Genomic DNA, 57,671 nt, shown 5'->3' on the forward strand with positions numbered 1-57,671 from the left:
TTTGTTAAAGTAGATGAGTGCTTTCTCGTAGTTCATTTCAAGCAGATACTTTTCACCCAAATCGAGCAATTCTGTGGCTGACATTTTTTCTAGTGACTTCGAGCAAGCAGCACAAACAGTAACCAATACTGCCATTGTTATTAATAAAGCTAATGTTCGTTTCATTTTCGCCCTCCCGCGGATTACTCCACATCAATGTATTGTGCTGCCATTCATAGCGTCATCCGAATCGACATGTTGCCTCATCCCGCCATGATCGGACGGTACATATGTATCACCATACTCATGTATCAGGTAATTTGTGCATTTGCCGCCTTCAAACTGGTAAACCCACTTTTCGCCAATGAACAAATTGGTTTTTACCGTCGGTCACAGACATATTTCTAATGGCAATTGAAGAGGACCTATCGGCGTGAGTCCATAGCTGACACTCCACTGTTGTTCCTTCGTCGCTACTTCGCAGTCCAACGTAAAAGTTTATAAGTGTCTTTGCCGCCGTAAGCGTAAGGCGCAATAACAGCGGTATGGCTGCCCCCGGCAACCGCTCCTTCCAATACATCATCCGGATGGATCAACTGCTCCCAAAACTTTCTACGTTCATATTGCGCCGGAATATTGTGTGAAGCCCATTCGTGGGTTACTGCGTTAAATGTACCATCACCGTTATCATAAAACTCTACGATTTCCGACCACTTCAAAGGCTCCCCATCAGCACCCGTAAAATAGTAGTAGCCGTCTTTGAACAGATATTGATATTGTCCATAATTCCAATAATCCGGATTGTCGATATAACCAACGCTCTTATGCATAACACTAATTCCAAAATACTTGTCAACAACATCGAATATGGTACCAGCTGAAATTTTTAAATAGTAATGCTCACTGTCAGTTACGTTAATTATTGCGTTATAGTTATTCAGATAAGTATGCCAAATTGCAAACTCAATGAGCTGCTCATCTGCATAATCAGCAGCATCAAAATTGTCAAACTCTAATTCGCTGAAATTGCTTAAAAAGATACTTAGCTTTTTGTATTCATCATCAGTAAATGACTCAATTATATTCTGAGCTGCCGGCATAGAAGCTGCCGGCTCTGAGTACGATTCCTGCCGGTTGTTTTGTGATTCGGCGAACGGAGCTCGCAGCAAATCAAAACGCGTATAGGGAATAATCAGCTCACTTGCTCCTGCAGCATAGTAAAATGTATATTGATTAAAATAAATATGTACACCATCTTCGGCAAGCCAGAACACAGCGTTTGCAGGGTTACACTGTTCTTTGACAGATTCCACATAGTAATTTATATAACTTCCGGAATCGTAGCCTTGTGCTGCTTCAGCCAAGAATTTACCATCATCGCCCCGGCTTGACTGATAGGCAATGTACTCATTATAAAGAGTTTCCTGCACCTGGTTTTCGTCAATAAGCAAGAGATCCGATATTTTCATTGCCTTACCTGTACCGCAATCGAAAGTATGACCCAGATAATCAAAACCTCCGTGAGGTCCGAGTCCGTCCCACTCCGAACTGCCAACAAAAGAAAGATACTGGTTCTTGCGATAACTTTCTTTCCACGTAATTTCCGATCCCCCGACTCTGCCGTTATTTGCCTCCTCATATGTATATCCTTCGCGGCTGTAATATGACTCAAACAGCCATTCTGAATCGCTCATGGTGCTCTCTGCCGGCAACTCATCTTTAAAGACAGCGTTCATACTTGTTATCCGTTCGCCGGTTCCCAGAAATACCGGCTGGTTGCTTTCATCCCGCCAAATCAATACTCCATCATCAGCACGCAGTTCCGTATAATATGTCTGTTTAATTTCATATTCAGGGATAAGGAGTTTGTAATAGCGTTCTGCAATTTTTTCATTTTCAGGCAGCTCATCAAGTCCTTGCCGCAAAATATCTATTGCTTTATCCTTATCATCAAGTGCACTGTAAACATCGGCAAGTCCAAGATATACATCTGCATTTCGGGGATCGATATCAATCATATCCCCGTAGATATCCGCTGCAGCTTTCAGATATTCATGGTCATCCGGCAGCTGCCCCAAACCATCCTGCAATACAGCAATCGCCTTATCGGTATCGCCTTTCGCTATGTACGTCTCCGCTAAACCCGTATAGCCGCGTGGATTACGGGGTTCGACCTTTATCAGTTGATCAAAGCAGACTACTGCTTTCTCATAATTCATTTCAAGCAGGTACTTTTCACCCAAATCGAGCAATTCTGACGCTGACATTTTTTCAAGTGATTTCGAGCAAGCAGCACAAACAGTAACCAATACTGCGATCGTTATTAACAAAGCTAATGTTCGTTTCATTTTCGCCCTCCCCCGAATTTCTCCGCATTCATGTATTGTGCCGATTTTCATAGCGTCATCAGGATCGACATGTTGCCTTTTCCGGCCGTTATCGGACGGTACATATTCGTCTGCCCCTGCTTTTATTTGATATAGCCTTTTAATCTCTCATAATCCTTAATAAAATATGCGTTTGCCTGCTCATAATCATTAAATATGCTGTCCTGGAAATTTTCCAGATCAATCGTTCCCTTATACCAGGATTTGCTATCAAAATAAGTCTGTAACGCCGTATCTTTAAATCGTCTGCCTCTCCTTGCATAGATTTCATTTCTGGCAAGCCTTAGCTGTTCTGCCGTCAGCCGCTGCAGATCTGAGGGCATTAAATACCTGCTGTTACTGTCATAGATAACAAAGTCATTGACAAACATCTGTGCTGCGGAAGTTGTAGCCTCCATATAGATAGCCGGGATATAATCATAAGCTTCACGTGCCACGATCCCTTCCCCCATATAATTAACTGTAACAGCACGTTCTGCAGTTGCCGGACTTTCATTCCGTGTCTGATACTCAACCAAATAAAGCTCTTTCTGCTGGCGGTAAATAGCATTGTAAATCTCTGCCATTGAACTGATATCATTAATATTTCGGTAAAAACCATTCGTCTGATTTGCAATAGATGTTAAGCTTGAAGTATCAATGCTGCTTCCCACTCCAATAATAAAAACTGGTATCTTGTACCTGCCTGCCAGCTCTGTGATAATATCCGGGGTGCATTTGCTTGCATTATCCATTCCATCGGTAAAGGCTATCACGCATTTTGCACCGTTTTGCATGGCAGTCTGATTGATTGCCACATAAAGTGCATCATATAATGCAGTACTGCTTCCTGGTGACATCCGGTTGACTGCTGATGCCAATGCCGTCCCATCAGAAGTAAAGGCTACATCTGTATATACCTCATCTGCAAAAGACACCAGGGATGCTTTATCCCCAATACTAAACTGAATATTCTGCAGAAAATTAATCATGATATTTTTTGCCGCTGTCATTGGAGAACCATTCATGCTTCCGCTTACATCAGCCACCATATTAATGTTCAGGTTTTCAGCCTGATCCAGCTGAACTGCTTTTATAATAGTTTTTTCTTCAAAGGTACCTGTCCCTGCAACCTGTTCGGACAGATAAAAATACTGTGGCTGCAGATCAGGGACTGCTACCTTTGTTGTCTCATCTTCTACCTTTACGTATAATTTGACTGCCGGGAAATTGGTCACATCTACCTGCTGGACATCCATAACATATTTGCTCTGTCCTTTAATAGAATTCGTAACAGCCTGCCACTGCATGATCTTATCTTCGGCTTCTTTGTACTTTCCTTCAGAAAGGAGTTGTTCCGCTTCAGTCTGGAGGTTTTGTATAATAGTCTTTTCACTGTCAAAAGCAGAATCCAGATTTGTAGTTTTCAAACTTGCAACCGTACTTTCTGTCAGCTTCTGGTTAAAATCCCGAACGGATTCAATATAAGCATTAATCTGATCCAACAGGTCAACTACTTTTGAAGAGTCCTGCTTATCTACAGCCTTTGCCAGCTTTTTTAGAAGCGCTTCATATTCAGCTGTTTGTTCATTGCTGACAATAAAATTATCCAGTTCTCCAGAAAATTCCGCCTGCTTTTCTCCGGCTTCAATCATTACACTATGAATTTCTTCAATCTCAGTGCGCGCCTCACTTAAACGTGATGCCATATCTTCATAGCTGTCCTTATCCTTCTCCTCGACCACCCGGTCACAATCTGACAGCAATGATTTGAATTTTGCAAGACCATCCAAAGAATATCCTTTTAAAAGACTTTCAATCTCATCCCGCTCTGTCTTCAAACCAATGGCACCTTTGATCATATGGCTATAATAATAATATCCTATGGCACCTTCAACAGCCAGTACCAGCACAGTTAATGCAATAATAATCCCAACTGCGAGCCTAAATTTATTACTGCTTCTCCCCATACTCTTCCCCTTATAAAGCTGTATGATATTCGAGTTACTTCAACTTAGTTCCACATTTTCTGCAGAAATTCACTGCAAGTTCATATCTCTGTCCACAATTTGGACAAATGACTGCATCTTCATCCCCCGACATCAGCCGGCCGCCGGCAGGGGACACCGCCCCTGCATTCTGGCCACTATTCTGGCCTCCAAGGATCTGTTTTTCCTTCAATTCCAGTTCATCTAGTTCTGCCTGCTGCTGTTTGATGATCACTTCTTTCTCTGCAATCTCCATCAGCTTATCCTGGATACGTTCTATGGCTACCTCTCCCTGAGTCCAGTCCTGGTAAACGATCTCACCAATCTCTGACATTAATGTGGCAATCTCACTTTTTAAAGTTGCTATGTATGTCTTGATTTTATTTAACTCTAAAAAATTAGATGTCTTTACATTAAGAACCGTTAACCCTTTTGAAAAAGTACTTTTTAAATCAGCCATTATCTGCTCCTCCATAAACTTTAGTAAATATTGCCGTAACCACCTTTAATATAAGAAACATCTTCATCAATCTTATTCTGTTTCTGCTCACTTATCCAGATGCATAAGTCACCTCTGTACCTATCCAGGTTATAATCCTGTAAATATGCGATCTTACCATCCTCTAAGGGTTTAAAGTAGATAATATCATCACCGATCTTAACTGATTTACCTTTCTGGTAACGATACAGTGTGAAGGAACAGTCTCTGTCACTTAAATCTTTTGCATAGTAGATGCTGTTATCTTCTTCCGGTGAAACAGGTGTGAAAGCATTTGTTGATACATCATCATCAATCCCATCTCCGCTGACATTCAAAGTTGCTTCTATATCATCAAAATCTGACCAGTAACCGATCTTGCCATTGAATAACATCATGCCGGAAACATCATCTGCAATCTTCTCCGGGCTGTTAATGGATTTTTCGTTATAAGAAATTGCATACAGCGTTGCTGTCCCGTCATCCTGTCTGTCATCAGAATAGTAGAAAGTATGGTTATCTAGATCAAAACGTGTTGAATCGATCTCTTCTTCAACATCAAACTGGTTCATCCCAGTGCCAGTTACCAAATAATATTTCTTGCTTTCTGAAAGCCCCTTTGTAAGCTTATCAACTGCATCAGATGCAGAATCAATAGATGAGATATTATATTCTCCAAGTCCTTCCAGGTCAGCCTGGGAAACACATATAACTTTATCTGTGCTATTTTTGTCAGAGTAGGCTATTGCTTCTATCTCTAAGACAGTATCTGAAATCTTAGTGGAATCTTTTCCATCATACAGATATAATTCATTCAATGTAACGCTTCCTAAGCTGTCCAGCGTGTTACGGATCTCATCTCTCTGGAGCTTTTTATTATAAGCTTCAACAGCCGAATTATATTTATCTATATCAACGGTATAGGTTGTGCCGCCAAACCAGTCCGTACCACTGGCAACCCTGTAATCATTCTGATTTGGACGCTGCATATTAGAATCTGCTGTCGCCTGATCATCCGTAATGAAGTCCGTAAACTGATATTTTTCTCCTGGAAGCGTGTAATAAATTGATTTTCCGCCCTCTGCATATGCCCAGTTTCCGTCAAAATCAGAAGCAATCTTTTCTTTATCCTTTAGGTTTTTTACACACATCAATTTTTCATCTTTTGTATAATAGATATATTTCAGATCATTAGAAGCGCAGATATAAGATGCTTCAGAATCAAGTTTCTCCTTGGATGTATTCTTTTTCTTTAAATCATAAGTATAAATATCATCGTCCCCAGTCATAAATATCAGGCATGACTCATCTTCGCTGACAACATAGTTCCTGATATCGGAACCAATTTTAGTTTTGTCCTTTAAGTCAGATAAATACAGGTTAATATCTCCGGAACTGCCTTTTAAATAAAGGACTTTCCCTGATGAAAGCAGTCTGTAACCACGTACATTAGAATCCAGTTTTTCAGAGGTATCCTTCTTATTGCTCTGCTTTTTCAAGTTCTTATACATTAAAGTGCCAACTCCATCACCGCCCACTTTTTCAGCATAGAAAACATATCTGCCATCTTCCGAATAACGGACCATATCCATAGAACTCAGCATCTCATAATAGGTTTTATCTTCTGTTGCACGGTCAGTGATCTCAAGGCTTTTTTTATTCTTTATTGTATACTGGATATTGCTGTTGTCTTTATAATAAACCAGTTTTTCCGATGTGCCTCCTGTTTTCCCACCAAGGAGCATTACTCCTACTACTGCTGCAGCTGCAACCACTGCGATCACTGCTGCTCCAGCGATGATCCTTTTATTGATCTTTCCTTTGACCGGCTGGTTGGGGGTGATGACTTCTTCCTCATCTTCGTTTAAATTAGCTCCACAATTCATACAGAACTGATCGTCAGCACTGTTCTTTGCCCCACATCTTGAGCAAAAAATAACATCATCTGGTTCCTGGTCCGGCTCTTCCTTATGTAAATAATCTGTATTTTCATTGGGGGGTTCAGCGGTATCCATATTATCCGCCGTCTCTGTGACCGGATTTGCAGATGCATCTGTTCCTGTATTTACTACTGTGTCTGCACCCTCATTGGAAGCTATGTCTCTGCCTGTCCATATAACAGTCTCAGCAACTTCTTCCGTCTCCTGATCCAGCTCTATTTCCTGTTTTGTCCCGCATTCTCCGCAAAACAGCTCATCATCTTCCATGGGAGTCCCACAATTTGTACATGTTTTCATACCTTTTCCTCCTAATGTACCACTATTTAAATATTCTCATTTGTATTTATACTATAAGCTAGTTCATCTTATTTTCCTGTTCCTGGATGAACTTGGCATTATATTTCTCATAAACGTTAAGTATCTCGTCTGTAAAATCCTCCGGTGCCACAGTGGCTGTGTACCAGGCCTTTGACTGGAAATACGCATTTAAATCATCAGCTTTAAAGATTCTTCCATGCCTTGCATAAATTTCATTTCTGGCAATTCTCAGCTGCTCTTTGGTCAAAAGTGCAAAATCTGCTGCCATCAGGTAACGAATGCCACTGTCTGGTAATATATAATCTGCAGACACTGCCTGTCCCTGGGCGGCATTATATTGTGCCCCCTGCATTCCATACTGGGATTCATAAGCAGGCTGTGTTTCCGCAAACAGGTAAGCTTCTGTAGCTGCTCCGGTCATTGCTGTTTCTGTACCCTGCCCAGAAGTATTCCCCTGAAGCATGCTGCCCCAACTTGAAGCAGTCTCTGTTGCAGAACCCTCAGTCAGATTTGACTCTGTCTCTTTGTTTTCTTCAGAAGCGTCTGATTCTTTTTCCTCATCTTTTTTTTCATCTTCGTCGTCAGTTTCTTCTTTATCCTTTGAATCAGCGATGCGGCTGTAAATCGATGTTCCCCCTGAAGGTACAAGGATAAACCGATAGATACTGAAGCCACCTCCACCTGCTAAAACAATGGCCAGGACAGCCAGCAAAATAAACAGGCCCCCATGTTTCTTTTGCTTTTCATGATGAACTGCAATCGGCTCTTGCTTGATTTTCTCCGGTGTCTCCTGTGCTGCAGGTCCATCACTTACTTTGGTACCACATCTGCCGCAGAACTTTTTTCCTGGTGTGATCTCTTTTCCGCAATTTGGACAGAATTGCTTCGGCTGGAAAGCTGTAACCGGTGCTCCACATTTACTGCAAAATTTTTTCCCTTCCGTATTCTCACTTCCGCATGACTGACATTTCATACTCCTAACCTCCTAAAAGATAAACATATTAATAACTGTTTATAAACTGAATACTCACAAATATCGTTTTACTGGATCTGCGACTGGATATCTCCTGATGCAAATCCATAAACTCCATAAATCAGGTCACCCTGGTCAATACACTGCATTGTTGAATCTTCAATTGAGACTGCAACAATGTAACTGCCATCGGTATCAACATATCTTGCCGAGTTTTCCATTGGCTGAAGGATTCCTGTAATTGCACGATAATAATATGTATAGGTACGTCCCTGGTCATAAACAAGCATTGTCATATTCCCATTTTCAAGCCCTGCACGGAAGGTGCCGGATGTTGTTGAAACTGTGCTTAACGTTCCACCTGCTGTATATGTGCAATGACTTACCATTCCTTGTCCTTCTGGCTTGTCCTTCTGCCACAGGCCTTCATAAATATTAGCTTTGCCGGAAGATGCCTTTATCCATATGGCCCTGCCTTCGCGGCTTCCCTCACTCAATCCTCCATAATACAGGCATCCATTATCATAAATGGCAATCGCTTCTCCATTCTTCTGGGGATAATAAAACACCCTGTCAATACCGGCAATAAACTCCGAATATTCTGTTGTTCTTAACAAAGTTACCAGCTTTAATGTATCTGAAGCCTCTGCTGCTTTTAACAACTGTTCCAGCAGTTCCTGCTGTGCCTGAGACTGTTCCTGCCGGGTTTCCAGCTCATCCAGCAATTTTCTGATTTCTGAGTCCCTGGTCATCTCATATGCATCCGTTAAAATATCATGTGCCTTTTCATATTCCCCTTCATCCATGTACTGCTTATACAGATCAGTATAAACACGGATGATTCTGGTTTTCAGCCTTTCATCTGGTACCGCTTCCCAGCCCAGCTTCAGCAGTTCTGCTGCCATCTCCGGATTCTTCATACCCTTATAAGCATCTGCCATACCAATATATGCCTCCACCTGTCTGGGATCAATCTCAATTGCTGACTGATATGCCAGAATAGCTTTTTCATATTCCTGCTCATTTAAATACCTATCCCCCAGTGACAGCTTCCTGCCGCTTAAATAGCTGTCCACTTTATCTGCCGACACAATTGCCAGACAGATACCGCCAGCAAAACCCAGGATTAAAAAAAGTGCGATCAGAAGTACTTTAAATCGCGTCCTCATATATCTCCTTTCACTATTTCCTGCTTATTCAACAGGATACCATTCTTTTCATCCTTATAGGCCAATTTCTGACAAAGTGCTTTCATATTCTGATAAATGACCTGTCTAAAGAATAATAATTACATTATGTAAACCATACATTCCAATTCCTTCCATTTTTACAATTATTAATTAATAGTATAATGTGAAAGAAAACAAATGTAAATATTAAAAAAACATTACTTTTTTTTGAACATTTTGGAGGATGTCACTGTTTTTTAAAAAAAGAAGTGGAAACCAAAGCCCCCAGCAGTATGCAGTTACACCTCAAAAAGTTCAATATTACCTAAAGTTTGCCTAATACAATGGATATTCCTGCTCGACAAGTTCTTCCTTAAATATCCGTTCTTCGCCCCCTTATAATTATGCTAAGAGATTCAAGAAAAGCGGCAGCACGTGTATTATAGACCATAACACAAAAAGGACATTTCCTCTGTAGAAATGTCCTTAAAATACAAAATGATATATAATTGTTGGAACAAAAATACGCATTATAAGGTATTACTGCGTATTATGCAATGCAAATTTATTGTAAGAATGTTGTAATTTTCAACTGAAAGTATCACAAACCCTTGATTCTGCGTGCTTTATTTATCCAATGACTTCATCGTCGGGAACAACAACACATCCCTGATCGCATAAGAATCCGTAAGCAGCATAACAAACCTGTCAATACCAATACCAATACCGCCAGTCGGAGGCATACCGATCATCAGTGCATTTACAAAATCATCATCCATAGAATTAGCTTCATCATCTCCCGCCGCAAGAAGTGCTTCCTGAGCCTTAAAACGCTCAATCTGATCCAGAGGATCATTTAACTCAGAATAAGCATTTGCCATCTCACGCTTTGTAATGAACAGCTCAAAGCGCTCCGTATACTCCGGATCATCAGGCTTTTTCTTGGTAAGAGGAGAGATCTCAACCGGATGGTCCATAATAAAGGTAGGCTGAACCAAATGCTCTTCTACAAATTCCTCAAAAAGCATGCTTAAAATATCGCCCTTCTTATGACGAGCCTCATACTCCACATGGTACTGGTCTGCCAGAGCCTTAGCCTCTTCATCCGTATGAATGGTAGTAAAATCAATGTCCTTATATTTCTTTAAAGCGTCTACCATGGTAATGCGTTCAAATGGCTTTGATAAGTCAATTTCCACACCATCATAGTTTACAACAGCCGTACCAAGAACCTTAAGGGCAACAGACCGGAATAAATTCTCCACCAAGTCCATCATGCCGTGGTAATCGGTATAAGCCTGATATAATTCCATCAAAGTAAATTCCGGGTTATGACGGGTATCCACGCCCTCATTTCTGAAAACGCGTCCGATTTCATAAACTCTTTCCAAACCGCCTACGATAAGCCTCTTTAAGTAAAGCTCAAGAGAAATACGCAGCTTTACATCCTCATCAAGAGCGTTGTAATGGGTTTCAAATGGTCTTGCCGCTGCGCCGCCTGCATTGGCGACCAGCATTGGTGTTTCCACCTCCATGAAGCCCTGGGCATCCAGATGGTCACGGATGGCCTTGATGATCTGGGAACGCTTTACAAAGGTATCCCTCACCTCAGGGTTCATGATCAGGTCTACATATCTCTGCCTGTATCGAATGTCCGTATTGGTCAGGCCGTGGAATTTCTCCGGAAGGATCTGAAGGCTCTTGGTAAGTAAGTGAACGCTCTCAGCATGGATGGAAATTTCTCCCGTTTTTGTTGTAAACGCAATTCCCTTAATGCCTACGATATCACCGATATCCAGCTTCTTGAATTCCTTGTATTCCTCTTCTCCGATACTGTCTCTGGCCACATAGGACTGAATATTGCCCTTTAAGTCCTGTACATTACAGAAGGAAGCTTTCCCCATCACGCGCTTTGACATAAGGCGTCCTGCGATGGATACTTCCTTTCCTTCCCATTCCTCATAATGTTCCTTGATTTCACCACTGTGTACGTTTACATCGTACTTTGTAACTTTAAACGGATCTTTTCCTGCTTCCTGAAGCTCTGCCAGCTTTTCCCGGCGGACCTTCAGCAAATGATTTAAGTCCTCTTCTTTCACCTGATTCTGGTTTTGATTCTGCTGTTCTGCCAACTGTTTGCACTCCTTTGTGAACTATGTTAAGGAAGTTCGATTCGCCGGACGGCTCATCGAACGGCTATTTTTCTAAGATACTCTCTGGATCTCCAGAACTTTATACTGGATTACTCCTGACTGTGTCTCTACGTCTACCACATCTCCCACTTTTCTGCCGATCAGTGCATGACCTACCGGAGATTCGTTGGAAATTTTATTCTGAAGGCTGTTTGCCTCCGTGGAACCCACAATTTTGAATTCCATCTCTTCATCCTCATCAACATCGTAGACTTTTACCTTGCAGCCAATGTTAATCTTATCTAAATCAATCTCATCCTCAACCACTACCTCTGCATTTTTAAGGAGCTTCTCCAGCTCTTCAATACGCAGCTCAATGTCTCTTTGTTCATCCTTTGCGGCATCATATTCAGCGTTCTCGGACAAGTCGCCTTGTTCTCTGGCTTCCTTGATTTTCTGGGCGACCTCTTTTCTTTTTACTACCTTTAAATTCTGAAGCTCATCCTCGTATTTTTTAAGGCCTTCGTAGGTTAAAATATTTTTCTTGTCTACCATGGTTTTTGATTCCTCCTGGTTTCATACTCGCTCATTCGCATTCCAAATATTATAGCGTAAACATCTAAAAATGTCAAGAATGTAACTATTCCTGATTCTATTTCTCTGACCGGGAATTTCCGATCCTTTCTTCCGCAAAACGCCTTAATTCATCCATGGTTCCCACCTGGTTGATATCATTTCTAAGCTTAGCGGAATGAGGAAGTCCGGCTGTATACCATGCCATATGCCCACGCATCTCACGCATGGCCACTGCTTCCCCTTTGTGCTCCGTCTCCAGGGCTCCGTGACGGATGATCATCCTGGAAATCTCTTCCCTGGTGGGTCCTGGAAGCAGTTCTCCTGTTTCCAGATAGTGAAGGGTTCTTTTAAAGATCCAGGGATTTCCCTTGGCTCCCCGGGCAATCATCACCCCGTCACAGCCGGTTTCCTCCATAAGGGCCTTTGCATCCTCCGGCTTAAATACGTCACCGTTTCCAATGACCGGAATTAAGACAGCTTCCTTTACCTTCCTTATAACATCCCAGTCAGCTGTTCCTGAATAATACTGCTCCCTGGTTCTGCCGTGAACAGCCACTGCTGCCACTCCGCAGCTTTCCGCCATTTTGGCAAACTCCGGGGCATCGCAGTCTTCTTCTGCAAATCCTTTTCTGAACTTTACGGTCACAGGCTTTTTCACTGCCTTTACCATGGCGGTCAGGATCCGCTCTGCAAGCTTCCTATCCTTCATAAGCGCCGACCCTTCCCCGTTATTTACGATCTTCGGCATGGGGCAGCCCATATTCACGTCAATGAATGCATAGGGTCCCTCTTCCACCTGGGCCGCAATATCCGCCATGATCTCCGGATCAGAGCCAAAAAGCTGGAGGCTTACAGGACCTTCTCCCTCGGCCACCTTAAGCAGCTCATTCGTATTTCTGTTCTTATATAAAATCGCCTTGGCGCTGACCATCTCCGTTACTGCCATACCGCAGCCCTGTTCCCTGCAAAGAAAACGAAATGGCAGGTCCGTAACTCCTGCCATCGGTGCCAGTATCAGGTTGTTGTCAAGCGTCAAGTTTCCAATTCTAAGCTTCACGTATCTTTGTCTCCGCCTTCCAATTCTTCTCCCAGATAAAACACCCGGTAATACATTTCCAAAGCTTCCAGAAGCTCCCTTTTCTCTTTCCGGTACTGTTTGATCTTCAGCACGCTTCCGATCTCATCAAACAGATAATCTCCCTCCTCTGCCGTCACCTTAAATTCCAGGGTGCCATCCTCATCGTATTCCATGACAAGGATCCCTCCTACATCTTCGGTATAAAGCACGCACATGATCTGAAGTTCCTGTTTGATGCTTTCCGGGAGACTTGAAAACTGCTGGTTAAAATAGTATTTCTGATCATAGGAATTGGCACCGCAAAGCACCACATTGTCTCCATCATGCTCCATCGTTCCTGCCACCGCACTTTCCTTATTATCGCCATGTTCTTTGGGCATAAAGGGATACCCACAGGGTGTTTCCTCATTATCGCCCATGCTCTTTGGGTATTTCCATTATTTACTGACAATATATTTTATCATACCGGAAAAGAAATGACAATAGGTCAAAAATCAGTGGTACACCGCTTGATCAGCCGGCAGGTCACCCGGTTATTCCTGTTTACTTCCGTTTCTTCTCCCAGAAGAATTTTCATCATATTGTCAATGGAAATGTTGCATAATTCCTCGACTCTGTTATCAATGGAAGAAAGCTCAGGATCGCTGCAGATCGACAGGGCAGAATTATTAAATCCGGTAATGCACAAATCTTCCGGAATCTTTAAAAGCTTTGCATTGGCATACTTGATCGCTCCTACGGCAAGGCCGTCATCTGTGGCAACCACGCTGTCAAATCTTAAATCGCGGCGCTCTAAAAGGATATCCCTTACCGTATGGATCCGGTTCTTTACATAAAGCTTTAAATCTCCCAGCACCGGAAGCCCGTAGGCTTTTAAAGCCGATTCATAACCCGCCAGCTTCTGATTCGCGCTGTAAGAGTGGGAGTCACAGAGAAACAGGATTCTTCGCCGCCCTGTTTCAATCATCTGGCTGGTCACATCATAGGTTGCCTGATAATCATCTCCATAAGCGCAGTAAATATTCTCACCTTCCAGATATCCGTTAATCAAAAACACCGGAACCTGTTTTGCGGCATTGCGGACATACTGTGTATTTTTATCCGCTTCCCCTATTCCTGCATAAGTGGAGCCGACCATAATAAGGGCATCGATCCGCTTCGCAAGAAGAAGGCTGACATACTTTTCCTTTACGGACTGTTCAAACCCGCTGCAGCACAATATGCAGTCGTAACCATGCTCGTGCATACGGCTTTCCAAATGGGCTACCGCTGTAGCCATATAGGCATCTGATACATCCGGACATAAAATCCCAATGGTCTTCATGGAATCAAGCCCCAGCCCCCTGGCAAATACATTAGGGGTATAGCCGTTCTCTTCCATAACCGTCCTGACCTTTTGTTTTGTTTTCTCACTCACACGGGGGCTGTCGTTCACCACCCGGGATACGGTAGCGATGGAAACTCCTGCAAGTTCTGCAATGTCATAAATGTTCATCCTGGTAGTCCCTTTTACTCATCAAAATTTCCACACAAAGTAAGCGTAAGCACTTACACTTTTCTTGCTCCATTATACAGGATAATTTTCTATAACGCAACTGTTATTACTGATTTTATCCATATAAAAATCTGTTTTATTTCTTAAGTTATTCCCTAAAATAAATAGAAAAATCTCTTTTTTTCTTTCCCTATTGACGTCTGCACTAAAATAGTGTATGTTTTATGTAAGCACTTACATTATATGTACCAACGGAAACTGGTACCAAGAAAGGAAAGGAAGCTTATGCAGGATTTTATCAAAATTCATTCCGGAGATAATGCTGCAGTTGCATTAAAGCCGCTTTCTTCCGGCACTGCCGCAGAGATTGACGGTAAACTCATCACACTTCTGGAAGATATCCCACAGGGCCATAAATTTGCCCTCACCGATATACCTGCCGGCTAATCCGTCATCAAATACGGCTGTGCCATTGGCATGGCAAAGGAAAATATTAAGACAGGGGCCTGGATTCACACGCATAATATAAAAACAGGTTTGGGGGACTTACTGACTTATACATATGACGACCAGGAAACGGCCATTGCCCCAACGGATGAACGTTTCTTTTACGGTTACCGCAGGCCCGACGGAAAAGTGGGGGTGCGTAATGAAATCTGGATCATTCCCACAGTTGGCTGTGTCAATAACATAGCCACTGCACTGGAGCGCATGGCAAAGAAATACATAGGCAGTACCATTGACGAAGTTGCCGCTTTTCCCCATCCCTACGGCTGTTCCCAGATGGGTGATGACCAGGAATATACAAGAACCATTCTGGCTGATTTGATCAACCATCCCAATGCCGGCGGCGTTCTGGTTCTGGGGCTTGGCTGTGAAAACAGCAACATTTCCGAGCTAAAATCCTATATCGGCGATTACGATGAAAACAGGGTAAAGTTCCTGGTAACTCAGGAATCTGAGGATGAGATGGCTGATGCCATGGAGCTCATCGGAGAGCTGGCTGAATACGCAGGTACGTTCCAAAGAGAGCCTGTAAGCTGCAGCGAACTCATCATCGGTATGAAATGCGGCGGTTCCGACGGTTTATCCGGAATCACAGCCAATCCAACGGTAGGAGCATTTTCCGATATGCTGGTCTCCAAGGGCGGAACCACCATTCTGACAGAAGTTCCGGAGATGTTCGGCGCGGAAACGCTTCTTATGAACCGCTGCCGGAACAAAGAAACCTTCGAAAAAACCGTGGATCTGATCAATGATTTCAAGAACTACTTTACAAGCCATAACCAGACCATTTACGAAAATCCATCCCCAGGCAACAAAAAAGGGGGGATCTCCACCCTGGAAGACAAATCCCTGGGCTGCGTCCAGAAATCCGGCAGTGCTCCGGTGGTAGATGTATTAAAATACGGGGAACCGGTGCGTATAAAGGGCTTAAATCTCTTAAGCGCTCCCGGCAACGACTTAGTGGCATCCACAGCACTGGCTGCTTCCGGTGCCCACATCGTACTGTTTACCACAGGCCGCGGCACTCCATTTGCCTGTCCGGTACCGACCATGAAGATTTCCACCAACACCGCCCTAAGCACAAAGAAAAGTAACTGGATTGATTTTAACTGCGGTGTTCTTGTGGAAGGTACGGATATGGACACCCTGAAAAATGAATTCTTTGATTTTGTGATCGAAACAGCTTCCGGAAAAAAGGTGAAATCCGAAGAGGCAGGCTTCCACGACATGGCTATCTTTAAGCAGGGCGTGACCTTATAATTCAACTACTATGTCATTCTATGTTCCTGTATGAATGCAGAATACGGATGGAAATATGCAATAAAGAAAAAAGGAGATAAATTCAATGGAAAAATTATGTTATAAAACACTGGAAGACCTTGGGTTTGACGGATATCTTTTAAAGGAGGCTCCTGAACGGGTGCTGCAGTTCGGCGAAGGTAACTTTTTAAGGGCATTTGTAGATTATTTTATCGACGTTCTGAATGAAAAAACCGGATTTAATTCCAAGGTTGTTTTATGCCAGCCCATTGCACCGGGTCTTGCAGATATGATCAACGAACAGGAAGGGCTTTATACTCTTTTCCTCCGTGGCTTTGAAAACGGGCGGAAGGTGAATGCAAAACGGGTGATCTCCTGTGTAAGCAGATGCTTAAATCCTTATACGGATTATGAATCTGTATTGGCCTGTGCAGATAATCCTGACCTGCGTTACATTGCCTGCAATACCACTGAGGCAGGTATTGCCTACGATCCCTCCTGCCAGTTTACGGATGTTCCGGCTGACAGCTACCCTGGAAAGCTGACCCAGTTCCTTTACAGAAGATTTGAAAAGTTCGGAAAGGAAGCCGGAAAGGGCTTTGTCATCCTCTCCTGCGAGCTGATCGACGACAACGGAAAAGAGCTGGAGAAATGCGTTTTAAATTACGCCGGGCAATGGAACCTGGGCGAGGAATTCATAAACTGGATCAAAACGGAGAACATCTTCTGCTCCACTCTGGTAGACCGTATCGTAACCGGATATCCGAGAAATGAAGCTGCTGCCATCTGTGAAGAATCAGGTTACCAGGATAACATCATGGATACCGGTGAAGTCTTCGGCTTCTGGGTCATCGAAGGACCGGACAGCTTAAAGAAAGAACTTCCCTTTGAAGAAGCCGGCCTTCCGGTTATTATCTGCAGCGACCACAAGCCATATAAACAGAGAAAGGTCCGCATTTTAAACGGTGCCCATACTTCCTTTGTTTTAGCCGCTTACCTTGCCGGGCAGGATATTGTCCGAAGCTGCATGGATGATGAAGTGATCTGCGGCTTTATGAATAAGACTATTTATGATGAGATCATTCCTACCCTGACTCTTCCAAAAGAAGAATTAATGAGTTTTGCAGCCTCTGTTACAGAGCGTTTCAAAAACCCGTTTATTGATCATGCATTGTTATCCATTTCCTTAAATTCCACTTCTAAATGGAAAGCCCGGGTTATGCCTTCCCTTAAGAGCTATGTGGAAAAAACAGGCATGCTTCCCAGATGTATAACAGCCTCCTTTGCTTTTTACATTGCATTCTACAACGGAAGGAACCTTACAGAAGACGGCCTTGTTGCAGCACGTCCCGCCGGTGACGAGTACACCATCAAGGATGATAGGCCGGTTCTTCAGTTCTTCTATGACCACAAGGATGATGATCCAGCTTCCCTTGTTCATGGGGTTTGCTCCAATGCTGACTTCTGGGATGAGGATTTAAGTAAAATCCCAGGATTTGAAGAAGCCGTGGCTGGTTATTTAACAGGTATCAAAGAAAAAGGCGCATATGAAGTTATGAAGGAATGTTTAAGCTGACCGGAATAACGGCTACCCATTCATAAAGCGTATAGACTTGAGGAAACAAACACCGGTGTCACCTTGATTGGTGATACCGGTGTTTTACAGTTACATTGCTTGCCGTTTTGCACAGGCAGCATTAAGAAGCATAGAACTTTACCACCTTATTATATTCCTTCATAATACTATGCAAAACATCTGCATGTTTAAAATCGCTGTGATACAGAATGTTGATTTCCCGAATCATACTAAGATTCTCTATAGGTAATGCAGTAATTTTTCCTTTCTTTAGTTCGTCCAGACATACGCTGCGTGAAAGTATGGAAACTCCTATATCCCGCCTAATAAGATCTTTAATCGTTGCAATATTGTCGACTTCTAAAATGACATTAAAATCATCAAGTGACATATTATTACTTTCTAAGTGGGCGGTAAACAGGTTTCTTGTCCCCGATGAGGGTCTGCGAAGAATCAATGGCTCCTTCATTAATTCATTTATGGTTACCATGCTCTTTTTTGCCAGGAGATTATTGTTTGATACAACCAGCATCAGTGAATCTGTGTCCAGCAGAAGCGAGTTAATGCTGTCATCCTGAACTTTCCCCTCTACAACAGCTAAATCTACCTCATAATTTTTCAGCATTTCATAAAGATTATTTATAGAGTCAGAAATAATTGTTATGCTTGCACCAGGGTTTTTGGAGCTGTACTTTCCTAACACTTCTGCCACTGCATTACTTTCAGCAGTATGGGTAATCCCAACCGTAAGCCGTCTTATATGGCGCTGCTCATCTAAAATATTTTGTTCCATCCTCTGATATAGGGCTATGCTCCGCCGTGCATACTGAATTACAATATTTCCTTCATTTGTAGGCTTTATATCACTTCCAACACGATTGAAAACTTTAATATTTAATTCCTTTTCCAACTGCTTTATGTGTTGAGTTACCGCTGGCTGCGTCAAAGAAAGATGTTCTGCCGCGCGTGTGTAACTGTTAAATTCGACCACTGCTAATAACGTATAAAGTTTAGTATCAATCATCTTATCCACCTCCAACTATAATAATCTCTTATGACATACTAAATAATTATAAATATACATTATGGAATTTATGATTATAATAGTAGCATGAATCAAGAAAGGAGGCAAGAATAATGAGACAAAAGTTTTTATTTGTATGGCACGTTCTTATTTTTAATGTGATTAAACCACTTCCATATTCTTCATACTATTTTAACAATCATTTCCGGTCACCGACACAAAGTATTGCTGATTATTCAATTTCGCGCTACATGGGGATTGTTAACTTTGGAAAGGAACAGTCAGGTTATACCGGAGTAATCTTAGCAAATATTGCACTTATGCTTTTCTTCTTACCGCTTTGTTTTTCAGTAGATTGGGTAAATCATGCAGTACATCTGCTTTCGGTAAAAATATCAGTCAATGTAATTCTTGTCCTAATGGCTATGATCAAATTTGATATGCTTTGCCTTCGTGACAAGCGAAATTATTTAAAATTTTTTTATCTTTTTAGTTGTCTGGTTACGTCATCATATTGGACTTTAACATGCGTGTTTTTAACCGCATTTGAAAATATGGGATTATAGAGGAGGCTTTATCCATGGATCATCTTTTAAGTCATTTAAATGACACAACAATTATTCTTTTATCTTTATCAGTAATATTGCTGGCCGGATTTCTGCTTACGCGTATTACAAAGCTGGTAAAACTGCCAAATGTAACTGGTTATATTATTGCCGGAGTTATAATAGGGCCATATGTTTTGAACTTGATTCCACATGAAATGGTTGAACATATGGGTTTTATCAGTGACATTGCTTTGGCCTTTATCGCGTTTGGTGTTGGGCGTTTTTTTAAAAAAGAGGCTTTTAAAGAAACCGGATTTGGAGTAATCGTGATTACTTTATTGGAATCTTTATTAGCCGGAATACTAGTAACGTTATCCATGCACTACATTTTCCATTTAAATTGGAGTTTTTGTCTGCTCTTGGGAGCGATTGCAACGGCAACAGCTCCGGCAAGCACTATGATTACAATCCGGCAATATCATGCACGTGGGAATTTTGTAAATATTTTATTACAGGTAGCTGCACTTGATGACGCTGTGTGTCTTATCGCTTTCAGCTTAGCCTCTGCTTTTGTTAATGCGGAAGCCGGAGCAGGTATTTCCGGCTCTGAAATCATATTGCCTGTCATTTATAATATTGGTGCATTGGTAATCGGTTTTATAAGCGGAGTTTTATTAAGCAGGCTGATGACTCCGGCAAGGAGTGAAGATAACAGGCTGATTTTAACAATTTCACTTCTTCTTGGAATTGCAGGTCTATGCGCCTCCGTAGATATTTCACCTTTACTTTCCTGTATGCTCTTTGGCACAACTTATATCAATATGACGAAAGACAAAGAATTATACAGGCAGGTCGAAAGGTTTACTCCGCCTATTTTGTCCATGTTCTTTGTTGTATCAGGAATGAGTTTGAATATTCGCTCGTTTGGAACTCTGGGGATAATTGGAGCATCCTATTTTATAATACGGATTGCAGGAAAATACCTTGGTGCTTTTGGGGGTTGTATGATAGCTAAAACAACAGCAACAGTACGAAACTATTTAGGGTTAGCCTTGATCCCACAAGCCGGTGTTGCTATTGGCCTTGCTTTTATGGGTAAAAGAGTTTTGCCCGATAGTATGGGTAATATGTTGCTTACGATCATATTATCTTCTTCGGTTTTGTATGAGTTAATTGGACCAGTCTGTGCTAAAATCGCTCTAATTCATTCTGGATCTATAAAAACAGAAAAAGTTGAAGCCTGTAACCATAAAATTGAACAAATAACCGATAGAACACAAGAGAGTCAAAATGTTATAAACCTGACATAGTTATGGGAAATAATAAGTTCATTTAATCAGCAGAGCAAACAAAACGGTGAGGACAAAAGCCTCACCGTTCTTATCTGCTGCATTTTTAAGTTATCTTCTTAGCAACTATAATTCTCCAGAAATTTTCTTGACCACTCTGCATTATCCGGCTTACTATCCTCAATGGTCATCTGAATGTATGGCTTTTCCTTTTTCACAAAATCCATAATCACGTCATATTTCATTACTCCTGTCCCAGGAGCGCCGGAAAGGATGCGGCCGTGTTCCACCACAAAGTCCTTCATATGAAGAACATCTGTATACCCGCCTAAATCCTCAATAGCTTCCCTTATTACCTGTTCGTAATGATCACTGTTTTCCACTGACAAAAGATTTACCGGATCCAGGATGATCCTTAAATTAGGCGAATCAATGGCCTTAAGTACCTTTAACGCCTGTTTGGAATTGTATACAATGTGGCTCCATACCGGTTCAATCGCCAGAATCACACCAAATTTTTCTGCGCATTCCACAACCGGACGCAGATTTGCAATAAATGTTTGAAGGGCTTCCTCTGTGTGGCAGGCCGGTTCATAACAATATTCCTTATTAGGTGCGCCGGTTTCCGTTCCCACAACGCTGCATCCTAATATAGAAGCAAAACGCAGATGAGCATAATAACGCTCCTGGATTTTTTTGATTTCTGATTGATCTGGATGGGCCAGATTCAGATAGCAGCCCAGGACTGCGATGTCCACATCATGTTCTGCAAATGTTTTGCGCAGATACGCAGCATAGCCTGGCGTCAGCGCGGAATTCTCCACGGAATGTTCTTGTACTGTCTTTGTCAGGGCCAAATGGGCACAGGTAAACCCTTGCTCGTGGGCAATCTTCACCCGTTCCTCCAGGGCCCCAGGTGTGATGTCGTGCAACCGGATTCCGATCTGCATAGTAAACTCCTCCTTTATCTCACTTTATAATGATTGATGCCGCTCAGTTCAAAAGCTTCCCCTTCCTGGCCGGAAATCTTCACGTGATCGCAGATCAGGGTGTCCACGTTGCTGATGAGAAACCCTTTTTTCCTGCACTCTCCCACTCCGGACAACATGGCGGGGACTCCCGGGTTTGCCTGGTCCGCAAAGGAAATATCAACGTTTTTAAATTCAATGCGCTCAATTTTACTCTCCGGAAGTCCATAGAGGAAGGAAGCCGCCACATGGCAGTTTTCTGCCTTAATGTTGGTAAAATACAGCCTCCTGATCTCAGGGGTCCGCTCATCCACGGTCAGGGCCTCACGGCACTGTACATAATCGGATTTTCCATCAGGATCACAGAAATAAAAGCTGTTTACAACAAATGGCGTCATGACATGATCCATATGTATGCGGTCAAAATAAATCTCAGAGAGCACGGAGTCCTTTCCCCTGCCTCTTCTGGTCTTGATCCGAAGGCCTCTGTCCGTATTGGAAAACAGGCAGCGTTCCACACGGATATTCTTAACGCCTGCACCTGCTTCGCTTCCCACGGTAACCGCACCATGACCGTTTTCCATCAGGCACTGGCGGATCACGATGTTTTCCGAAGGAGTCTTATACCTGCGGCCCATATAGATTTTTCCGGACTTGACCGCAATGCAGTCATCTCCTAAAGAAAAGTGCAGGCCCAGTATTTCCACATCCTTGCAGGATTCCGGATCCAGACCATCGGTATTGGGAGAATCAGCCGGATTACTAATATCCAGATTCAGGAATTTTAAGTTCTGGCTGAAATATGGATGAAGCACCCAGGCAGGGCTGTTTTTTAATGAAAAGCCCTGAAGGGCCACATTTTTACATCTCTCTAAAAATACCAGACGGGGACGGAATGCCGCCTTCATCTGGCGGACATTATCCCACCAGTTATCAAAGGAAGCCTGACCGTTAATCAGGCCTGGTCCATAGACCACCACATCCTCTACATCGATCCCGGTTATGATTCCGGCAAACATTGGGAGAGGGTTTCCTTCCCATGTACCCAGATTGTAATCCTCTTTTTCATCGTAGCTCTCGATCATTCCGGGAAATCTGGGATATTTATACCGGTCCGTATCTGCCAGAAGCTCCGCTCCCTCAGCCAGTTCAAGCCTTAAATGACTCTTTAAAAACAGGCTGGTAACCCGGTATCTTCCCTTTGGAATCAATACCCGGCTCTCCTTCGGGCAGGCCATAATAGCCGCCTGGATAAAGGAGGTATCATCCTGGATTCCATCGCCTCTAGCTCCCATTTCTTTTACATTTAATGTTACAAATTCATAGTCGGTATGGAAACCGGCTTCCGCCCTTTCTCCATTTCTTTCCAGGGAAATATTATAATCCATATCCGGCTTTAAGTTAAACAACGTAAAGACGACCCGGTTCGTTTCTCCAAAGACTTTTCCGTTTACCAGAATCTTTCCCGGTGTTTCAAATGCATAGATCTGTTCCGTCACCGTCTCCACGGTCACAGACCGTGCCGTTTTAAAGACAATTTTTAATTCCATTCTCACTTTACCTCACCTGTAAATTTTCCTGTCAAAAAATACACATTCCTATGATCTAAAAAAGAGCGCAGCAATTTTTTACCGCGCCCGTCTTTTTAATTATCCTTTCACGCCTCCTGCCGCGATACCGTCAATAAAAGCATCCTGGGCACAGAAGAATACGATCAGGGAAGGAATAATGGAGATTAAGGACATGGCCAAAATCCGGTTCCACTGGAATCCCACATCACCGTCCATGGACATGCGCAAATAAATGGAATTCGTATATTTGGGCATATCGGAAACGTAAATAAGCGGTCCCATAAAGTCGTTGGAGGTCCACATAAACTGAAACAGTGCAACGGATACCAGGGATGGCTTTAACATGGGAACAATCACATACCATAAGGTTTTAATGGAACTGCAGCCATCAATTTTGGCGGCTTCCTCCAGTTCCTTGGGCACGCCTCTTAAAAACTGGATCAGCATGAATAAGAAATAGGTATCACCTGCAAACAGGGATGGAACCACCAGCGGTAAGTAGGAATTGTTCCAGCCCCACTTGTTGAACATAATATACTGGGGTGCATTTAACACTACCTGGGGCAGGAATAAGGTGGAAATCATAAGAGAGAACAGAATTCCTTTTCCCTTAAATTCAAACCGGCTAAAGCCATAAGCCGTTATAGTTGCTGATACGACTGTGAAAAGCACCTTTGGCACAACAATTTTGTATGTATTGAGCATGGATTTGATCAGGTTGATCTTACCGCCGTAATCTACAAATGCGTTGGCATAACCATCGGTCACAGGCTTTTTAGGCCAGAACCATGCGCTGGTGAAAATCTCTGAGTTCGTCTTAAAGGTAGCGCCCACCATCCAGATCAGGGGGTATACCATAATAAAGCCCACAAGGATCAGTAATGCATACCGGATCATTGTACTGATCTTTCTCTTGGTCTCTTTCGTCATATCATTTACCTCCCGTCCTCATCTGAATAGTAAACCCACTTCTTCTGGCTTACAAACGCTACTACCGTAAAGGTCATAACAATAAGGAACAGGATCCATGCCTGTGCACTTGCCATACCCATTTTATGACGTAAGAATGCATTGTTGTAAATCAAGATTGAGATCAAAGTGGTTGCTCCGTTAGGCCCGCCCTTTGTTACAAGGAACGGTCCGTTGAATTCCTGGAACGCCTGGCATAACTGCGTAATCAGGTTATAGAAAATAACCGGTGTAATTAAGGGAACCGTAATTTTGAAGAACTGTGTCCACTTTCCAGCCCCGTCAATGGAAGCCGCTTCGTATAAATCTACGGAGACTCCCTTTAAGGCTGCAAGGAAGATCACCATGGCAGACCCAAACTGCCAGACCCTTAAAAGCACGATTACGGTCAGAGCACCGCCTCCGGTTGCCATCCAGTTGATCTTTTCAACACCAAATGCACCAAGAACGGTGTTGATCAGGCCGTCTGTATTGAATACGGCTCTCCACAGAATCGCAATGGCAATGGAGCCGCCCAGAATAGACGGAATGTAATATGCTGTCCGAAAGAAGTTAACTCCTTTTAACTTAAAATTCAGAATATATGCAATAAACAAAGCGAATATAAGCTTTAAAGGCACATCAAAAATTGCATATTTAAATGTAACAAAAAACGCCTTTTTAATATCGGAATCAGTGAAAATCTTATTATAGTTCATCATACCTGTCTTTGTTACGCCGTTAAACAGATCATAGTTTGTAAAGCTATAATACAGTGAAGAGGCGAACGGATAAACTTTAAAAAGTATAAATCCGATCAGCCATGGTAAGATGAAAAAGAACCCTGCATTGTCTGCCAGGACCTTACGGATACCCTTTGACTTCATTCTCTTATTCCTCCTGCTTTTTTAAGATTGTATATTGCGCTTTCAGCATTTCCTGTAAGCCTGCACATGTATTTTTATCGTTACTTTCGATCGTTTTCCATATAAATTCCCCGTAATCACTGTATTTCTCTCTTTGAAGCACGCCCATATTACATGCTTTTAAGATGGAATAACCGATTTCCAGAGCTTCAGAAGAATCCGGGAGTTCCTTTATTTTCTCCCTGACTGTGTTTTTAAACAAGTCCTTTAATTCTCTGTAATATTCATAGATTTCTTCTGACATCTGTCCAATTGTTTCTATAAGAGCTATCAGACCGCTTCCTGTAAGTCTCTCTTCTCCCCGGAACAAAGCTGCAATCTCATTATAATGTTCTTTTCTTTTATATCTGGTCTCGTATGCTGTTACAAAAGGCATAAAATCCAGGGTCCAATCATTCTGCCTGATCAGTGACTGGGCCATCTGTCCGTATTTCTCATTTCCAGTCTGGTCCAGAGCAAAAAAGCAGGCCAGGCAATCCTGTGGCGGCAGACTTTCTGCTATCCCTTCCGGAGGTTCTATCCTGCTCAGACAGGTTATTGCAAAATCCCTATAGATCTCCCCGCTGGTAGCTTCATACATTTGTATTGCCCCCATCAGCTGGTATGGCTTCCATATCTTATTTCTGCATTCCATAACTTTTGTCTGCCCTTTTCTTTATGGGAGCCGCCATAAAATTATGGCGGCTCGTATGAAATATGTATCACTTATTCAAACTATCTGAAATCTTTATTAATTCTCAAGAGTCTCGGTAATGCCCTTAATCAGCTCACTTGCTGCCTGCCTGGAATCAATTTCTCCTGTGCTTAACTTACCAAATACTTTATAGTAAACACCGTCTGGATTTGCTTTTAAATCGTTGTGCTCAAACTTGCTGTCCAGGTTGAACTTGCTGTAGTTCATAACCTTTGTATTAGCCTCAATGGTCAGAGAATCACCAAGTTTGTTGGCCTCAAGAATCTTTAAGCCCTCTGTGGAGCAGGGAATGCCTCTCTCTGTGGAACATATTTTAACGCCTTCCTCTTCATTTAACAGGAAGTTGATCAGCATTGCTGCTTCCTTTGGATGCTTGGAATTTCCGGCAACTGCAAATGCCATGGAAATCTTTGTAAAACCTCCGTTGTTATCGCCCATCTTAACGAATTCGCCGACTGTGAACTCCTGACCTGGCTTGTTTACACTGCCTTCCAGTGCACTCTTAAATTTGGAAGCAGAGGAATCCCACTCAAAGATACCTGCGTACTTGCCGTCGATCCATTTTGCGTTCTTATCAAGAGAGTCAGCCATATCACCCTGAATGGTTGCCAGCGTTGGAATGACATGCTTTGCTTCCAGCTCTGTAATAAAGTCCATGCCGTCTTTTACTTCATCTTCTGTGTAATTGACCTGGCCTTCTTCAACCCAGTTTCTGCCGTACTTGGATTCCAGATAATAAACCATTAAGATCATACGGTCATATTCACCAAGTGCTAAAGGATACATATCAGGATCTTTTGCTTTAAATGCCGCACCTGCTGCATACAGGGAATCCAGGTCACTAGGAATGTCACAGCCTGCTTCTTCAAATGCAGTTTTATTCCAATAAAATACACGTCCTGTCAAAGAAATCGGCACTGCCATTAACTTTTGGTCAACCTTACAAAGATCAAGGCTTTCCGGTGTAAACTGCTTTAAATCAAGAACATCGGAGTAATCTTCCAGATTTGCAAAAGCTTTTCCTCCCTGGCTGTAGGATTCGATCCAGTTCCAGTTGATCTGCATAACATCAGCAGCATTTCCGCCTAAGATATTTAAGGACTGTTTCTCTTCCCATCCGGTCCATGCGCCATACTCAGGAGTTACTTTAATGTTTGGATATTTCGCTTCAAATGCCTTAATAGCTTCTTCTGTTGCAGCATGTCTGCTGTCACCGCCCCACCAGGAAAACTTAAGCTCTACCGGTTCTCCTGAAGTAGCTGGTGCTGCTGTTGCCGCCTCACCTGCTGCAGCAGAAGTGGTCTCTGCTCCTGCAGAAGCTGTCTCACTGGCGCTCTTACCCCCGCCGCAGGCGCTTAAGGACACTGCCATAACAGTTGCCAACCCCATCGCAGCCCACTGTTTGATCTTTTTCATATTTCTCTCTCCTTTTTCTATCCCTCATAAATGAGTTCTTAAAAGCTTGTGTAAGTATTTTCACTTTTTCTACATTTTTTTACCCATTTGCGTAAGCGCTTACACTTAGCTTTTTTCTTATTATAACATCCAGCCAACCATAATTCATTTCAAATCTGGCACAAAACATTGCAAATATTGACATCCTATGGTATAGTTCCAGTATAATCAGATAAGGAATTTACGTTTTATGAAAGTACTTACCACTTTTTCAGAAGGAATTGAACACTGCATGGCCTCCCAGTATTTCTCCATTGTGCATCTGCGCAGGGATACGGGAGTTTTAAGCATGCACAGCCACCTCTGCCATGAATTTTATTTTTCCTTAAGCGGAGGCTGCACGTTTATGATAGATGACAAAAATTACCGGGTCGAACCGGGGAGCTTATTCATGGTCAAACAATATGAAAGGCACCAACTGCTGCAGATGGATACCTCCATCCCTCAGGAACGGTTTGCCATATTCATAGATCCCTCCTATCTGGAAAGCATTTCCACGCCGCAGACGGATCTGACCTACTGTTTTACCCACAGGCCTAAGAAATTTTCTCACCGCATTGCTTTAAACCATGGACAGCAGCGGCGTTTCATTTATTATTTCAATAAACTGGCCGCAGAAGAAGGATTCGGCCAGGATGTGGAAGAACGCTCTGCCTTTGCCGAATTCATGGTTTTCATTACAAAACTGACCACAGAGGCCTTTCATGGGAGGGAATCAGAAGAACAGAGACAATATTTCAGCAGTAAAGTGACCGATATTATTACCTATATCCATCACAACATTGATTCTCAGTTAAGCATCGGAGATATTGCGGCCCATTTTTATTTAAGTACCTCTTATCTATGCAGGCTTTTCAAAAAAAGCACCGGTACCACCATCAATTCCTACATAATTTCCCGCCGCATTGAACTGGCCCAGAAGCTTTTGTCAGCCGGCTACAGCGTCAATGAGGTCTACATCATGTGCGGATTTAATGATTACAGCAACTTTTTTAAAGCATTTACAAAAAAGGTGGGGATTTCACCGAAGAAATATGCACAGAACAGTTTGAGATGATATGTTTTGGGGATTGGTGCCCAGCTATCCAGGCCCCAATCCCCATATATTTTCCTGTTTCTTTATTGATTGTATACCCAGCCGGTTCTTTTCATTTCCGTATAGGCAAGGAGGAATGGTCCTACCCCTTTGGCATCATCCTTTACAACAGGCTCAGACATGTAATAGTCATAAGTTCCATTTCTCCTGTCTTTGCCTCCAAGTCCGGCCACCAGGCAGATCCCTCCCAGGCTCATATTTCCCTCTTCCATATGAAGATAGGTATCACAGATTCCCTGGAAAGCCTTTTTGCCATACTTGGAATAGGACTGGGGAAGACAGCCTAAACGGACTCCCTTTAAAATGGCATAGGAGAAAATGGCGCTTCCGCTGGTTTCCAGATAATTCCGGTCCATACCGCCTAAGTTTACCACCTGATACCACATACCGCTTTCATCCTGGTATTTCAGCATGGAGTCTATCAGGTCGTGGAATGCTTCCCCCATCTCCTTCATGCTTTCCCTGTCCGACGGATCAGATTTGTCCATGGTATCTAAAAGGGCCATGGCATACCAGCCCAATGCTCTCAGCCAGAAATTCTGGGACAGTCCTGTCACCTTATCACACCAGAACATCTCTCTGGAGGAATCGTATGCATGGTAGTAAAGGCCGGTTTCCGTATCCCTCATAAGCTTCACCACATTGGTGAACTGGTTGTAAATATCCCCGCAGTTTTTCTTATTATTAAACCGGGTTTCGTATTCCATATAAAATGGCTGGCACATATACAGACCGTCAAGCCAGACCTGGTTTGGATAAATATTCTTATGCCAGAAGTTCCCTTCTTTTGTCCGCGGCATCTTTCCAATCTGGCTGTAAACTACATCAATGGCTTTTCTGTATTTTTCCTTTCCAGTCAGATCGTAAAGCTCGAACAGGGTTTTACCCGCATTGACATTATCAATGTTCCGCTCTTCCACATCATAGCCGTCAATGGTCCCGTCTTCTCTTACTCTGTAATCGATAAATGTGTCGGCAAAATCCAGATATTTTATATCTCCGGTAATGGAATACATTTCCAAAATGGATTTGATCATACAGCCGTCTATGTAATTCCAGCCGGCCTTCTCTCCCTGAAGCAGCTTCTCAATGTTCCATACCGGGCGGTCCGGTGTGCTCTTATCCATCAGTTCATTGATATATCTTTCAATTGCATCCATGTTCTTCTTCTCCTTGCTTTCTGTCCCTTTTTGTCCCCTTAAGCGTTCGTTTCGCTTTGGTCATTTTTATCAAGCATAACCGGAAAATACCCCGTTGTCAAATTCCATTAAAAAGCAGATTATAAAAAAATGGCGGGAAACAGCCGGGAATATACTAAAAATCCCGTTTGCTCTCGCCAATCTCATTATATTTCAGTTCATTAAAAACCCAATGCCTCATCCACAAAAATGATTTCACACTTCATGCCCATAGGAGCCCGGTCGATCACCGCCGTTATACGGCAGATCCGTTCAGGGCTGTTGCCTGAGGTCCAAATGCGGTCATAGCCACCCGGTTTCCGGTTCCGTCGATGTTAACGATCTGCCCGGTTTCCGATACGCCATTGGCGCTGGTTATATAGATATTGGAACAGTTAGCCAGGTGCCGCACATCTCTGGAAGGCTCCGCCAAATCCAATGGTCTGGTTCTTTAAGGCATCCACAAGATAATCACGTGCTTCTTCTTTTGTAGAAAAAAGCTGTGTGGAAAACCCGTGTTTTTCAAAATTTTGCCTAATCACCGTATATTCCATATTCGCCTCCAGCTGAATCTGACCCAATTATCTCACAAGCATCTTGCTGATCTGGTACTGGTCTTCAGGGATGTCCTTTGTCATGCTAAGAGCTTCCTGAATATCTAAATCCTGGAATTCTCCTTGCTTATAACCTATGACACGGTTGCTCTTTCCTTCACAGAGCAGTTCTACTGCCCTTGCGCCCATAATGGAAGCATAGACACGGTCCTTGCAGGTAGGCGCGCCACCTCGCTGCATGTGGCCCAGGATGGTTGCCCTGGTCTCAATGCCTGTAGCAGCTTCGATTCTCTTAGCCATAGAAGAGGAATGTCCGATGCCCTCTGCATTGATAATGATATGGTGCTTTTTGCCCCGCTTTCTATTCTCAATGATACGGTTAATGAGGGCCTGCTCATCGCCGTCATAGCGCTCCGGCAAAAGAATATCCTCGGCGCCGTTTGCAAAACCGCACCAAAGGGCAATATAGCCTGCATTACGTCCCATTACCTCAATGATGCTGCAGCGTTCATGGGAAGTGGATGTATCACGAACCTTATCAATGGCCTCCATGGCTGTGTTAACAGCCGTATCAAAACCAATGGTGTAATCGGTACAGGCAATATCCAGATCAATGGTTCCGGGAAGTCCAATGGTATTGATTCCAAGCGCGGAAAGCTTACCGGCTCCCCGGAATGAACCGTCTCCTCCGATGACCACAATGCCGTCAATATTATGCTTTTTACAGATCTCGGCGCCCTTTTTCTGCCCTTCGGCAGTTGTGAACTCCTGGCATCTGGCTGTATATAAAATGGTTCCTCCGCGGTGAATAATATCTGACACGCTGGTACTGGTCATATCAACGATTTCTTCCTGCAGAAGGCCTGCGTATCCCCTCATGATCCCCTTTACTTCCAATCCTTTATGGATTGCAGTCCTGACAATAGCACGGATCGCAGCATTCATACCTGGTGCATCACCGCCGCTGGTTAATACACCGATGGTTTTCACTTGTTTTGCCATAGTAGCTTCCTCCTGATTCACGGATATCTGTTTTAGTAAGTTTCTCATTGCATACATGTTGTATTCTAATTCATTTTACCATTCTTTTCAAGTTTTTTTTCTATAAGTTTGACATTTTTTTCACCAAGTTTTTTGATCAGGGCATCTAAGAGTCCGTCTGCCGCGTTTACGTTCCGGTTTGCCGGCAGAACCTTTCTGGCCCGCTCTTTTTCCAGATAAATGATGACTGAATCATCACCCTCTGATTCTTTTAAATCATTGAGGATTTCCCGTTCAACCGCCATATAGGATTCCTTATCAGGGAACTTCAGCCACAGCTCCTTTGGCAGGGCTGCAAAGGTCGTTACCCGCTCACAGATCAGCTTTCCTGCCGGATCCTCTCCAACCGATACTCTTCCTTGTATAAAGACCTTGGAATCTTCCACAAAAAGCTCCCTCTTGCTCTCATAGTCTTTGGGGAACACAATGACTTCCACGGATCCTGCCAGATCCTCCAGAATGATGAATGCCATCATCTTGTTGTTTCTAGTAGTTTTTACGGTCTTTCCTGTAATCATACCTCCGATGGTCACATAGGAACCGTCGGAAACGCCGGCTTTTCCCGTTTCCTCGTCAACAACAAAATCTATGGTGGTTGCAGTAATGTTATTTCTCCAGGTGGTTTCATAAGCTTCCATGGGATGACCGCTTAAATAGATGCCAAGGGTTTCCTTCTCAAATGCCAGAAGGTCTTCCTTTATAAATTCCCCTACATCTGGGAAAGTGACCTGAAAATGGCTTTTTTCTTCCTCCCCTGCAATATCAAACAGAGTCATCTGGCCTTCCATGGTGTTTTTCCGTTCTTTGCTTCTCTGCTCTAAAAGCTCCGGCGCAATTAAAAGCTTTTGCTTTCTTGTACCGGGAAGAGTGTCCAAAGCTCCGGATTTTATGAAATTTTCAAGGGTTCTTTTATTGACCTCCTTATTGCTCATCCGGTCAATAAAATCTTCCAGATCATGAAATGCCCCGTTTTGCTCCCGTTCTGCAACGATAAGCTCTACCACGGATTTTCCCACGCTCTTAATAGCCGACAGGCCGTAGCGGATGGATCCTCCCGAAACGGAAAACCCGCTTTCTCCCTCATTAATATCCGGCGGAAGGATGGAGATCCCCATCTGTCTGCAGCTTAAGATATATTCCGATACCTTTGATACGTTATCCATGACAGAGGTAAGGAGAGCCGCCATGAATTCCTGGGGATAATAATATTTTAAAAAGGCGGTCTGATAGGATACCACCGCATAAGCTGCTGCATGGGACTTGTTAAAGGCGTATTTGGCAAAATCAATCATTTCGTCATAGATATGGTTTGCCGTCTTTTCATCGATGCCATTGGAGGTGCATCCTGCTACCTCCTCCTCTGGATTTCCATAGACAAAGTTCTGCCGTTCCTTTTCCATGACAGAGGTCTTCTTTTTGGACATGGCTCTGCGCACCAGATCGCTGCGGCCCATGGTATAACCGGCTAAGTCCCTGACGATCTGCATTACCTGTTCCTGGTATACGATACAGCCATAGGTAGGGTCTAAAATGGGTTCCAGCTGGGGACATTCATAGGTAATGGAACTGCGGTCGTTCTTCCCCTTTAAATACTTGGGAATAAAGTCCATGGGGCCGGGACGGTAAAGGGAAATACCGGCAATAATATCTTCCAGGCTTCCAGGCTTCAGTTCCTTCATAAAGCTTTTCATGCCGGAGCTTTCCAGCTGGAACACCCCATCATCCTTTCCGGTGCCAATGGAATTTAAAACTGCCTTGTCATTATAATTGATTTGGTCCATATCAATGGTTAACTGCCTGTTTTTTTCTATGGCCTTTACCGCATTTTGAATGACTGTCAGGGTACGCAGCCCCAGGAAATCCATTTTCAAAAGTCCCAGTTCTTCCAAAGTTGTCATGGTAAACTGGGTGGTAATGGTTCCGTCGGCTGCCTTTGAAAGAGGAACGTATTCATCTACGGAAGTCCGGCTGATCACCACTCCGGCAGCATGCATGGATGTGTGCCTCGGCAAGCCTTCCAGACGCATGGACATATCAATGAGGTATTTGACCTCAGGATCCTCCTGGTATGCGTTTCTTAAGTCAGGACTTTGCCTTAATGCCTTCTCAAGGGTCATGCCAAGGTCTCCGGGAATCATCTTTGCTATGGTATCGCACCGGGCATAGGGCATATCAAGGACCCTTCCCACATCCCTTACCACACCTTTGGCTGCCAGGGTACCAAAGGTCACGATCTGGACCACCTGGTCCTTTCCATACTTCCGGACCACATAGTCAATGACCTCCTGACGCCGTTCAAAGCAAAAATCCACGTCAATATCAGGCATGGAAATTCGTTCCGGGTTTAAGAACCGCTCAAACAGAAGGTTGTAGCGGATAGGATCAATGTTGGTGATTCCCAGACAGTAGGATACGATGCTGCCTGCCGCAGATCCCCGTCCCGGCCCCACGATAATATCCTGGGATCTGGCATAATGAATGAAATCCCATACAATCAGGAAATAGTCCACGTAACCCATGGTATGAATGACATCCAGCTCATAGTCAAGCCTTTCCTTTAATGTTCCGTCATCCTGGGGATAATGGCGCTCAAAGCCATCCAGGCAAAGCTTGTTTAAATAGGACCAGGAATCATATCCTTCCGGCACATCGTACTTGGGCAGCTTGGTCACACCGAACTCAATTTCCACGTTACAGCGCTCTGCAATCCTGTGAGTGTTGTCAATGGCTTCTCCTGCGTAGGAGAAAAGCTTCCGCATCTCCTCCTCGGTCTTGCAGTAATACTGGCCGCCTTCGTAGCGCATGCGGTTTTCGTCCGCCACCTTTTTTCCGGTCTGGATACACAGCAGGATATCATGAGGCGTGGCATCCTCTGCATAGGTATAGTGGATATCATTGGTGGCTACTAATTCGATTCCTGTTTCATGGCTCATTCTCAGAAGGCTCTGGTTTACTGTGTTCTGAGCCGGTATTCCGTGATCCTGAAGCTCCAGAAAGAAATTTCCCTTTCCGAATATATCCTGATAGCGAAGGGCTGCTTCCATGCCTTTCTCATACAGGCCGCGGCTTACATGCCTTTGTACCTCTCCTGCCAGACAGGCGCTTAATGCAATGATCCCTTCGCTGTATTCCTTTAAAATCTCATAATCTACTCTTGGTTTATAATAAAATCCATCCACAAAACCTTTTGAGACGATCTTCATCAGGTTCTGGTATCCCTGGTTATTCTCAGCTAATAAGACCAGATGATAGTAACGGTCCTCTCCTCCTGCGGTCTCTCTGTCAAACCTTGATCCGGAGGTCACATATACCTCGCATCCGATGATGGGCTTTATTCCTGCCTCTCTGGCCGCCCTGTAAAAATCAATGACGCCATACATCACACCGTGGTCTGTGATGGCCATGCTGTCCATTCCAAGCTCCTTTGCTCTGGACACAAGCTCTTTTATTTTACAGGAGCCGTCCAACAGACTGTATTCTGTATGGACGTGTAAATGTGTAAATGCCATTTGTTCCTCCTTTCTTTATTCCTTTGTATGTAAATTCATAGTGAGGCTGCTAAGTCCGCAGTGCTCATTGCTTTCGTGAACAGTATACCACAAAACCCCCCTCCAGAAAACCTTTTGTACAAGATTTCATCAGCACACACAAGAGGCGGAGCCTCTTGTGTGAGAGTCTCCGCCTGAAAAAACAATATTCTTTAAATATTACTCATGATTGCTTAAATATTTTTCGATTTCGGCAATCGCCTGCTCCTCGTCGGTCCCATCCGCAGTGATCGTAATCTGTTCTCCCGCTGCAAGTCCCAGAGTCATCATGCCCATAATGCTCTTGGCATTTACTCTCTTGGATTCGATTTCAACATAAATGTTGCTTTCATACTGGCTGGCAACCTGAACCAGCATAGCAACTGGTCTTGCCTCTAAGCCTGATGCAAGTTCAACGGTGACTGTTTTTCTTACCATAATTATCCTCCTCAATCCTATGAACGGATTATTCCATTCCGCTGCTAATGCCTGTCCCTCGCAGCCGCCCTGCCAGGTCGCCAAGCTTTCTAAGTCGGTGGTTCACTCCTGATTTGCCTACAGGAGGGTCTAGAGCTTCTCCAAGCTCTTTTAATGTTGCTTCCGGCCTCTCCAATCGTTCCCTGGCAATTTCACTTAGATTGTCCGGTAGATTATCAAGTCCGATTGTATCTCTGATATATTTTATATCTTCTATCTGCTTTACCGCAGCTGATACCGTTTTATTAATATTGGCAGTCTCACAGTTCACCTGCCGATTCACACTGTTGCGCATATCCTTTAAGATCCTGATGTTCTCAAGCTCCATTAAGGCCACCGGGGCTTCCATAACATTCAGGATATCTACAATCTGGCTGCCTTCTTTTATATAAACCACAAAATAACGTTTTCTCTTCACGATCTTTGCTTCAAGATCAAAGGTCGCGATAATGGACTTTAGCTGCCTGGCTTTGTCTTCAGTCGCGCATACGATTTCAAAATGGTAGAATTTCTCAGGGTCGCTCAAGGACCCGGAAGAGAGAAATGCACCGCGGATGAATGCCCTCCTGCAGCAGGACTGCTGGATGACCACATTCTGTACAAGATTTAAGTTTTCCCCTATTTCTCCGTTTTCATCAAGAAGCTTTGTGGCGTGTAAAACACGGATCGCCTCCTCATGCTCCCGGATTGTTACCGTATAGGTACGGTTTTTATTTAAATAAGCATTTCTTCTAATCGACACATCAGTACTTATATTAAATGTTTTTTTCAATAATGTAAAGTACTTTCTTGCAACTGCCACATTTTCCGTATTAATTTTAATCGTATAGCGGTCGTTTTCCGATATGATTATTTTTCCGCAAAGGCTTATGATCGCTGCCATCTCTGCGATCTGGCAATGCCTTGCCGGACTGATCTGCCTGGATAGCTCTTCTTTTAATTTGGAAGAAAATGACATGTCTAGACCATCCTTTTCCGTATATTATCCTTGTCGATGTCCCGGTGCTCAATTTTTATTCCGAATTCTTCCCTGGATTTAAACCTGTCATAAACAGACCTGGCAATGGTAACCGACCGGTGCTTGCCGCCTGTACATCCAATGGCAATGACCAGCTGGTTTTTCCCCTCCAGCACATAATTGGGAATTAAAAATTCCAGCATATCGTTAAGCTTGTCTAAAAACAGGGCAGCGGTCCCATGCTGCATCACATAGTCCCGCACTGCTTTTTCCTCTCCGGTTTTAGGCCGCAGTTCCTCTGAATAGTAGGGATTGGGCAGGAATCTTACATCAAAAACCAGATCTGCATCCGACGGAATCCCATACTTGAACCCAAAAGAAAGGACAGTAATATACAGATTCCGGTAGGATTCCCGGTTTATAAATATCTTTTCCAGCTCCTGCCTCAGTTCCTTAGTCAGGAGCCGGCTGGTATCGATGATATAGTCCGCTTCTTCCTTTAGAAACCCAAGCTTTACCCGTTCTTTCTCAATCCCGCTGTCGATCCTTCCGCCTGCCGCCAGGGGATGGGCTCTCCTGGTTTCCTTATAACGCTTGATCAGTGTTTCGTCACCTGCATCAAGGAAGAGGATTTCAAAGGGCACCCTTTGTCTTGACCACTCATCAAAAATCCTGTTTAAAACCGATAAATCCTCCCCGCTGCGGATATCGATCCCCAAAGCTGCGTTCCTGATCCCTCCATGATTACTTAAGGTCAGCTCCGCGAACGTTTCAATCAGGGGAATGGGAAGATTATCCACACAATAGAATCCCATATCCTCCAGCATCTTAAGCGCCTGGGTCTTTCCTGCGCCTGACATGCCTGTTACAATTACAAGCCTCACGTTATTCTCCTTTGCACCGTTAAAACTTCCCTAGTGTCTTTACCTCCATCTCAAGTGTTACTCCGGATTGTTTCAATACCCTTTTTTTTACCTCTTCGCAAAGGTTTCTGATATCAGCCGCAGTCGCGCTGTCTTTGTTAATGACAAATCCGCAGTGCTTCTCCGATACCTGGGCGCCGCCTAAGGAAAAACCTCTTAAGCCTGCCTCCTCTATGAGTTTGCCGGCAAAATGCCCCTCCGGCCTCTTAAAGGTGCTTCCCGCGCTTGGATACTCCAAAGGCTGCTTTTCCTTTCTCCTGCGGGCCAGTTCATCCATCCGGTTCTTAATAGAGACCTCATCTCCATCCCTTAACCGGATCTTAGCTTCCAGCACAACATACTGCTTTGGTATAATGCAGCTGGTCCGGTATCCTAAGGAAAGCTGGTCAGCAGGCAGCTCCGTTATTTCTCCCTGCTGCGTTAAAACTTTAACAGACCGAAGAACCTCCTTCATCTCCGAACCGTAGGCTCCGGCGTTCATCACCACGGCTCCCCCAAGAGTTCCCGGTATCCCGGCCGCAAACTCAAAACCGGTCAAGGTCGCCCTATAAGCTTCCTGGGCGATCCGCGCCAGGGACGCTCCGGCTCCGGCCTTTACCATCCCCGTCTCCTTATCCGCCTGGCAGCTTTTAAAGCAATCCATGGAAACGACCACCCCGTCAAATCCTTCGTCTCCAACCAGAAGATTGCTTCCATTCCCCAGTATAAAAAAAGGTACCTCTTCCCGGCGGCAAAGAGCCAAAACAGCAGTAAGCTCCTTTTCATCCCCCGGTGTCACAAAGCAGGCAGCAGGGCCGCCCACCCGGAACGAGGTATGCCTTCGCATCTCTTCCCCAACTTTTATATGATCTTTATCGGCTGCACCAAGAAGTTTTTCATAAAATCCAGTCATCAGACACCTCAATCATCTTGTTTTCTTGAAAGGTTTGCCTGAACGCGGTTATATAATTCCTGAGCCGCGTTGTACCCCATCTTCTTTTGTCTGTAATTGACGGCAGCAGATTCAACGATAATGGCCAGATTACGTCCCGGACGCACCGGTATGGAATGGCATACTACCCGGTTTCCCAGAAATTCCGTATACTGGTCTTCGATTCCCATTCTGTCGTATTCCTTATCTCTGTCCCAGTCCTCCAGTTTGATCACCATATCAATAGCCTGGGTATCCTTTACGCTTTCAACACCGAACAAAGTCTTGACATCAATGATGCCGATGCCCCTTAATTCAATAAAATGCCTGGTAATTTCCGGGGCGCTTCCGATCAGCGTTTCATCGCTTACCTTGCGGATCTCCACCACATCATCGGTTACAAGACGGTGGCCCCGTTTGATCAGTTCCAGTGCAGCCTCACTTTTTCCGATGCCGCTCTCTCCCATGATCAGCACGCCTTCGCCGAATACGTCAACCAAAACCCCGTGGATGCTGATGCAGGGCGCCAGCTTCACCTTAAGCCAGCGGATGATCTCCGCCATGAGATCGGAAGTGGTCTTATCTGATACAAGGCATGGTACGCCGTAATGATTGCAAAACGCCAGCATATCCTCATCCGGATTCTGGCTCCGGCTATATACGAGACAGGGAATCTGGCTGGACAAAAGCTTGTCGTACATCTCAAGCTTTCTCTCATGATTCATCTGATGAATGTATTCCTGCTCCACATAACCGATGATCTGCACCCGCTCGTTGTCAAAATGATCATAAAATCCGGCTAACTGCAAAGCCGGGCGATTGACATCCGCATGGCTGATCACAATTTTTTCCGCGTCAATCTCCGGAGTCATGTTCCGGAAATTCATCTTCTTTATCAAATCTGTAATAGCTACTCCATGCATGGCGAACGCTCCTCTTTTCCATCTGTTTTTTTCATACTAACACAGATTTCGTATTTTGAAAAGCTATATGTGGAAGAACTCGTAAACACTCTTTGCAGCCCGGGCATTCATGCCCGGTACTTGGGACAACTCCTCCACGGTCGCTTCCTTTATGGCTTCCAGCCCTTTAAACCGGCGCATCAGCGCCTTTCTCCTGTTAGGGCCGATGCCTGGAATATCGTCAAGAATGGATTTTACCTGTCCTTTGCTTCTTAAGCTTCTATGGTATTCAATGGCAAACCGGTGGGCTTCATCCTGGATCCTGGTGATCAGCTTGAATCCTTCGGAATGCCTGTCAATGGGAATCTCCACGTTATGATAGTAAAGCCCTCTGGTCCTGTGATTGTCATCCTTTACCATACCGCAGACAGGAATGGAAATATCCAGTTCCTTTAAAACCTCCAGGGCAATGTTTACCTGCCCCCGTCCTCCATCCATCATGATTAAGTCCGGGAAACGGGTAAAGCTCCCAAGTTCCTCATCCACGCCTTTTTCCTTTAAGCTTTCCGCTTCCTTAAGGCCATGGGTAAACCTTCTTGTGAGCACCTCGTTCATGGAAGCGTAATCATTGGCCCCCTTGACCCATTTGATCTTAAATTTCCTGTAATCATTTCTCTTGGGCTTCCCGTCCTCATAGACGATCATGGAGCCCACAGACTCAAAGCCGCTTATGTTGGAAATATCAAATGCCTCAATCCGTTTAATGCCGGAAAGTCCCAGCCAGCCGCCCACCTCATTCATGGCGCCGATGGTGCGAAGCTCCTCCCGCTTTATCTTTTCCTTATCCTGAGAAAGCACCAGCGCGGCATTTTTCTCCGCCAGCTCCACCAGGCGCTCCTTCTGGCCTTTCCGGGGAACCACGATCCTGACCTTCTGGCCTCGTTTCGCAGAAAGCCATTCCTCTATAACGCCCTCATCCTCAAGACCGGTCTGCACCCACAATTCCTTAGGCACAAAAGGAGTTCCTGCATAGAACTGTTTGACAAAGCTGGTCAGGATCTGCTTGTTATCCTCTGCCGTTGCTATGTTTACGTGGAAATGCTCCCGGCCGATGAGCCTGCCTTCCCGGACAAAGAATACCTGGACAACCGCATCCTTTTCATCCTTTGCCATGGCAATGATATCCCTGTCTTCCATGCCGCTGTCCGTGATCTTCTGCTTCTGGGCGATCTGCTTTACGCTGTTTAACAGATCCCGGTACTCAATGGCCTTTTCATAATCCATTTCTTCCGAAGCCGCCTGCATTTTCTCTTCCAGCATATGAATCACAGGGCCGTATTTTCCGCCTAAAAATTCCAGTGCCCTGTTAATGGATTTCCAGTATTCTTCCTTGCTGATATAATCCTGGCACGGTGCCGAACATTGCTTAATATGGTAATTTAAACAGGGGCGTTCCTTCCCGATGTCCCTTGGCAGGTTCCGGTTGCAGGTTCTGATCTGATAAAGCTTGTGGATCAGCTCAATGGTATTCTTCACCGCTCCTGCACTTGTATACGGTCCAAAATACTTGCTTTTATCCTTTTTCATATCCCTGGAAAATAAGATCCTTGGATAATCCTCGTACACGGTTACCTTGATATAGGGATAGGTCTTATCATCCTTTAGCATAGTATTGTAACGGGGACGGTGTTCCTTAATGAGATTGCATTCCAGCACAAGGGCTTCCAGCTCAGAGTCTGTTATAATGTATTCAAACCAGGCGATCCTGGACACCATTTGTTCAATTTTTGACGTCTTATTTCTGCTGCTTTGAAAATACTGCCTGACCCTGTTTTTTAAACTGATGGCTTTTCCCACATAGATGATTTCGTCCCGCTTGTCGTGCATGAGATACACGCCAGGCTGGGACGGCAGTTTTTTTAATTCTTCTTCTATATTAAATGACCTGTGGTCCACTGAAACAAATCACCTCAATCTTGATCCCTCGTATTTATTCTGCAGCTCCAGATACCTTTTCACCGCATAGTATTTCTCTTCAGGTTCAGAATCCGGCCTTCCGATCTCCATAATTTCGCAGATGGCCAGAAGCTCTTCTGCAGAAAACCGGTCCTTCCGGTCCTGAAGAACCTCCAGCTTCTCATGATACGTCCCTGCGTCAAGAAATGCAAGAAGATTCTTATTTTCGTGCATGGAGCCGGCCGAGGACAAGCTCTCCTGACTTTGGCTGCTGCCCAGGCCACTTCCTTCATTCTCTTCTTCCGGCTTCTTAAGACAAACTTTTGCCACAGGCTGCTCAGAATCCATATCCACCCTTTCAAACCTGTATTTCTGCTTTACCTCCGGATACTTTTCATGATCCACTTCACTGATGAACATGGTCAGCGGGCGGACATACGTTCCGAAGGTTCCATACAGTGCCTGATACACAACCATTTCTTCTCTTGTTTCGGAATGAACCGCAACGGTTATCACCTGGTACATCTTGTCTTTAAAATGCCGGTAGAAATCTCCTGGTCTGGGCGTTCTGTCCATGGCTTTCCTCACTTCCTAATCTCCCTGTCCGCCTGTGGTCACGATGACAACATCAGGCTTTATTCTGGTTTTCTTTTTATCTTCTTTCTTCGTCTCCTGCGGCCTTTCTGCTGCCGCCGTGCTTCCCTCAAGGCTCTTTTCTGCCTTCTCTTCTTTGCCTTCCGTCTGCGCCTCAGACGATAAATCCTTTGTTTCGGCAGCAGCCATGGAAGAGGTCTCCACCGTTTGCCTCATACTGGCAAGCTTTTCTGTTTCCTCTTTCGCTGCCTCAACACTTAAAAGGCCCTCCCAGGTATACCGGTTAGATGCGCTCCAGAGGATCCACTCATCATAGCCCGAATCATAGACTGCCTGAATCTGTGCCCTGACTTCCCCTGCCCCATAAGGAATATGGTGTTTCAGATAGGAAGCCGTGAAATCCTGGAGCCAGGGACGAACAATGGCCTGATGCTTCCCAGCCTGTCCGGCAGATTCTAAATCCTGTTTAGAAAGCTTAAGCGCCGCACGAATGGTACGGTAAGGCTCCATATCCGGATGATCGATGCCGAAGTTTCCGTCTCCGTAATGGGAAGGGTAGATCATGGGACAGATATAATCCAAATGGCATGCCATATCACTATAGATCTGTCCCACCGCCTCCGCATCCACCTTGCTTCCGATAATGGTGCCAAAGACATCTGCCGAAACAAAAATTTTCTGGGAAGACAGCTTGTCATATGCATACTGAATAAATTCCGTAATAATATCCGTTTTGGAACGGCCCCTGGTATCCTTTTCGTCAAATACCACCTGTTTCATGGAGCTGTCCGTAGAAAAACGGATGTAATCAAACTGAACCTCATCAAATCCGGCCTTGGAAGCCTGGGTTCCCACCTCCACCAGATAGTCCCATACTTCTGTCCGGTAAGGATTGACCCAGGCCAGTCCCTTGTTATCCCGGTGCAGGCTTCCATCCTTGTTCTTAAGTGCCCACTCCGGTTTTTTCTCAGCCAGATAAGGATCCCTGAATGCCACCACCCGGGCAATGGTATAAAGCCCCCTGGACTTTAACTCAGCCATGAGACTGTCAATATCCTTGATGTACTTTTCTGTGGCACCGATTTCATTCACCGTAGGTGCATCCTCCATGGCAAAGGTGATCCGTCCGTCGTCATTCTTCACGTCAATGACAACCGTATTGATCTCCGTGCCCTGGATCTTGTCCAAAATCGCCTGCATCCCCTCAGAGCCGGCCATGTAGCTGGAAATATAAATTCCCTTTACCTTAACCGGCTTCTTTCCCGGTAAAACGGAAACTTCCATGGGAAGCTGCCCGGATTCTTCTGTGCTCTGCTGAGATTCATCTGTTTTGCCGTCTGTTTCTGAAGGTTCGGAACTTCCTTTGTACCTGCTGCATCCGGAGGTCACCAATGAGAATGCAATTACTGCCAAAAGCCATCTTTTCATAATACTCCTGTTCACTTTCTTTATGGTTTCAGGTGTTTAATGTAATAAATATTTAACATTTTACCATAATTTGTAAAATTTTCCAACAAGAAAAAACACGCTTTGCAAGTTTTCCCGGTTGACGCGGCATTCGCCCTACGAAATAGGTCATAAGAAGATTTTCTTATGTACTGGCACAACGCAAATCTTCTCCTGCCTATTTCCCACGGCTCATTGCTCACTCAAATAAAAATTACATTCTCCGGATGCAGCTCTATTTAACCGAATCAAGCAGCGAAGCGGATTGCGAATATCCGCTTGACTTATATTATCCTCTCATTTCATAAGCTATGTATTCTTTCCCCAAATAATGCCCTCGCTTTTTCTTTGTATTATCCGCTTTTGTTTTCAGTCCTTTTAACTGCCTTCCCAGCAGAAGCAGGACAGCTCCGTTTTACCAGGAAAGCAGTCATTATGATTGATGATGCATTCTCCATTTATCTTGACAGTATCTCAGGCCCTTCCTCTGTGATCAAGATAGTGTATTCCCACTGGGCAGACAGGCTTCCATCCTTTGTGTAAATGGTCCAGCCGTCCTCATCATCCTGTACTACATCGGCTTTTCCTGCATTTACCATAGGCTCAATGGTAAATATCATTCCGGGTACAAGAAGCATGTCGGTTCCTCTTGTTCCGATGTGGCTGACCCATGGTTCCTCATGGATATCCAGCCCCACACCGTGTCCGCCGATTTCCCTCACTACCGTAAAGCCATTGGCATAGATATACTCCGAAATAGCTGCTCCGATATCTCCCAGATGGCCCCAGGCCCTGGCTTCTTTTACTGCCAGATCCACACTCTCCCTGGTTACCTGGACAAGCTTCAATGCCTCGGCCGATACCTTGCCGATGCAATACATTCTGGAGGCATCGGCGTAGAAGCCGTCTACAATGGTGGTCACATCCACATTGATAATATCCCCATCCTGCAAGATCCGGTTAGGATCCGGGATTCCGTGGCATACTACCTCATTGATCGATGTGCACACACTTTTGGGATATCCTTCAAAATTAAGAGTAGCAGGGATTCCTCCCAACCTGATGGAAGTCTCATGTACCAGGGTATTGATATCTTCCGTACTCATGCCCGGCTTAATGTTCTCATCCACCTGATCAAGTACCTTGTTGTTAATCACTCCTGCACGGCGGATTCCTTCAATCTGTGCCGGTGTTTTTATCATATAGTGCTCCGGGACCTCAACTCCCATGACCGCATAATTTTCAATTTTTTGGTCAAAAGACAGGTGACAGTTTTTATATTTCTTTCCGCTTCCGCACCAGCATGCATCATTTCTTCCTATTTTAAACATTTCTATCCTCCTTCTTACTACAACGTTTTAACACGTTTAAAGCCAGTTGTAAAGGGTTTCAGGAAAAAGAAGGGGGCAGGAAAAAATCCGTGGCAATTTCATAATTAATGTGATACAATTTATAAGTACTATGGTCAAAAAGTTCGTGCATGCGATATGGTTCGGTGGTGCCATTGCTGAACCATAAGCACACATCATGGAGGGACAAATGAAATTTGGATTTGATAACAACAAATATTTAACCATGCAGTCAGAGCACATCAGGGAACGAATCAGCCAGTTTGGTGACAAGCTCTATCTGGAATTCGGCGGCAAGCTGTTTGACGATTACCACGCTTCCAGAGTGCTTCCCGGATTTGAACCTGACAGTAAACTCCGCATGCTGATGCAGCTTTCAGACCAGGCAGAGATCGTGATCGCCATCAACGCTGCAGATATTGAGAAGAACAAGATCCGCCATGATCTGGGCATCACTTATGATGTGGATGTCTTACGGCTGATCCAGTCCTTTACGGATAAGGGGCTTTATGTGGGAAGCGTTGTTATCACACAGTATTCCGGACAGAAGGCAGCTGATTTATTTAAAAGCAAGCTGGAAAAAATGGGGATCAGAGTATACCGACACTATATCATTGACGGTTATCCAAGCAATGTTTCTCTCATTGTCAGCGACGAAGGATACGGCAGAAATGATTATATAGAAACCACAAAGCCTCTTGTTATCATTACGGCTCCTGGACCTGGCAGCGGAAAGATGGCAACCTGCTTATCCCAGCTTTACCACGAGAACAAGCGGGGAATCAAGGCCGGATATGCGAAATTCGAGACATTCCCCATCTGGAACATCCCATTAAAGCATCCGGTGAATTTAGCCTACGAGGCCGCTACTGCAGATTTAAACGATGTGAATATGATCGATCCTTTTCACTTAGAGGCCTATGGAAAGACCACTGTTAATTACAACCGTGATGTAGAAATCTTTCCTGTATTAAGTGCTATCTTTGAGGGAATTTACGGAGAATGTCCTTACAAATCCCCCACCGATATGGGCGTTAATATGGTTGGCTTCTGTATCGTGGATGATGAGGTATGCAGAGAGGCTTCCATGCAGGAAATCATAAGACGTTATTACCAGGCCCTTTCCCGGCTGGCAAGGGATATGGGTTCCAAAGATGAGGTCTATAAGATTGAGCTTCTCATGAAGCAGGCGAAAATAACCACTGACATGAGAAAGGTGGTGAATGCCGCCAAGAACCTGGCCGAAATAAAAGGATCTCCGGCTGCTGCACTTGAATTAGAGGACGGAACCGTTGTCACAGGTAAGACTACCAACTTATTAGGTGCCTCCGCTGCCCTTTTGTTAAATACAGTCAAGGTTTTAGGAAATATTCCTCATGACATTCATCTGATCTCTCCCTCTGCCATTGAGCCGATTCAGAAATTAAAGATCAACTATCTGGGCAGCAAAAATCCCAGACTTCATACGGATGAGGTTTTAATTGCACTGTCCGCCAGCGCAGCGACCGATCCCAACGCTCAGATCGCTCTGGAACAGCTTCCGAAATTAAAGGGGTGCGATGCTCATACTTCTGTACTGCTATCCGATGTGGATGTTAAGATATTTAAGAAATTGGGCGTAAACCTGACCTGTGAGCCCATTTATGAAGAGAAGAAAATTTATCATTAATTCATAAAAATACGCTTTGGTTTGTGACATCACATTCCAAAGCGTATTTTTGCAATAACCCCAAATAATTTATGCCTTCCGGACCGGATCAGATTTTTCAGACCCCAGTTCTAATTACTCAGCCTTCACCCGCGTAACCACCATGTCTTTCACCACGGCCGGCTCCATTTCTAAAGCTGCCGCAAGTTCATAATAAAGCAGATCTTCTGCCATCTTAAAATAAGATTCATCCTTTGCCGAACATTTCTTCTCATCTGCCGCCGCATTCTGTTTCTTTAAATAAAGAGTCTTGATGATCTGAAGCCAGCCCGTACACTCATTTTTCATCATGATTTCCTTATAGATCCCTTCACGCTGCCTTTCATCAATCACCCACATGGTCGGAGTATCAGGAATCTGGTTAATCAGTTCAATGGCTTCTTCCCTGGTAGATGCAGCTCTCACGGGCGCTTTTAAATTGTCTACAGGCGTGTAAACAACACAATGCTGTACCTCATTAAGAGGCTTTAGCGTATAGTAAAGGCGCTCCTCATCTGCCGAGGACATGTCGAGTCTTCCTATCGCCTCTACCCTGCATATTCCATGGGTTCCGAATACTACTAGATCATTTACCTGAAACATAATAATACCTCCTGCCTGAATGCCAACACGTTGATACATAAAATTACTTCTATATCTTAAGTTTAACACTTCAATAGCTTGTTTGTCAGTTTTTTTTGTATATTTAAACATTTTCGTGAAAATAGCCAGATATGACTTTACTGTCATTTGTGGAAATTGTATAAAAATACGTGTAAAAACGCTCCAAAAGGCAGACACTTATAAAAGAATCTCTTTTGGAGCGCTTAATTTATATGTTATTTTCCAGAAACAGAATTCTCCTTCTGCGCCGCCAGCTTGACAGCTGCACTGGCGCCCACACGGCTGCATCCAGCTTCAATGTAAGCCCTTAAATCCTCCAGGGTTCTCACCCCGCCGGCCGCTTTTATCTTTACATCAGGACCGATGTGCTTTTTAAATAGCTGGATGTCCTCCAGGGTCGCTCCGCCGGTTCCAAATCCGGTGGAGGTCTTAATATAATCAGCTCCGGCTGCCGTAACTGCCTTGCACATGGCAATCTTTTCATCTTCCGTCAGATAGCAGGCCTCAATGATGACCTTTAAGATGTTTTCGCCGGCAGCTTTTTTCAGTTCTGCGATTTCCTTTTCTACTTTGCCGTAGTCTCCATTTTTCACATCGCTGATATTCACTACCATATCCACCTCAGAGGCTCCGTCTTCAATGGCTTTCTTTGTCTCAAGGACCTTTGATTCCGTTATGCTGTAGCCCAGAGGGAATCCGACCACGGTACAGATATTAAGGCCCGGGAACTTTTCATGTACCCGGCTGATATAGCAGGGAGGGATGCACACGGAAGCGGTTTTATATTCCACGGCTTCCTTGCAAAGCTCCTCAATGTCCTCCCATGTGGCAACCGCCTTTAACTGGGTGTGATCTACGTAACTTAACATTTCTAAATCTGTCATTATTGTGTCCTACCTTTCTATTCTGTCAGGCGCTTTACGCCTTCTTTGGTAACGCTGGCATAAATCAGGGGCTCTGCTGCCGGCTGTTGTCCGCTGATGGTGACTGCTTTTAAAAATTCCTCCTCAGAAGACGCAAACAGTTCTTCCTTTGAAGTATACAGCACGGCAATGGTCTCTCCCTCTTCCACCTTCTGGCCCACCTTTTTCTTAAGGGCGATTCCCGCCGTATAATCGATCACGCTCTCCTTGGTAACTCTTCCGGCTCCCAAAAGCGAGGAGGCGATCCCGCATTGCTCTGTGTTCATATGGGTGATATAACCGCTCTTTAAGGCCTTCACTTCTCTTTCAAAGGCTGCTTTGGCAAAAAGTGAGGTGTCCCTGATCACCGAAGGGTCGCCTCCCTGGGCTTCCACCATGGCCATAAGGCGTTCCAATGCGCTTCCGTCGGCAATGGTTCCTTCTGCCAGCGCCCGGCATTCCTCCATGCTGCCCTTTCCTGCCAGATAGAGCATACCGGCAGCCAGGCTTAAGCAAACCGACTTTAAGTCCTCAGGTCCTCTTCCCCGAAGGGTTTCCGCTGCCTCAATGACTTCCAGGCTGTTGCCGATCAGGCTTCCCAGAGGAATATCCATGTTGGTTATGAGAGCCATGGTCCTCTTTCCTGCATGCTCCCCGATCGCCACCATCTTTTCCGCCAGGGTGATGGAATCTTCCAGGGTCTTCATAAATGCTCCGCTGCCGGTTTTAACATCCAGAAGAATGCAGTCATTTCCTGCTGCCAGCTTTTTGCTCATAATCGAAGCGGCAATTAAGGGAATGCTGTCCACGGTTGCAGTCACATCACGAAGGGCATAAAGTTTTTTATCTGCAGGAGCCAGATTTCCGGACTGGCCGATAACGGAAAGGCCGGTGGCATTGACCACCTGAAAGAATTCTTCCTCTGTCAGGACAGTCCTCATACCAGGGATGGATTCCATCTTGTCAACGGTTCCTCCTGTATGGCCTAAGCCCCGGCCCGACATCTTCGCAACCTTAACTCCGCAGGCGGCTGCAATGGGCGCAACTACCAATGTCGTCTTATCTCCCACGCCTCCGGTGGAGTGCTTATCTACCTTCACTCCCTGAATCGGAGATAAATCTACCATATCACCGGAATGGGCAACAGCATCGGTAAGAATGGCTGTTTCCTCATCACTCATACCTTTAAAGTAAATGGCCATCAGCATGGCAGACATCTGGTAATCAGGAATATCCCCCTTTACGTAGCCGCTGATCATGAAGCGGATCTCTTCCTCTGTCAGAGTTTCTCCGTTCCGCTTCTTTGCAATTACATCGTACATCCTCATGACACACCAAAACCTCCCTTTTACTTAAGCTTTCCCCTTTTCTGCCCATGTTTTTTAGACATTAAGGGATACCCCTTCAGACCTCATCAGGAATTTAAATTCTTTTTTGTAAATCCCAAAGGAAGCAGCTCCTTTAAGGTATACACGGAAGCTTCCTCTGCTGCTCCCAGAATGATCTTAAATTCCTCAGGGTCACAGAATTCCGCCATTACCTGCCGGCAGACTCCGCAGGGAGCACATATATCTCCCTTTTCTCCCTTTTTATTCCCCACAATGGCAATGGCATCAAATTCCGTGACTCCTTCTGAGACCGCTTTGAAAAACGCGGTACGCTCCGCACAGTTGGTGGGTGTAAAGGCTGCATTTTCAATGTTGCAGCCATGGTAGACCGTTCCGTTCTTTGCAAGCAGGGCTGCTCCCACGCAAAAATCCGAATAAGGCACATAAGCCATCTTCTGGGCTTCATATGCCTCTGCCACCAGCATATTTTTCGTCATCTCATCCAGTTTCAAAAACACACCTCCTGTTATTCTCTTGCTTCTTCCTCCGGCCTGTCAATTCCAGCAGTTGGGAAAAGGGATTGCTCTGCAATCCCTTTGCTGATTTCTCAAATCTTCTCGAATCGTTCTACGTCGGTTACAAATATAGTAGCTCCGCCAAGTTCCACTGTCATCGGCATCATCATATATCCGGCTGATACAGACGCGATATTCGGCGCCGGAACATTGCAGGTAATCTTTTGGCGTTTTCCGCAGGTATCTTTAATCAGAGTGATGACTTCTTCTACCTGTCCGTCATCCGTACCGATCATTAATGTAGAGTTGCCCTTCTTTAAGAAACCACCGGTTGTGGCAAGTTTTGTCACGCTGAACTGGTGTTCATTCAGCACATCGGTCACCCTGTTTCCATCATCTGAGCTGACGATTGCGTAAATAATCTTCATATCTACCACCTCGCTGTCTTATTTGGCAAAACTTTATCTGTTAGATTCCTCTATTATAAATCATAATCTGGAAAAATAAAACAGTAAAATGGAAAATAATCATCAATTCTTTGTTAATATCTTATATTTCTCATCTTATCAAGCAATTTCCGGTAAATCCGTTCCCTCATCCAGGGTTCATTGACTGACGTTAAGCATTCTTCCAAACCAAACCAGCCTACCTCACTGTTTTCATCCTCTTTCTTATGAAGAGCCTCCCTGTCATCTGCTTCTAAAAGATAGGTCACATTTAAGTGAAGGTGGGAGGAAACGTAAGCTCCCCTCTTCTCATGTCCGTCCACCGTAAGCACCTCCAGAGAAAAAATATCCTCTGTAACCGGCCTTACCTTTGTAATCCCGGTCTCTTCCATGGCTTCCCGGATTGCTACCTTAAGCAGATCCATTTCTCCGTCTGCGTGGCCTCCGGTCCATGCCCAGGAATCATAGATGTTATGGTAGGCCATAAGAACCTTATCACGGGACTGATTTACCACCCAGGCCGAAGCCGACATATGGGCGGTTAAACTTTCACGGAAAAATATAGATTCCCCTGACGCGAGATATTGGAGCAGCATTTCCTTATCCCTTTCTTCCTGCTCGTTATACGGTAAAAAATCTTCCACGGTTTTCTTAAATTTTTCTTTGCAGTCCATGTTCTTAGTCCCTCCATCTTCTTGTGTTTTTAAGTCATACTATACCATCTGGCGGATATATTTAAATAGAATAAATTGAAATGAGGGTATTATATGGATTTATCTGCTCTTGTTTTTTCAGGCAACGATCCCTGGCCTCCCATAGAGATCCTTTCTCAAAATAAGCGGTATGCCGCAGCCATGCTTTCTAATATAGGCGACTGTAATTCCGAAATGTCCGCAATCAGCCTTTATACTTACAACAGCATGATTACCAGAAACTTCTTCTTTGATATAGCGGAATGTTTCCATAAGATCAGCATTGTTGAAATGCATCATTTAAACACCTTTGGAGAATTGGCCATCATGCTGGGCGCAGATCCCAGGCTGTGGAGCTATAAAAATGGGCGCTTAAGGTATTGGACTCCCGCCTGTAACCGCTATCCCACCCGGATCGGTCCCCTGGTCTCCAACGCCCTGGCAAGTGAACTGGAAGCTATCCGGAAATACCAGGACCAGGCGGATTGGATCGATGACTGTAAGATCAAGGCAATCTTAAACCGGATCATTGCAGATGAGCTTTGCCATGTACAGATTTTCCGGAACATTCTGGCTGAGCTTAACGACGACTTTACCATCCCCCATGCATTCCAGGCATAGGCAGCATTTCACCTGATTACTTACGCCGCTTTACCATCTCATACAAGAATAATCCGGTACAGCCTGCCAAATAGCAGACAATGTCCTTAAAATCAAAGGTCGAACCAATAATAATCCTTGCAATTTTATAGTCGCTAAGGCCAAGCAGCTTCGCTAAATGAAAATACTGCCCCACCTCCGTCAATGCGGCGAAAACAAATATGTACAAAGGAAGCAGCTTTACTTCTTTCCCCACAAATGACCTGATAAAGCAATAAATCAGAACCACTACCAAAATGTCGCCAACGTATGGCCTGATGAATTTATCATTTACAAAAACAGCTATTAGTACTTCAATAATGAAGATTATGATAAAGACGCATAGGTACTTCATGTTTAATCTGAATCTCACAATACACTCCTTTTTCAATCAGAATTAAGGCAGCATAGCCCAAAGCTTTACTGCCAGATAACCTCCGGCATTCACGGGTCTTCTCATGCCGGAGGTTATTTACATCTGCTTCATAAGAATCGTATTTTTCATTTCTACAGACCCTTTACTTTTAATTCATTAACCAAATCAACATAAAATTCGCAGACGTCAAAGCCGCAATGCCGGGAATTACATACGTCACTAAAATGATGTTTAAAAACAGCATAAGCAGAAAATAACATATAATCCGTTTTATGATAATGATAATTATTCCCCCAGTATGAACTCCAGCTATATTACATTATTTTACCATGCGTATACAATGTCGTCAAATTAACACAAAAACTCTTTTTGGCCTGGCTTAGGGGCGGCCTTTTCAGGCCTCAGAATCACTCCGTTCTGATCTCCATCCCCTCCTGATATCCCTTTTCCATCTTATGCCTTGCCTTTCTGTTTTCCACGGTATCAAAAATTATGGAAAAATCATAATCCTCCGGGTATAGCTCTTTTGCGGCGACCAAAAGCTTTGCCCTTTTCTGGTTGACCCAGATTTTCTTATCCGGCATCTGGATCTGCAGTACCCCTTTATCATTCACGGGTCTGCACACAATTCCCTTTTTCTTATCCGGATAAATAAACACGCTGTCTCCGATGGTGAACTTTTTTTCCATTACATTTTTATTCACCGCGGTCTTTTTCAGTTTTTCAATTTGGGGGCCGGTTAAATTTAAATGTCCAGCACTCTCTTTTAAGGCATCCGGATCTTCTTCCCATAGGCCTTCCTGCTCTCCATAAGCGTATCTTCTGGCCCTTCTTATCATAGAATCCGGCATTCCCAGCCGTTTGGCTATATAAAGGGCACAGCTTTCTCCGGCTTCTCCGATTTCCATACGGTAAAGAGGCCTAAGGGTTTCCTTGTCAAAAGCCATTCGTGCGTTGGTAATGCCCTCCGCCTCCTTAGCGTATGTCTTTACCTCTGGGTAATGGGTGGTTGCCAGAAAAAGGCATCCGTTGCTTCTTAACTCTTCCAGTATGGCAATGGCAATTCCCATACCTTCTGCCGGGTCTGTTCCTGAACCCAGCTCATCCAGGATGACCAGGCTCTCCGGGCCGGCTTCCTTTAGGATCCTCATTACATTGGTGATATGGGCGGAAAAGGTGGATAAGTTTTCCGTAATGTTCTGGCCGTCTCCGATATCACAGAGCACCTGGCTGTTCATACAAAGACCGGCCTCATCACAGGGCAGGTGTAAGCCACATTGGGCCATAAGGGAGAACAGCCCCACGGTCTTGATGGATACGGTTTTTCCTCCTGTATTGGGCCCTGTAATTACGATTCCCCGTTCTTTTTCTCCCAGTTCAAAGTTCAGTGGCACCACGGTTTCCGGGTCCATGAATGGATGGCGGCCATTTACAATTTTTATGGTCCGATCCGTATTAATGCCTGGAATGGTGCCGGCCATGGAGGCGCTTAAGCTTCCCTTTGCAAACAGGAAATCCAGTTTTTCAAGAAGGCGTTTATCCCCTTCCAGAACCTCTAAATTTTCTTCTACTGAGGCCGTAAGCATATACAGGAGCCTTCTTGCCTCATTTTCCTCCTCAATCCTTAAAAGCTCCAGTTCCCCGTTAAGCACTGCAATAGCTGCCGGTTCAATAAAAAGGGTGGAGCCGGTTGCTGACTGGTCGATGACACTGCCCGGAACGCTTGATCTGTAATCTTTTTTTACAGGAAGGCAAAGTCTGCCATTTCTTAAGGTCACATAAGAATCGGAAAAATATTTTTTATTTCCCCTTAAAATGGCCTCTGCTTTTGCCCGCAGCTTTTCTTCCAATCTGGCCACATCCTGGCGGATGTTCTTTAGATGTTTGCTGGCACTGTCCTCTACTTTTCCGTTTCTGACGCTTTCATAAATCTCCCTTGCCAGATCCTCCAATGGGTTTAAGTCCTGCTCATAATAAGGCAGGCCAAGCTCCAGGTATTTGCACCGGTTTAAAAAGTCCTTAAACCGCTTTACCGCGGTGAGCATTCCTCCTGTCTGTTCCAGTTCTTCAGCGGACAGGCAGCCGCCCTGCCTTGCCGTATTCATGATCTCCTGCAGACCATTCATACTGACAGCGGGAGGAAGCCCCATCCGGTCAATGATTGTCCTGGCCTCCGTCGTATCGCGAAGGCTTTTTTTTACCTCACCTTCCTTCAGGCATGGGGTTAAATTCCTTATTTTCACCTTCGCTGCTTCCGTGTGTGCAAATTCTTCAAGTTTTTCCAATATAAGATTAAATTCTAAAATCTGAAATGTGTGATTCATGTAATTCTCCTCGTTCCTTCTGTCTTTCCAACTGGTTTCCTGAGGTTCATGAAGCATAGGACAGGCAGAACCATTCGCCAGATGAATATGCAGGCATATTCGTTCGGCTCATTGTTCGCGCAAAAAAAGCCTGCAAGACAACAAACTGACGTCTTACAGGCTCTCAACCTTATTCTGTCTGTTTTGTATCCCATGGGCAAAACAGGTACACGAAATAGAGGAAAGACCTTCGGCCTTCCTGTCCCGACTCCTGCTTTTCATATAAAATTGCCTTATGCTCCATGTTTTAATACAATTAACAAACACACACATCCTATCATTTATAATATCATCAATATACCATGGATAGAAAATCCGGTCAATCTTTTTTTCTTTTCCCTATTGACATGGCGAAATGCATCTCATATAATGTACTTGTTCAATAAGTACACTATACAACACCAAGGAGACCTACTGTGGAAATTATAATCAGCAGTAACACAAATAAGCCCATCTATGAGCAGATCACTTCGCAGATAAAAGCGCTGATTATGAGCGGAGAGCTGCAGACCGGCGATCCTATCCCGTCTATGCGGGCATTGGCCAAATCCATTCATGTCAGCGTCATTACCGTACAAAAAGCTTATGAAGATTTACAACGGGACGGCTTCATTGAAACAACCGTTGGACGGGGCAGTTTTGTATCGGCACAAAACAAAGATTTCTTTCAGGAAGAACAGCAGCGAAAAGCCGAAGAACATCTGCAGGAGGCAGCTGATATTGCCCGGACCAGCGGAATATCACTGGGCAAGCTGATTGAACTTTTGACTATGTTTTATCAAGAGGAGGAATAAAAATGGAGCCGATTTTGCAGGTTGAAAATCTGACGAAACAATATCCTGATTTTAAGTTGGATCATGTATCATTTTCCATTCCCAAAGGGACGATTATGGGATTGATCGGTGAGAACGGAGCCGGTAAAAGCACCACAATCAGTGCTATCCTTGATCTTATAAAAAAGGATGAAGGGATGGTTAAGTTTTGGGGGAAGGAGCTCTCTTCCGATCCCAGAAACATCAAAGAAAACATAGGAGTCGTGTTTGACGGCATCAACTTCTATGAGACACTTACGCCGGCTAAAATCGGCAGGATCTCAGCGGCAGCCTATAAGCAGTGGGATGAAACCGCCTACGATAACTATTTGAGAAAGTTACAGCTTCCTCCCCGCAAAGAAATCAAAACATTTTCCAGGGGAATGAAAATGAAGCTTGGCATTGCCGTTGCGCTTTCCCATAGACCAAAGCTTCTGATTCTGGATGAAGCGACCGGCGGGCTTGACCCGGTCATGCGTGACGATCTGCTGGATTTATTTCTGGACTTTGTACAGGATGAGGACCATTCGATCCTGATGTCGTCCCATATTTCTACGGATCTGGAAAAGGTGGCGGACTACATTACTTTTATTCATAAAGGAAAAGCCCTGTTCTGTAAAGAAAAAGATGAATTGCGCTACCAATATGGAATTATCCGGTGCAAAACGGATCAGTTTAACGCCATTGACAAATCTGAGATCCTTGCTTACCGGAAACGCGACTATCAATGGGATGTGCTGGTAGCAGACAAGGAAAAGGCCCGCCGTAAGTATAAGACTGCAGTAGTAGATAATGCCTCTATTGACGATATCCTTCTTCTCTATGTGAAGGGAGACCAGGTAAAATGAAAAGTTTAATTTTAAAAGATCTATATAACACCGGGCATAATGCCAGGTCCATGATTTTTATACTGATGATTTTAGCGTTCTCTCTTATTCCTTCCATTGGATTGGAGGGTTATATGATCATGAGCGGCATTCTATGCAGCTCGATGATCATCACTACATTCAGCTTTGACGATCATTCCAAGTGGATGAAATACGCCATGGTCATGCCGGTCACCAAAAAGGACATCGTGATCAGCAAATTTATTGTTCTTCTGATTTTCTCAGCGGTAGGCGCTGTCACCGGGCTGGTAATTGGCGCTATAGGCGGGATCATTGCACATAAGGATATTTTCAGCAGCATCAATAACATGATGACTCTGCTGTTTACCGGTGTGGCGAGCCTGGTAATTGCAGAAATTGTGGGAAGCATGTCAATCCCTCTTCTGTTTAAATTCGGCGCAGAAAAAGCCCGTATTTTATTGCTTGTTTCCTGTCTGGTTCCCGGCGCCATCTTCTTTGGTATCTATAAGCTTTTCACCTTGCTGGGTGTTTCATTTACAGATCACCTGGTCTTTATCCTTCTGTGCTGCTCTCCCTTTCTAGCACTGGCATGGAATCTGTTGATGTATAAAATCAGCTATGCTCTCTTTGCGGAGAAGGATCTTTTGTATTAGCAGGCAAAAGCGCCAATGGCTTGCCATTTAACAAAGCGTTTTTCAGATGATCCCCTGTATACACAAGCTTTAAGGAAAAGAAAGGAATATCCGTGAGTAACAGCTCAAAGAAAATACGGTCTCCTTCCCAAAGAGAGAGACCGCCTATTTCTTCCTTTGGTATCCATTTAAGCTCTCCTTCCGGACATTCAGTCAGGGTCCCTTCATATCCATCGGCAGTGTATAAAAACATGTATTCATCGGGATACTTGTCCGATACAAAGGTAATAATGCCCCTGAGCCGGTAGGAATGCAGGGATAATCCGGTCTCTTCCTTTACCTCACGCAAAAGACATTCCTCCGGACTCTCCCCTTCCTCTAAATGGCCTCCTACCCCCAGCCATTTGTCCTGATTCATATCGTCTTTCTTTTTTATCCGGTGGAGCATCAAATAGCTCTCTTCACGCTGGATATAACAAAGTGTTGTTAAATTTTTATGACCCATTCTTTTATCCTCCATAGTTCTGATTCAGTTCCCCATATTCCTCTGTGAGATATTCCAGAAATTGCCTGCTGGCAAAGGTACCGATCCGGATGGCTGCATTCTGGATTCCTTCCATCTCTTTTCTCTTCTCCGTAAGTTCCCTGTAACCATGGTATATATTCTTTATATAGGGTAAAAGCTCTGCTCCATCAGGAGTCAGTACCGCTTCATGTTCCCAGCTCCTTATTATTAGTTTTTCTAATGTTTTCATTATAAACATTTGTTTTACTGATGTAAAGGTTCATGGTATATTTTATAAATACGATAAGGGCGGTTACGTCCTATGAGGAGGAGCGTTATGAATACCAGCAGAGAACAGCTAAAATCCGGTATAAAGGATGGGATCCCCATCTTTCTTGGTTATATTGCCGTATCCTTTACCTTTGGAATTATAGCATCAAAATCGGGACTGTCACCGTGGCAGTCTATTGTGATGTCCCTTACCAACTTAACATCAGCAGGACAATTTGCCGCCCTGGGCATTATCACAGCAGGCGCTCCCTTTGCAGAAATGGCCGCTGCCCAGTTAGTCATCAACCTGCGTTACAGTCTCATGTCCTGCTCCCTTTCCCAAAAGCTTGACAAGACACCCCCATTTTATCACCGCCTGCTGATCGGCTACGGAATAACAGATGAAATCTTCGGTGTTTCCGTGTGTAAGCCGGGGCCCTTAAACCCATGGTACTGCTACGGCCTGTTTCTGCTCGCCATTCCGGGCTGGACACTGGGAACCGCAGCCGGCGCTTACTTTGGACGCCTTCTGCCTGAAAGAGCTTTAAGCGCTTTAGGGGTGGCCCTGTATGGGATGTTTCTGGCAATTATCATTCCGCCTGCAAAGAAAAACCGTGTTCTGGCAGGAGTTACCGCCTTTTCCATGGCCTTTAGCCTTTTGTTCTTTCTGATTCCGGCACTGCACAAGATTTCCTCCGGATTCAGACTGATTATACTGACCGTTGTGATTGCGGGAACTGCTGCTGCCTTGTTCCCGGTACCTGACACTATGGAGGTTTCCCATGAATAACCGAATCTATCTTTACATACTGGTCATGGCCGCAGTTACCTACTTGATCCGCGTCCTTCCCCTGACCCTCATC

54 protein-coding genes and 1 pseudogene (2 of these 55 cut by a window edge) are annotated in these 57,671 nt (G+C 44.3%); 12 read left to right on the plus strand and 43 right to left on the minus strand.

What is annotated here, in order from left to right; genetic code table 11:
• The 12 genes from ABFV83_RS11490 to ABFV83_RS11545 form a co-directional block, all read right to left on the minus strand.
• Window positions 1-165, minus strand: partial view of a hypothetical protein gene (locus tag ABFV83_RS11490; protein WP_349943952.1) — the beginning only. It extends 993 nt beyond the left edge of the window; 165 of the gene's 1,158 nt are visible here — the first part of the coding sequence; it begins with the start codon at window positions 163-165; its stop codon lies off the left edge, out of view.
• Window positions 166-452: 287 nt separating this feature from the next.
• Window positions 453-2,327, minus strand: a complete 1,875-nt coding sequence (locus ABFV83_RS11495; RefSeq protein ID WP_349943953.1) for a tetratricopeptide repeat protein — start codon at window positions 2,325-2,327, stop codon at window positions 453-455.
• 122 nt (window positions 2,328-2,449) lie between these two features.
• The gene (locus ABFV83_RS11500) at window positions 2,450-4,315 is read right to left on the minus strand and encodes a YARHG domain-containing protein (protein ID WP_349943955.1); all 1,866 of its coding nucleotides are present in this window, start codon (window positions 4,313-4,315) and stop codon (window positions 2,450-2,452) included.
• Between the two features lie 34 nt (window positions 4,316-4,349).
• Complete coding sequence (locus ABFV83_RS11505) at window positions 4,350-4,793, minus strand: zinc ribbon domain-containing protein (RefSeq protein WP_349943957.1); 444 nt, start codon at window positions 4,791-4,793, stop codon at window positions 4,350-4,352.
• Window positions 4,794-4,813: 20 nt separating this feature from the next.
• On the minus strand, window positions 4,814-7,048 hold the full coding sequence (locus ABFV83_RS11510; RefSeq protein WP_349943959.1) for a zinc ribbon domain-containing protein: 2,235 nt from the start codon (window positions 7,046-7,048) through the stop codon (window positions 4,814-4,816).
• Window positions 7,049-7,106: 58 nt separating this feature from the next.
• A complete protein-coding gene (locus ABFV83_RS11515) occupies window positions 7,107-8,042 on the minus strand; it encodes a YARHG domain-containing protein (protein WP_349943960.1) in 936 nt (311 codons plus the stop codon).
• Window positions 8,043-8,110: 68 nt separating this feature from the next.
• Window positions 8,111-9,211 (minus strand): tetratricopeptide repeat protein, encoded by a 1,101-nt coding sequence (locus tag ABFV83_RS11520; RefSeq protein ID WP_349943962.1) that lies wholly within the window; start codon window positions 9,209-9,211, stop codon window positions 8,111-8,113.
• Between the two features lie 626 nt (window positions 9,212-9,837).
• Window positions 9,838-11,343 (minus strand): lysine--tRNA ligase, encoded by a 1,506-nt coding sequence (gene lysS, locus ABFV83_RS11525; protein ID WP_349943964.1) that lies wholly within the window; start codon window positions 11,341-11,343, stop codon window positions 9,838-9,840.
• Window positions 11,344-11,415: 72 nt separating this feature from the next.
• Window positions 11,416-11,898 carry a transcription elongation factor GreA gene (gene greA / locus ABFV83_RS11530; RefSeq protein WP_013271808.1) on the minus strand — a complete coding sequence of 161 codons (483 nt, stop codon included), beginning with the start codon at window positions 11,896-11,898 and terminating at the stop codon, window positions 11,416-11,418.
• Window positions 11,899-11,995: 97 nt separating this feature from the next.
• A complete protein-coding gene (gene dusB, locus ABFV83_RS11535; protein ID WP_349943966.1) occupies window positions 11,996-12,976 on the minus strand; it encodes a tRNA dihydrouridine synthase DusB in 981 nt (326 codons plus the stop codon).
• A complete protein-coding gene (locus ABFV83_RS11540; protein ID WP_349948913.1) occupies window positions 12,973-13,329 on the minus strand; it encodes a DUF6145 family protein in 357 nt (118 codons plus the stop codon). The genes dusB and ABFV83_RS11540 overlap by 4 nt, the downstream gene beginning before the upstream one ends.
• 155 nt (window positions 13,330-13,484) lie before the next feature.
• Entirely contained in the window at window positions 13,485-14,492 is a 1,008-nt protein-coding gene (locus ABFV83_RS11545) for a LacI family DNA-binding transcriptional regulator (protein WP_349943968.1), read from the minus strand.
• Window positions 14,493-14,777: 285 nt separating this feature from the next.
• Between ABFV83_RS11545 and ABFV83_RS11550 the strand changes: the two are divergent.
• A pseudogene (locus ABFV83_RS11550) lies at window positions 14,778-16,259 on the plus strand (altronate dehydratase family protein).
• An 85-nt stretch (window positions 16,260-16,344) separates the two neighbouring features.
• On the plus strand, window positions 16,345-17,835 hold the full coding sequence (locus ABFV83_RS11555) for a tagaturonate reductase (protein ID WP_349943970.1): 1,491 nt from the start codon (window positions 16,345-16,347) through the stop codon (window positions 17,833-17,835).
• Window positions 17,836-17,956: 121 nt separating this feature from the next.
• Here the strand turns inward: ABFV83_RS11555 and ABFV83_RS11560 are convergent, their stop codons facing one another.
• A complete protein-coding gene (locus ABFV83_RS11560; RefSeq protein WP_349943971.1) occupies window positions 17,957-18,859 on the minus strand; it encodes a LysR family transcriptional regulator in 903 nt (300 codons plus the stop codon).
• A gap of 113 nt (window positions 18,860-18,972) precedes the next feature.
• Between ABFV83_RS11560 and ABFV83_RS11565 the strand changes: the two genes are divergently transcribed.
• A complete protein-coding gene (locus ABFV83_RS11565; protein WP_349943973.1) occupies window positions 18,973-19,425 on the plus strand; it encodes a hypothetical protein in 453 nt (150 codons plus the stop codon).
• 14 nt (window positions 19,426-19,439) lie between these two features.
• Complete coding sequence (locus ABFV83_RS11570; RefSeq protein WP_349943974.1) at window positions 19,440-20,717, plus strand: cation:proton antiporter; 1,278 nt, start codon at window positions 19,440-19,442, stop codon at window positions 20,715-20,717.
• Window positions 20,718-20,815: 98 nt separating this feature from the next.
• Here ABFV83_RS11570 and ABFV83_RS11575 read toward each other — a convergent pair whose 3' ends face one another.
• The 6 genes from ABFV83_RS11575 to ABFV83_RS11600 form a co-directional block, all read right to left on the minus strand.
• Window positions 20,816-21,646: a sugar phosphate isomerase/epimerase family protein gene (locus tag ABFV83_RS11575; protein WP_349943976.1), complete on the minus strand. Its 831-nt coding sequence runs from the start codon at window positions 21,644-21,646 to the stop codon at window positions 20,816-20,818.
• A gap of 14 nt (window positions 21,647-21,660) precedes the next feature.
• Complete coding sequence (locus ABFV83_RS11580; RefSeq protein WP_349943977.1) at window positions 21,661-23,214, minus strand: glycoside hydrolase family 28 protein; 1,554 nt, start codon at window positions 23,212-23,214, stop codon at window positions 21,661-21,663.
• A 99-nt stretch (window positions 23,215-23,313) separates the two neighbouring features.
• Window positions 23,314-24,165 (minus strand): carbohydrate ABC transporter permease, encoded by an 852-nt coding sequence (locus ABFV83_RS11585; RefSeq protein ID WP_349943978.1) that lies wholly within the window; start codon window positions 24,163-24,165, stop codon window positions 23,314-23,316.
• Window positions 24,166-24,170: 5 nt separating this feature from the next.
• Window positions 24,171-25,070, minus strand: coding sequence for a sugar ABC transporter permease (locus tag ABFV83_RS11590; protein WP_349943979.1), 900 nt, complete (start codon window positions 25,068-25,070; stop codon window positions 24,171-24,173).
• A 4-nt stretch (window positions 25,071-25,074) separates the two neighbouring features.
• The gene (locus tag ABFV83_RS11595) at window positions 25,075-25,743 is read right to left on the minus strand and encodes a hypothetical protein (RefSeq protein WP_349943980.1); all 669 of its coding nucleotides are present in this window, start codon (window positions 25,741-25,743) and stop codon (window positions 25,075-25,077) included.
• A gap of 96 nt (window positions 25,744-25,839) precedes the next feature.
• Window positions 25,840-27,219, minus strand: coding sequence for an ABC transporter substrate-binding protein (locus ABFV83_RS11600; RefSeq protein ID WP_349943982.1), 1,380 nt, complete (start codon window positions 27,217-27,219; stop codon window positions 25,840-25,842).
• Between the two features lie 229 nt (window positions 27,220-27,448).
• On the opposite strand from ABFV83_RS11600, the gene ABFV83_RS11605 reads away from it, so the two are divergent.
• Window positions 27,449-28,315, plus strand: coding sequence for an AraC family transcriptional regulator (locus ABFV83_RS11605; RefSeq protein ID WP_349943983.1), 867 nt, complete (start codon window positions 27,449-27,451; stop codon window positions 28,313-28,315).
• Window positions 28,316-28,377: 62 nt separating this feature from the next.
• Here the strand turns inward: ABFV83_RS11605 and ABFV83_RS11610 are convergent, their stop codons facing one another.
• The 14 genes from ABFV83_RS11610 to map all read right to left on the minus strand — a co-directional run bounded on the left by ABFV83_RS11610 (window position 28,378) and on the right by map (window position 44,151).
• On the minus strand, window positions 28,378-29,514 hold the full coding sequence (locus ABFV83_RS11610; RefSeq protein ID WP_349943984.1) for a glycoside hydrolase family 88 protein: 1,137 nt from the start codon (window positions 29,512-29,514) through the stop codon (window positions 28,378-28,380).
• 274 nt (window positions 29,515-29,788) lie between these two features.
• Window positions 29,789-29,944, minus strand: coding sequence for an LUD domain-containing protein (locus tag ABFV83_RS11615; RefSeq protein ID WP_349943985.1), 156 nt, complete (start codon window positions 29,942-29,944; stop codon window positions 29,789-29,791).
• Complete coding sequence (locus ABFV83_RS11620) at window positions 29,928-30,086, minus strand: hypothetical protein (protein WP_349943986.1); 159 nt, start codon at window positions 30,084-30,086, stop codon at window positions 29,928-29,930. The genes ABFV83_RS11615 and ABFV83_RS11620 overlap by 17 nt, the downstream gene beginning before the upstream one ends.
• Before the next feature lie 27 nt (window positions 30,087-30,113).
• Window positions 30,114-31,088 (minus strand): 6-phosphofructokinase, encoded by a 975-nt coding sequence (gene pfkA / locus ABFV83_RS11625; protein WP_349943987.1) that lies wholly within the window; start codon window positions 31,086-31,088, stop codon window positions 30,114-30,116.
• Window positions 31,089-31,153: 65 nt separating this feature from the next.
• Window positions 31,154-34,636 (minus strand): DNA polymerase III subunit alpha, encoded by a 3,483-nt coding sequence (locus tag ABFV83_RS11630; protein WP_349943989.1) that lies wholly within the window; start codon window positions 34,634-34,636, stop codon window positions 31,154-31,156.
• A gap of 198 nt (window positions 34,637-34,834) precedes the next feature.
• Entirely contained in the window at window positions 34,835-35,092 is a 258-nt protein-coding gene (locus ABFV83_RS11635) for an HPr family phosphocarrier protein (protein WP_024291282.1), read from the minus strand.
• Window positions 35,093-35,120: 28 nt separating this feature from the next.
• Window positions 35,121-36,089 (minus strand): DNA-binding protein WhiA, encoded by a 969-nt coding sequence (gene whiA, locus ABFV83_RS11640; protein WP_349943991.1) that lies wholly within the window; start codon window positions 36,087-36,089, stop codon window positions 35,121-35,123.
• 2 nt (window positions 36,090-36,091) lie between these two features.
• On the minus strand, window positions 36,092-36,973 hold the full coding sequence (rapZ, locus tag ABFV83_RS11645) for an RNase adapter RapZ (RefSeq protein WP_349943993.1): 882 nt from the start codon (window positions 36,971-36,973) through the stop codon (window positions 36,092-36,094).
• Window positions 36,974-36,992: 19 nt separating this feature from the next.
• The gene (gene murB, locus ABFV83_RS11650) at window positions 36,993-37,904 is read right to left on the minus strand and encodes a UDP-N-acetylmuramate dehydrogenase (protein ID WP_349943995.1); all 912 of its coding nucleotides are present in this window, start codon (window positions 37,902-37,904) and stop codon (window positions 36,993-36,995) included.
• 8 nt (window positions 37,905-37,912) lie between these two features.
• Window positions 37,913-38,845, minus strand: coding sequence for an HPr(Ser) kinase/phosphatase (gene hprK / locus ABFV83_RS11655; RefSeq protein WP_349943997.1), 933 nt, complete (start codon window positions 38,843-38,845; stop codon window positions 37,913-37,915).
• Window positions 38,846-38,908: 63 nt separating this feature from the next.
• Window positions 38,909-40,780 carry an excinuclease ABC subunit UvrC gene (gene uvrC, locus ABFV83_RS11660; RefSeq protein WP_349943999.1) on the minus strand — a complete coding sequence of 624 codons (1,872 nt, stop codon included), beginning with the start codon at window positions 40,778-40,780 and terminating at the stop codon, window positions 38,909-38,911.
• 9 nt (window positions 40,781-40,789) lie between these two features.
• Complete coding sequence (locus ABFV83_RS11665) at window positions 40,790-41,368, minus strand: DUF1653 domain-containing protein (protein WP_349944000.1); 579 nt, start codon at window positions 41,366-41,368, stop codon at window positions 40,790-40,792.
• A gap of 3 nt (window positions 41,369-41,371) precedes the next feature.
• Complete coding sequence (locus ABFV83_RS11670; protein WP_349944002.1) at window positions 41,372-42,802, minus strand: putative glycoside hydrolase; 1,431 nt, start codon at window positions 42,800-42,802, stop codon at window positions 41,372-41,374.
• 476 nt (window positions 42,803-43,278) lie between these two features.
• Window positions 43,279-44,151, minus strand: a complete 873-nt coding sequence (gene map / locus ABFV83_RS11675; RefSeq protein WP_349944004.1) for a type I methionyl aminopeptidase — start codon at window positions 44,149-44,151, stop codon at window positions 43,279-43,281.
• A gap of 208 nt (window positions 44,152-44,359) precedes the next feature.
• Between map and ABFV83_RS11680 the strand changes: the two genes are divergently transcribed.
• Window positions 44,360-45,838, plus strand: coding sequence for a DUF1846 domain-containing protein (locus ABFV83_RS11680; RefSeq protein ID WP_349944006.1), 1,479 nt, complete (start codon window positions 44,360-44,362; stop codon window positions 45,836-45,838).
• Between the two features lie 114 nt (window positions 45,839-45,952).
• Here ABFV83_RS11680 and ABFV83_RS11685 read toward each other — a convergent pair whose 3' ends face one another.
• From ABFV83_RS11685 to ABFV83_RS11710, 6 genes are all read right to left on the minus strand, one after another.
• Window positions 45,953-46,459, minus strand: a complete 507-nt coding sequence (locus tag ABFV83_RS11685) for a CarD family transcriptional regulator (RefSeq protein ID WP_349944008.1) — start codon at window positions 46,457-46,459, stop codon at window positions 45,953-45,955.
• A gap of 236 nt (window positions 46,460-46,695) precedes the next feature.
• Window positions 46,696-47,364 carry a deoxyribose-phosphate aldolase gene (deoC, locus tag ABFV83_RS11690; protein ID WP_349944009.1) on the minus strand — a complete coding sequence of 223 codons (669 nt, stop codon included), beginning with the start codon at window positions 47,362-47,364 and terminating at the stop codon, window positions 46,696-46,698.
• Between the two features lie 17 nt (window positions 47,365-47,381).
• On the minus strand, window positions 47,382-48,710 hold the full coding sequence (locus ABFV83_RS11695) for a pyrimidine-nucleoside phosphorylase (RefSeq protein WP_349944011.1): 1,329 nt from the start codon (window positions 48,708-48,710) through the stop codon (window positions 47,382-47,384).
• A gap of 86 nt (window positions 48,711-48,796) precedes the next feature.
• Window positions 48,797-49,207 carry a cytidine deaminase gene (locus tag ABFV83_RS11700; RefSeq protein ID WP_349948914.1) on the minus strand — a complete coding sequence of 137 codons (411 nt, stop codon included), beginning with the start codon at window positions 49,205-49,207 and terminating at the stop codon, window positions 48,797-48,799.
• Between the two features lie 110 nt (window positions 49,208-49,317).
• Window positions 49,318-49,653 (minus strand): cyclic-di-AMP receptor, encoded by a 336-nt coding sequence (locus ABFV83_RS11705; protein ID WP_013271785.1) that lies wholly within the window; start codon window positions 49,651-49,653, stop codon window positions 49,318-49,320.
• A 113-nt stretch (window positions 49,654-49,766) separates the two neighbouring features.
• The gene (locus tag ABFV83_RS11710) at window positions 49,767-50,345 is read right to left on the minus strand and encodes an NUDIX hydrolase (protein ID WP_349944013.1); all 579 of its coding nucleotides are present in this window, start codon (window positions 50,343-50,345) and stop codon (window positions 49,767-49,769) included.
• 93 nt (window positions 50,346-50,438) lie between these two features.
• Here ABFV83_RS11710 and ABFV83_RS11715 point away from each other — a divergent pair, with 93 nt between their 5' ends.
• Window positions 50,439-50,984 (plus strand): ferritin-like domain-containing protein, encoded by a 546-nt coding sequence (locus ABFV83_RS11715; protein WP_349944015.1) that lies wholly within the window; start codon window positions 50,439-50,441, stop codon window positions 50,982-50,984.
• Between the two features lie 16 nt (window positions 50,985-51,000).
• Here ABFV83_RS11715 and ABFV83_RS11720 read toward each other — a convergent pair whose 3' ends face one another.
• Both ABFV83_RS11720 and ABFV83_RS11725 read right to left on the minus strand, forming a co-directional pair.
• Window positions 51,001-51,375: a DUF2809 domain-containing protein gene (locus ABFV83_RS11720; protein WP_349944016.1), complete on the minus strand. Its 375-nt coding sequence runs from the start codon at window positions 51,373-51,375 to the stop codon at window positions 51,001-51,003.
• A gap of 410 nt (window positions 51,376-51,785) precedes the next feature.
• On the minus strand, window positions 51,786-53,702 hold the full coding sequence (locus tag ABFV83_RS11725; protein WP_349944018.1) for a DNA mismatch repair protein MutS: 1,917 nt from the start codon (window positions 53,700-53,702) through the stop codon (window positions 51,786-51,788).
• 455 nt (window positions 53,703-54,157) lie between these two features.
• On the opposite strand from ABFV83_RS11725, the gene ABFV83_RS11730 reads away from it, so the two are divergent.
• The 3 genes from ABFV83_RS11730 to ABFV83_RS11740 are packed head-to-tail and all read left to right on the plus strand — an operon-like array spanning window position 54,158 to window position 56,054.
• On the plus strand, window positions 54,158-54,535 hold the full coding sequence (locus ABFV83_RS11730) for a GntR family transcriptional regulator (RefSeq protein WP_038284718.1): 378 nt from the start codon (window positions 54,158-54,160) through the stop codon (window positions 54,533-54,535).
• A 2-nt stretch (window positions 54,536-54,537) separates the two neighbouring features.
• Window positions 54,538-55,401, plus strand: coding sequence for an ABC transporter ATP-binding protein (locus tag ABFV83_RS11735; protein ID WP_349944020.1), 864 nt, complete (start codon window positions 54,538-54,540; stop codon window positions 55,399-55,401).
• Window positions 55,398-56,054, plus strand: coding sequence for an ABC-2 transporter permease (locus ABFV83_RS11740; protein ID WP_349944022.1), 657 nt, complete (start codon window positions 55,398-55,400; stop codon window positions 56,052-56,054). The genes ABFV83_RS11735 and ABFV83_RS11740 overlap by 4 nt, the downstream gene beginning before the upstream one ends.
• Here ABFV83_RS11740 and ABFV83_RS11745 read toward each other — a convergent pair.
• Both ABFV83_RS11745 and ABFV83_RS11750 read right to left on the minus strand, forming a co-directional pair.
• Complete coding sequence (locus tag ABFV83_RS11745; protein ID WP_349944024.1) at window positions 56,014-56,538, minus strand: 8-oxo-dGTP diphosphatase; 525 nt, start codon at window positions 56,536-56,538, stop codon at window positions 56,014-56,016. The genes ABFV83_RS11740 and ABFV83_RS11745 overlap by 41 nt on opposite strands.
• Window positions 56,539-56,542: 4 nt before the next feature.
• Window positions 56,543-56,788, minus strand: a complete 246-nt coding sequence (locus ABFV83_RS11750; protein WP_349944025.1) for a hypothetical protein — start codon at window positions 56,786-56,788, stop codon at window positions 56,543-56,545.
• A gap of 87 nt (window positions 56,789-56,875) precedes the next feature.
• Between ABFV83_RS11750 and ABFV83_RS11755 the strand changes: the two genes are divergently transcribed.
• The gene (locus ABFV83_RS11755) at window positions 56,876-57,598 is read left to right on the plus strand and encodes an AzlC family ABC transporter permease (RefSeq protein WP_349944026.1); all 723 of its coding nucleotides are present in this window, start codon (window positions 56,876-56,878) and stop codon (window positions 57,596-57,598) included.
• Window positions 57,591-57,671, plus strand: the beginning of a protein-coding gene (locus tag ABFV83_RS11760) for an AzlD domain-containing protein (RefSeq protein WP_349944028.1). Its footprint extends 225 nt past the window's final position; only the first 81 of its 306 coding nucleotides appear in the window; it begins with the start codon at window positions 57,591-57,593; its stop codon lies beyond the right edge, outside the window. Before ABFV83_RS11755 ends, ABFV83_RS11760 begins: the two co-directional genes overlap by 8 nt.

The organism is Lacrimispora sp. BS-2, from assembly GCF_040207125.1.
Taxonomy (GTDB): Bacteria; Bacillota; Clostridia; order Lachnospirales; family Lachnospiraceae; genus Lacrimispora.

Excerpts from the sequence above, each read along its gene's own strand:
- ABFV83_RS11495 (WP_349943953.1), bottom strand. The coding sequence starts at position 2,327 with ATGAAACGAACATTAGCTTTGTTAATAACGATCGCAGTATTGGTTACT.
- ABFV83_RS11500 (WP_349943955.1), bottom strand. The coding sequence starts at position 4,315 with ATGGGGAGAAGCAGTAATAAATTTAGGCTCGCAGTTGGGATTATTATT.
- ABFV83_RS11505 (WP_349943957.1), bottom strand. The coding sequence starts at position 4,793 with ATGGCTGATTTAAAAAGTACTTTTTCAAAAGGGTTAACGGTTCTTAAT.
- ABFV83_RS11510 (WP_349943959.1), bottom strand. The coding sequence starts at position 7,048 with ATGAAAACATGTACAAATTGTGGGACTCCCATGGAAGATGATGAGCTG.
- ABFV83_RS11515 (WP_349943960.1), bottom strand. The coding sequence starts at position 8,042 with ATGAAATGTCAGTCATGCGGAAGTGAGAATACGGAAGGGAAAAAATTT.
- ABFV83_RS11520 (WP_349943962.1), bottom strand. The coding sequence starts at position 9,211 with ATGAGGACGCGATTTAAAGTACTTCTGATCGCACTTTTTTTAATCCTG.
- greA (WP_013271808.1), bottom strand. The coding sequence starts at position 11,898 with ATGGTAGACAAGAAAAATATTTTAACCTACGAAGGCCTTAAAAAATAC.
- ABFV83_RS11540 (WP_349948913.1), bottom strand. The coding sequence starts at position 13,329 with ATGGAGCATGATGGAGACAATGTGGTGCTTTGCGGTGCCAATTCCTAT.
- ABFV83_RS11545 (WP_349943968.1), bottom strand. The coding sequence starts at position 14,492 with ATGAACATTTATGACATTGCAGAACTTGCAGGAGTTTCCATCGCTACC.
- ABFV83_RS11555 (WP_349943970.1), top strand. The coding sequence starts at position 16,345 with ATGGAAAAATTATGTTATAAAACACTGGAAGACCTTGGGTTTGACGGA.
- ABFV83_RS11560 (WP_349943971.1), bottom strand. The coding sequence starts at position 18,859 with ATGATTGATACTAAACTTTATACGTTATTAGCAGTGGTCGAATTTAAC.
- ABFV83_RS11565 (WP_349943973.1), top strand. The coding sequence starts at position 18,973 with ATGAGACAAAAGTTTTTATTTGTATGGCACGTTCTTATTTTTAATGTG.
- ABFV83_RS11570 (WP_349943974.1), top strand. The coding sequence starts at position 19,440 with ATGGATCATCTTTTAAGTCATTTAAATGACACAACAATTATTCTTTTA.
- ABFV83_RS11575 (WP_349943976.1), bottom strand. The coding sequence starts at position 21,646 with ATGCAGATCGGAATCCGGTTGCACGACATCACACCTGGGGCCCTGGAG.
- ABFV83_RS11580 (WP_349943977.1), bottom strand. The coding sequence starts at position 23,214 with ATGGAATTAAAAATTGTCTTTAAAACGGCACGGTCTGTGACCGTGGAG.
- ABFV83_RS11585 (WP_349943978.1), bottom strand. The coding sequence starts at position 24,165 with ATGACGAAAGAGACCAAGAGAAAGATCAGTACAATGATCCGGTATGCA.
- ABFV83_RS11590 (WP_349943979.1), bottom strand. The coding sequence starts at position 25,070 with ATGAAGTCAAAGGGTATCCGTAAGGTCCTGGCAGACAATGCAGGGTTC.
- ABFV83_RS11595 (WP_349943980.1), bottom strand. The coding sequence starts at position 25,743 with ATGGAATGCAGAAATAAGATATGGAAGCCATACCAGCTGATGGGGGCA.
- ABFV83_RS11600 (WP_349943982.1), bottom strand. The coding sequence starts at position 27,219 with ATGAAAAAGATCAAACAGTGGGCTGCGATGGGGTTGGCAACTGTTATG.
- ABFV83_RS11605 (WP_349943983.1), top strand. The coding sequence starts at position 27,449 with ATGAAAGTACTTACCACTTTTTCAGAAGGAATTGAACACTGCATGGCC.
- ABFV83_RS11610 (WP_349943984.1), bottom strand. The coding sequence starts at position 29,514 with ATGGATGCAATTGAAAGATATATCAATGAACTGATGGATAAGAGCACA.
- ABFV83_RS11620 (WP_349943986.1), bottom strand. The coding sequence starts at position 30,086 with ATGGAATATACGGTGATTAGGCAAAATTTTGAAAAACACGGGTTTTCC.
- pfkA (WP_349943987.1), bottom strand. The coding sequence starts at position 31,088 with ATGGCAAAACAAGTGAAAACCATCGGTGTATTAACCAGCGGCGGTGAT.
- ABFV83_RS11630 (WP_349943989.1), bottom strand. The coding sequence starts at position 34,636 with ATGGCATTTACACATTTACACGTCCATACAGAATACAGTCTGTTGGAC.
- ABFV83_RS11635 (WP_024291282.1), bottom strand. The coding sequence starts at position 35,092 with ATGGTAAGAAAAACAGTCACCGTTGAACTTGCATCAGGCTTAGAGGCA.
- whiA (WP_349943991.1), bottom strand. The coding sequence starts at position 36,089 with ATGTCATTTTCTTCCAAATTAAAAGAAGAGCTATCCAGGCAGATCAGT.
- murB (WP_349943995.1), bottom strand. The coding sequence starts at position 37,904 with ATGACTGGATTTTATGAAAAACTTCTTGGTGCAGCCGATAAAGATCAT.
- hprK (WP_349943997.1), bottom strand. The coding sequence starts at position 38,845 with ATGCATGGAGTAGCTATTACAGATTTGATAAAGAAGATGAATTTCCGG.
- ABFV83_RS11670 (WP_349944002.1), bottom strand. The coding sequence starts at position 42,802 with ATGAAAAGATGGCTTTTGGCAGTAATTGCATTCTCATTGGTGACCTCC.
- map (WP_349944004.1), bottom strand. The coding sequence starts at position 44,151 with ATGTTTAAAATAGGAAGAAATGATGCATGCTGGTGCGGAAGCGGAAAG.
- ABFV83_RS11680 (WP_349944006.1), top strand. The coding sequence starts at position 44,360 with ATGAAATTTGGATTTGATAACAACAAATATTTAACCATGCAGTCAGAG.
- ABFV83_RS11685 (WP_349944008.1), bottom strand. The coding sequence starts at position 46,459 with ATGTTTCAGGTAAATGATCTAGTAGTATTCGGAACCCATGGAATATGC.
- deoC (WP_349944009.1), bottom strand. The coding sequence starts at position 47,364 with ATGACAGATTTAGAAATGTTAAGTTACGTAGATCACACCCAGTTAAAG.
- ABFV83_RS11695 (WP_349944011.1), bottom strand. The coding sequence starts at position 48,710 with ATGAGGATGTACGATGTAATTGCAAAGAAGCGGAACGGAGAAACTCTG.
- ABFV83_RS11700 (WP_349948914.1), bottom strand. The coding sequence starts at position 49,207 with ATGACGAAAAATATGCTGGTGGCAGAGGCATATGAAGCCCAGAAGATG.
- ABFV83_RS11705 (WP_013271785.1), bottom strand. The coding sequence starts at position 49,653 with ATGAAGATTATTTACGCAATCGTCAGCTCAGATGATGGAAACAGGGTG.
- ABFV83_RS11710 (WP_349944013.1), bottom strand. The coding sequence starts at position 50,345 with ATGGACTGCAAAGAAAAATTTAAGAAAACCGTGGAAGATTTTTTACCG.
- ABFV83_RS11715 (WP_349944015.1), top strand. The coding sequence starts at position 50,439 with ATGGATTTATCTGCTCTTGTTTTTTCAGGCAACGATCCCTGGCCTCCC.
- ABFV83_RS11725 (WP_349944018.1), bottom strand. The coding sequence starts at position 53,702 with ATGAATCACACATTTCAGATTTTAGAATTTAATCTTATATTGGAAAAA.
- ABFV83_RS11735 (WP_349944020.1), top strand. The coding sequence starts at position 54,538 with ATGGAGCCGATTTTGCAGGTTGAAAATCTGACGAAACAATATCCTGAT.
- ABFV83_RS11740 (WP_349944022.1), top strand. The coding sequence starts at position 55,398 with ATGAAAAGTTTAATTTTAAAAGATCTATATAACACCGGGCATAATGCC.
- ABFV83_RS11745 (WP_349944024.1), bottom strand. The coding sequence starts at position 56,538 with ATGGGTCATAAAAATTTAACAACACTTTGTTATATCCAGCGTGAAGAG.
- ABFV83_RS11750 (WP_349944025.1), bottom strand. The coding sequence starts at position 56,788 with ATGAAAACATTAGAAAAACTAATAATAAGGAGCTGGGAACATGAAGCG.
- ABFV83_RS11755 (WP_349944026.1), top strand. The coding sequence starts at position 56,876 with ATGAATACCAGCAGAGAACAGCTAAAATCCGGTATAAAGGATGGGATC.